Raw genomic sequence first — 45,269 nt, 5'->3', positions numbered from 1 at the left:
CCGTCCCGGACACGCAGTCCGAAAGAGCACGAATCATGTCGATGTGACGGCCACCGGCGAAGGCCGATGACTCCCCCTGTCTAGGCAAGGCGGCGCGAGTCGATCAAGCCCGGCGGGTGTAAAAATACTGAAATAAAAATCTTGACTCGCAAGGGGGGTCGGAATCGCGTCGGAACTCCAGATTTTCTATATTTTTCAACATTTTATATGTGACGCCAATTATGACAGCAGCGAATCGCAGCAAATCCGTCACTTACCGCGCTGCAACACAACTGCCATCGCGGAGTCACGAACCGGGACGCACAAAAAAGCCCGCCGGCATCGAGCCGGCGGGCTTTTTTGTACCCTTTCGGGACGATCGATCAGGCGATCGCGTTCACGCTCTTGGTCAGGCGCGAATATTTGCGGGCAACCGTATTCTTGTGGAGCACGCCCTTGGCAACACCGCGCGCCATTTCAGGCTGCGCAGCCTTCAGCGCGGTCGCCGCAGCATCCTTGTCACCCGAAGCGACGGCCGCCTCGACCTTCTTCACCAGCGTGCGGATGCGCGAAACGCGATTCTTGTTCACGGTAGCGCGCGCCTGGTTGCGACGGATGCGCTTCTTTGCCTGCGGCGTATTGGCCATAAATTCCTCTAGTCTTTCAAACGGTCAACATGGTCGGAGCACAGCCTCATCGGAGCAGCCGAATCGCGCGAGGTGCGGCGAATCAATGTCCGGATGCGGCCGGTTCCGGACGACCGGACCCTGCTCGAAGGGTGCGCCCATAGCCACGAAGGGCTGTCCGGTCAATGCCTATTGCGGCACAAAGCCCCCTCAACGCTGGCATTTCGGGCAAAAGAAGGTCGATCGCCCGCTCTGCACGACGCGCGCGATCGTCCCGCCGCATTCGCATGGCTCGCCCTCGCGCCCATAGACGCGCCAGTCCTTCGCGAAATAGCCGAGGTCGCCCTCAGGACTCAGGAAATCGCGCAAGGTCGATCCGCCCGCGGCGATCGCGGCGGTCAACACCGCCTTGATCGCGGGCACCAGCGCCGCGAGTTTCGCGCGCGCCACATCGGCCGCGGGCTTCAGCGGCGAGATCTTCGCCATGTTGAGCGCTTCGCAGACATAGATGTTGCCGAGTCCGGCGACGATCGTCTGGTCGAGCAGCATCGCCTTGATCGGCGCGCGCCGTCCGGCCAGCGCCCGTGCCAGACAGGCAGCATCGAAATCGTCGGACAAAGGCTCGGGCCCCAGGGTCACGAACGCCGGGAACAGCGCCAGCGGATCGCCGTTCACCAGGTCGACCGACCCGAATCGCCGTGGATCGTGAAGGAACAGCCGGTGCCCCGCGCCGGTTTCGAGCAGCAGATGGTCGTGCTTCCCCGCCTCGCCGCCCTCGGTCCGCCAGCGCCCCGACATGCCGAGGTGGAAGATCATATGATCGTCGCGGTCGGTCGACACGATGCCATATTTGGCGCGGCGCGACAGGGTGGTGACCGTCGCGCCGGTGAGCCGCTGCGCGAGATCGGCGGGAAAGGGGCGGCGAAGGTCGGGGCGGAAGGTCGTGACCGCCGTCAGCCTTTGCCCTTCGAGGAAAGGCGCAAGGCCGCGGACGGTGGTTTCGACTTCGGGAAGTTCGGGCATATCGCGCATCGGGCTACGCGCCATTTGCGCGGGCGGCAAGGCCTCGCTAAAGGCCGGAGCGCACTTCCACACTCCCCGTAAAGGCGCGCATAAATGGCTACCCCCGACACCGTCAGCTTCGGTTACGAACAGGTTCCGGCGACCGAGAAGACCGCTATGGTCGGCGAGGTGTTCAGCCGCGTCGCACGCAAATACGACATCATGAACGACGCGATGTCGGGCGGGATGCACCGCCTCTGGAAGGACCGCTTCGTGCGCCGCGTGAAGCCACGCAGCGGAGAGGCGATCCTCGACATGGCAGGCGGCACCGGCGACATCGCCTTTCGCATGGAGCGCTCGGGCGCCAGCATCACCGTCGCCGACATCAATCCCGACATGCTGGGCGTCGGCATGGAGCGCGCGGTCGAGCGCGGCATCGACAGCCTCGTCTGGTCCGAGCAGAATGCCGAGAAGCTCTCCTTCCCCGATCAGTTCTTCGACGCCTATACGATCGCTTTCGGCATCCGCAACGTCACCGACATTCCGGCCGCACTCAGCGAAGCACACCGCGTGCTGCGCTATGGCGGGCGCTTCTTCTGCCTCGAATTCTCGACCAACGAATGGCCCGGTTTCGCGCAGGCCTACGACGCCTATTCGCACCATCTGGTGCCAAAGCTCGGCAAACTGATCGCGCAGGACGAGGATAGTTATCGCTATCTGATCGAGTCGATCCGCCGCTTCCCGCCGATGCCCGAATTCGCCCGGATGATCCGCGAGGCCGGATTCACCGCGGTGAAGGTCGAGCCGATCATGGGCGGACTCGTCGCGATCCACAGCGGGTGGAAAGCTTGACCCGCCCCATCACCCACATCTTTCGGCTGCTGAAATGGGGGCGAATCCTCGCGCGCCACGGCGCGCTGCGCGGGATCGAGAGTGCGCCGCAGACCCCGCCGGGCGTCAAGCGCCTGTGTCGCCTCGCGCGGTTCGGGACGATCCAGCCGAAGGTGCCCGATTATGCCGCGGCCTTTCAGGCGATCGGCCCCGCTGCAGTCAAGCTCGGCCAGACGCTCGCGACGCGCCCCGACCTTGTCGGCGAAGAGGCCGCGCGCAACCTGCTGACCTTGCAGGACGCGCTTGCGCCGGTCGGTTTCGAGCGCATCCGGCAGGAGATTGAACAGACCTTCGAGGCACCCCTCGGAAGCCTTTATGCCGAATTCGACGCCGAACCCGTTGGCTCTGCCTCGATCGCACAGGTGCACCGCGCCGTGACGACCGACGGCCGCCAGGTCGCGGTGAAGGTCCGCCGGCCCGGCATCGACAAGCAGTTCGCGCGCGACATCGAAACCTATGAATGGGCGGCCGCGCATCTCGAGGCATTTGGAGGCGAGGCGAGCCGATTGCGTCCGCGACAGGTGATCGCCAATTTCCGCCGCTGGACCTTGCGCGAGCTCGACCTGCGCCGCGAGGCGGCCTCGGCCTCCGAGCTCGCCGACGCGATGGTCGGGGTGCCGACCTATGAAGTGCCCGCGATAGACTGGGACCGCACTGCGAGCCGCGTGATGACCCTCGACTGGATCGACGGCATCAAAATTTCGCACCGCGACCAGCTCATCGCCGCGGGACACGACATGGAGACGCTGGCGGCGAACCTCGTCAACGCCTTCCTCCGCCAGGCGATTGCCGAAGGTTTCTTCCACGCCGACATGCATCAGGGCAATTTGTTCGTGAAAGGCGACGGCACGATCGCCGCGGTCGATTTCGGCATCATGGGGCGGATCAACCGCCAGGCGCGCTACTGGCTCGCCGAGATCCTCTATGGCCTCACCACCGGCAATTACCGCCGCGTCGCCGAGATACATTTCGAGGCGCAATATGTCCCCGACTATCACAGCGTCGAGGAGTTCGCGACGGCGCTGCGCGCGGTCGGCGAGCCAATGCGCGGCAAGCCGGTGAGCGAGCTAAGCGTCGGCCAGATGCTCGACGGGCTGTTCGCGATCACCCGCGATTTCGACATGCAGACCCAGCCGCACCTGCTGCTGCTGCAAAAGACGATGGTGATGGTCGAGGGCGTGGCGACGATGCTCGATCCGAAGATCAACATGTGGGACGTTTCCGGCCCCTTCGTGCGCGAATGGATTCGCGACGAACTCGGCCCCGAAGCCGCGCTCGCCGACGGCCTGCGCGAACAGGGCAAGACACTCGCGCTGATCCCCGACATCATCCGCCGCCTCGACGCGCAATTGCCGAAGCCCGGCGGCGCACCGCCCGCACCGCCGCTGCCCGACGTCGCGCTGATGTGGGAAAAGGGCGAGAGACGCGTCTGGTGGCGTTATGCGCTGACGGCGCTTGTCGGCGCGGCGGCGGGAGCGGCCGCGTTCAACTGGTTCGGTTGATTCGAAAGACCGATGCGCATATCATATGCGCAAGGAGAATGGCGATGAACCGTCCCGCCCGATTCGAAGGCCCCAAGAAGGCCACCAATGTCTCGCTGAGCGCCGACCTGGTCGAAGAGGCGAAAAGGCTGGGCCTCAACGTCAGCGAAGCCTGTCAGGCCGGTCTTGCCGCCGAGGTGAAGAAGGCACGCGAAGCCGTGTGGAAGGAAGAAAATCGCGCCGCGATCGAAAGCTGGAACGATTATACGCGCAAACATGGGCTGCCGCTTGCCAAATACCGGCTGTTCTGATGCCGCAGTTCGATGTTTACAGAAGCCGCGATGGAAACGAACTGTTGCTCGATTGCCAGAGTGATCTCCTCGGTCATTTCGACACGCGCTTCGTCGTTCCGCTGGTCCCGACGCAAACCGCGCAGAAGCTGTCGCGCCTTCATCCGCTTTTCGAAATCGACGGCCAGCGCCATATCATGGCGACGCAATTGGCATCGGCCATTGATGCAAAGGAACTGGGTTTGCGCGTCGCGTCGCTGACCGACCGGCGCTACGACATATTGAACGCGATGGATATGCTGCTGACGGGAGTATGACGATGGCGGCCAAGCGCATCCTGCTCATCATCGGCGGCGGCATCGCCGCCTACAAGAGCATCGAGCTCGTCCGGCTCCTCCGCAAGTCGGGGCATGTCGTGCGCTGCGTGCTGACGCGCGCGGGCGAACAGTTCGTGACCCCACTGACGCTCGCCGCCCTGTCTGAGAATAAAGTCTATACAAATCTTTTCGACCTGAAAGACGAGGTCGAGATGGGACATATCCAGCTCAGCCGCGAGGCCGATCTCGTCGTCGTCGCGCCCGCGACCGCCGACCTGCTCGCGAAGATGACGGCAGGCATCGCCGACGATCTGGCAACGACGCTGCTGCTCGCGACCGACAAGCCGGTGCTCGCGGCACCCGCGATGAACGTCCGTATGTGGCTGCATCCGGCAACGCGGCGCAACGTCGCGACGCTGCGCGGGGACGGCATCACCGTGATGGAACCCGACGAGGGCGAAATGGCATGCGGCGAATATGGGCCGGGACGGCTTCCCGAACCGCAAGCGATCAGGGAGGCGATCGACAAGGCGCTTTCTTCTCCCCTCCCGCTTGCGGGAGGGGCCGGGGGAGGGCCTGTTTCGTTGGCAAGCGGCAACCCCACGGACACGCCCTCCCCTAACCCCTCCCGCAAGCGGGAGGGGGACATCGACGGCCAGCCCGACTTCGCGCCCGCGAACCATCGCCCCCTGTTCGGCCGCCGCATTCTGATCACCGCCGGCCCCACGCACGAGCCGATCGACCCGGTGCGCTACATCGCCAACCGGTCGAGCGGAAAGCAGGGTTTCGCAATCGCCGCCGCCGCCGCCGAAGCAGGCGCCGAGGTGCTGCTGATCGCCGGCCCGGTGCCGCTGCCGACCCCGCCGGGCGTAATTCGAGTCGATGTCGAGACCGCACGCGAAATGGCGGCCGAGGTCGAGGCTAGCCTGCCCGTCGATGCCGCGATCATGGTCGCGGCGGTCGCCGACTGGCGCGCCGCCGACACCGCGGCGCAGAAGATCAAGAAGGACGGCAGCGGCGCGGTCCCGCCGCTCGCACTGGCCGAGAATCCCGACATCCTTGCCGGCCTTGCGAAAAGCGCGCGGCGCCCGCCGCTGCTGATCGGCTTCGCCGCCGAGACCAACGATGTGATCGCGCACGCGGAGGCAAAGCTCGCGCGCAAGGGCTGCGACTGGATCGTCGCCAATGATGTCTCCGCCGATCCCATGGGCGGCGAAACGAACCGCGTGCATATCGTCAGCAAGGCTGGCGTGGACAGTTGGGACCGGCTGCCGAAACATGCCGTCGCCCGCAAATTGATGGAAAAGATCGCCGATGAGCTCGACGCCCGCCTGCCCGCTTCCGATGATTGAAATCGCGATCCAGCGCCTGCCGAACGGCGGCGGACTGCCCCTGCCTGCCTATGCCAGCGACGGCGCAGCTGGGATGGACGTCGTCGCGGCCGAGACGCTGACCTTGCGCCCCGGCGCGCGCCACGCGGTCGCGACCGGCTTCGCGATGGCGATCCCGCCCGGCTATGAAGTGCAGGTGCGTCCGCGTTCGGGCCTTGCACTCAAGCACGGCATCACCTGCCTCAACACGCCGGGGACGATCGACAGCGACTATCGCGGCGAGGTGAAGGTGATCCTTGCCAACCTGTCCGACGATAATTTCGAGATCGCCCGCGGCGACCGCATCGCGCAGCTCGTCCCCGCCCCCGTCCAGCGCGCCACCTTCGCCGAGGTCGAGACGCTCGACGAAACCGCGCGCGGGACGGGCGGTTTCGGCTCGACCGGGGTTGCCAGCGACGAAGCCATCGAGGACGACAACATCCCCGAGAATGTCGGCTCGCTCGCGGCGATGAAGATGCGCCCGCCGGGCGAATAGCCCTTGCTCAGCGACGCCGAACTCGACCGCTACGCGCGCCAGATCATCCTGCCCGCCTTCGGCGGCGCGGGACAGGCGAAGTTGAAGGGCGCCCATGTCGCGATCATCGGCGCGGGCGGGATCGGCTGCCCGGCGATCACCTACCTGGCCGCCGCGGGAGTCGGCAAGCTGACGATCATCGACCATGACCGGATCGAGCTGTCGAATCTCCAGCGCCAGCCGCTCTTCACCGACACCGACCTCGGCGGGCTGAAGGCCGAGGTCGCAGCCGATGCCGCGCGGCGGATCAACCCGCATGTCGAAGCGGTGGCGATGGCGGAACGGCTCGATGCAGGCAATGCCGAGGCGCTACTCGCGGGTGCCGGCCTGATCCTCGACGGTTGCGACAATTTCGCGACCCGGCTCGCGGTCAACGCGGCCGCAGTCGCGCTGCATATCCCCCTGCTCTCCGCCGCGATCGGTGCCTTCGAGGGGCAGGTCGCGCTTTACGAAGGCTGGCGCGCCGACAGCCCCTGCTATGCCTGCCTCGTCGGCGACGATCCCGACCGTCCCGGCATCAATTGCGCCGAGCAGGGGGTGATGGGCGCGCTCGCGGGGATGGTCGGGACGATGGCGGCGCTCGAAGCAGTGCGCGCGCTCACCGGCTGGGGCCGGGCGCTGACGGGCCGGCTGGCGATCCTCGACATGCTCGACCGACGCTGGCGCGAGGTCACGGTCGCCAAGGAACCGGAGTGTCCGATATGCGGGGGTTGAGCCTTATCGTCGCCGCGGCCGACGGCGGCCGCTTCTATGCCGCGCTCGAAACCGCGGCCGCGGCGAGCGCGCTGGGACGCCCCACGCGCGTCTTTCTGCAAGGCGAGGCCGCGGCATTGCTCCGCGCCCCCGTTTCGTTCGACGGCGACCCCGCGCGCCGGGCCGCCGGCCAGCCCGACCTCGCGTCGCTGATCGCCGAGGCGATGGCAATGGGCGTGCGGCTGATCGTCTGCCAGTCGGGCATGGCGCTTGCCGGCATGAGGGCGAGCGAGTTGGTGCCGGATATCCGTGCGGGCGGGCTGGTGAGTTTTCTGGCCGAAGCAGGCGCGGACGATCAGTTGGTCGTCTTTTGACTCACGCCTTATATTGAGCCGTTCCCCCGCGAAGGCGGGGACACACCCATATTCTGACGGCGGCGATTTACGGATTCTTGCACACGGTGATCGCGTCGGGCGCGGGCCGCTTGCCGTAGGGAACGAAGCGCGCGAGATAGCCCCCGGCGTGCGCCTTGTCGTCATAGGAGACGAGCTTGTAGCCCACCGCCTCGAACTCGCAGACGAGCAGGCGGAAGGGCGTGCCGTGCTGTGCGATCGGGCGGTCGCCGTCGACGACGATCACCTGTCCGCCCTTGCGAAGCGCCGGACGCAGCCGCCACAGGAAGGCGTAGGGCTCGCCGATTTCGTGATACATATGGACCATGAAGACGCGGTCGAAGCTGCCCGCGGGCAGCCGCGGATCGTCGACCGCGCCGAGTTTCAGCGAGACATTGTCGAGTCGCTCGCGCGCAACGCGGTCGGCAAGCCGCTCGATCACCTCGGGCTGGATGTCCTGCGCGAGGACGCGGCCCGTGGCGCCGACCCGCGGCGCCAGGCGCACGGTATAATAGCCGTCACCCGCGCCGATGTCGGCCACCGTCATGCCGGGGCGGACGTCGGCCGAATCCATGATGTCGTCGGCCTCGTTGACGCGGTCGCGCGCTTCCTCGGTCGACCATTTGGTCGAGGTGATCGGCGCAACCGGCCGGTCGGCGGGCGGAAACTCGCGCGCGGTTTCGGGGCGGTCGCTGTCGCTGCTCCACGGATTGTCGCAGCCGCCGAGCGACAGCGCCGCCAGCGCGGCAAGCAAGGCCGCGCGGCGGATCATCAGTCGATGTCCTCCACCTCGACCTTTTCGCCCGTCACCTTCTGCGACAGCGCCGCCGCCATGAACGGATCGAGCGCGCCGTCGAGCACGTCGCCGGGCGCGGTCGAGGTCACGCCGGTGCGCAAATCCTTCACCAGCTGATAGGGTTGGAGGACATAGGATCGAATCTGGTGGCCCCAGCCGATCTCGGTCTTCGCCTGATATTCGCCCGATGCCTCGGCCTCGCGCTTCTGCAGCTCAGCTTCGTACAGGCGCGCCTTCAGCATGCCCATCGCGGTCGCGCGGTTCTTGTGCTGCGAGCGGTCGATCTGCGACGCGACGACGATGCCGGTGGGCATATGGGTGATGCGCACCGCCGAATCGGTCGTGTTGACGTGCTGCCCGCCCGCGCCCGAGGCGCGATAGGTATCGATCTTGAGGTCGCTTTCCTTGATCTCGATCTCGATATTGTCGTCGATCACCGGATAGACCCACACCGACGAGAAGCTGGTGTGACGACGCGCCGAGCTGTCGTAGGGCGAGATGCGGACGAGGCGGTGGACGCCGCTTTCGGTCTTGGCATAGCCATAGGCGTTCTCGCCCTTGACCAGCATCGTCGCCGACTTGATCCCCGCCTGGTCGCCCGCCTGATATTCGATCAGCTCGACCTTCATGCCACGCTTTTCGGCCCAGCGGCTGTACATGCGCTGGAGCATCTCGGCCCAGTCCTGGCTTTCGGTGCCGCCGGCACCGGCATGAACCTCGATATAGCAGTCGTAGCTGTCGGCCTCGCCCGCGAGCAGCGCCTTGATCTTGTCATCCTCGGCGCGGGCGGCGAGCGCCGCGAGGCTGGCGACGGCATCGTCGACCAGCGCCTCGTCGCCTTCCATCTCGGCCAATTCGATCAGTTCGACGGTATCATCGCGCTCTTTCTCGATCGCGCGCGTCGCGGTAATCGCCTCGTCGAGACGGCGGCGTTCGCGCATGACCTCCTGCGCCGCCTTGGGGCTATCCCACAGCGTCGGATCCTCGACCTTCGCGTTCAATTCATCGAGGCGGCGCACCGCGCGATCCCAGTCGAGGAATCGGCGCAGCAGCGCCAGCGCGGCGTTGATGGTATCGACATGATCCTGCGCTTCGGCGCGCATGGTATTGCTCCTGAAATTCGGTCGAGCACCGGCCATAAAGGCTGGCGCGCCATAGACAAGCGTCAGATGATCCCGCCGCGATCGTCGAGGAAGTCGGCATCGGTGCGCCGGCCATTGCCCTGCTGGACGGGTGTATCTTGGCGTTTCGGCGTCTTGACCGGCTTGATTTCCTCTTCGCGGATCGTCCGTCGCGGCTCGCTTTCGGGCTTGAAGGCCTCCCAGATGATCGCCGCTTTCGGATCGGTGCCCGGCCAGCTTCCATAGACGCGGCGGCCCGACTGGCGGTCGATGCGCACCATCCGGATACCCTTCGGCGCCGTGAACGGCACCGGGGGCGCGTCCGCCAAGGCGCCGAGGAAGAAATCCTTGAAGATCGGCGCCGCAAAGCTGCCGCCCTGCGCATAGCCGCCCATGCTCCGCGGCTTGTCGAAGCCGATATAGACGCCGGCGACGACGTCGGGCGAACCACCCACGAACCAGACGTCATTCGGTCCGGTGGTCGTCCCGGTCTTGCCGAACAGCGGCACGCCGAGATCGCGCAGCCGCACTGCGGTGCCGCGCTGGACGACGCCTTCAAGCATATGGACGACCTGATAGGCGGTCAGCGGATCCATGAGTTGCTTGCCCGACGGCGCGAAGCGCGGCATCGGACGCCCGTCCCAATCCTTGGCATTACAGCCATCGCACGGACGCCAGTTCTTCGGAAAGATCACCTTGCCGCGCCGGTCCTGCGCATAGTCGATTAGCCGCGGTTTCAATTCGCGGCCGTGGTTCGCGAGCATCGAAAAGGCGTTGGTCATCCGCTCGACCGTCGTCGTCCCGGCGCCGAGCGCGGTCGACAGATAGGGTTCGTGCTTGCCGATGCCCATCGTCTTGATCGTCTCGACGATCGGTTCCATCCCGATCTGGCTCGCGGTGCGCACCGTCATCAGGTTGCGCGACTGTTCGAGACCCCAGCGCATCGTATGCTCGCCGGACCCGCCGCCGCCGCCGAAGTTGCGGAAGCATTTGTTGCCGAGGTTCGCGCCCTGATAGACGCAGAAGGGCCCATCGACGATCATCGTCGCCGGGGTCATGCCGTTGTCGAGCGCGGTTGCGTAGACGAAGGGCTTGATCGTCGAGCCAGGCTGACGCTCGGCCTGCGTCGCACGGTTGAAGGGCGACAGGCGGACGTCGAAGCCGCCCTGCATCGCATAGATGCGCCCCGAATGCGGGCTTTCGACGACCATGCCGCCCGACACTTCGGGGATATTGCGGAGCTGATAAACGCCCGGTGCGGTCGCCTTGACCGCGATCAGGTCGCCGGGGCGCATCGCCGAAAAGGCACTGCCGCCGGTCTTGCGATAACCGAGCGCGGCTGCGCCTGCCGGAAGCGTGCCGGTATCGCCGTTCGCAAAGCCGATCCGCGCGCCGCCGGCCGATTTCGACAGCACCGCCGCAACCCGCCAATTGTCATAGTCGATGCCGATGAAACTCGACGCGAGACGGCTCTGCCACTGATCGTCGACCTCGATCCGCGCGATCGGTCCCGACCAGCCCTTGCCGGCGTCATATCGCTGGAGCCCCTTGCGCAAGGCGCTCGTCGCCGCATCCTGCATCTTGCCGTCATAGGCGGTGCGAACCCACAGGCCGCCGCCATAGACCGACAGCGGGCCGTCGTCGGGAGTCTCGCCGAACTGGTCGATGAGCTGGCGGCGCACCTCTTCCATATAATAGCCGCCGACCTGCGCGACCGCCTTATTGCCCGTTTCGGAGAGGCCGAGCGGCATCGCCTGCGCGGCGTCGCGCTGCGCCGCGGTGATCCAGCCGTTGCGGAACATTTCCGAGAGGACGAAATTGCGGCGCGCCATCGCCTTCTCCGCGTTGCGCGCGCGCCCATAGGTTTCGGGCGCCTTGGGCAGGATGGCGAGGAAGGCCATTTCGTGAAGCGCAAGCTGGTCGACGTCCTTGTCGAAATAGGCGCGCGCCGCCGCCTGGACGCCGAAACTGCGGCGGCCGAGCGGAATCTCGTTCAGATAAAGTTCGAGGATCTGCTCCTTGGTCAGCGCCGCCTCGATGCGCTTGGCGAGGATCGCCTCGCGAATCTTGCGGGTGTAGCTGACCTCGTTGGTCAGGAGCAGGTTCTTCGCGACCTGCTGGGTGATCGTCGAGGCGCCGATCGGGCGGCCGCTGTTCGTCAGATTGGTGATGATCGCGCTGACGATGCCGGGATAGTCGATCCCGCCATGCTCGAAGAAAGTACGATCTTCCGCCGCCAGATAGGCGCGGACGAGGAGCGGCGGATATTCGCTATATTCGAGCTGGACGCGCCGTTCGCGGGCATAGCTGTGGACCGGCTTGCCCTCGGCATCGCGGACCATCGTCGGCAACGGCGGCTCATAATCGCGAAGCTGGTCGACCGACGGCAGGTTGCGTGCGAAAACGATCCAGCCAAGGATCAGCGCCAGCAGCCCCGCGCCGGCCAGATAGCCGAGCCAGCGGAACCAGCGGCGCAGCCACATCTCGCGAAACCAGGATATGGCCGCATTGCCGTCGCGGCGCAGGCGGTAGCGGAAATGGGACATGGTCTCGGACGGCATAGGGCCAAGCCTCTAAAGGCTGCGCGCGCGAAAGGGAAGCGGGGTTGCGGCGGGCTGCGCTTTGGCTCGGCGGCACCGGCCCCTTCCGACGTCAGTAGAAGATCAACGCGCCCGCCCGCGCGCGCTCACCGGCCAGATCGCGACCAGCGTATCGCCCGACACGACATGATAATGGTCGTAGAGATTCACCGTCGGGTCGCAGTGCGGAACCGTCAGTGTCACCGGATCGCCCGGCGCGAGCCGGTCTCCGATACCGGAAGCGATCAGCGCCGAATGCTCGTCACCCATGAAGGCGAAGCGCGCATCCTCGGGCGCGCCGCGCCGGACGACCGCGACCCCGCCGTCGGTCGACAGCGACTTGAACCCGGCGTCGATCGTGACAAGTCCCGAATGATTGGTGCTGACGACGCGCGCATCGACGCCGAGCGCGACCTCGAACGGGGCATCGCCGGCGCCTGTCAAATCGCAATCGAGATATTGCTTGTCCATAAAGACATAGGATCCCGCCTGAAGCTCGGTGAAAACGCCAAGGTCGAGGTCGATCCGGTGCGTGCCGGTGCCCGATCCGGTAACGATTTCGGGCGCGAAGCCTGCATCGGCAAGCGCCGCGATCACGCTTTTCAGATAATCGGTGCGCTCGGTGATCGCGGCGCGGCGTTCGGCATAATCCTCGATATGCTGCTGCGATCCGCAATAATATTGGACGCCGCGATAGCGAAGGCGCGGCAGCGCCGCGATCTCGCGCGCGAGATCGACCGCCGCCTCAGCCGACGCGACCCCGGTACGCCGGATGCCCGGATCGATGTCGATCACGATGTCGAGCGTCGCGCCTGCGGTTTCCAGCGCCACGTCGATGCGTTCGGCGACGGCGGGATGGTCGACGACCGCCATCAGCCCCTCGGCACGCGCCGCGAGCGCGGCGAGCCGTTCGATCGCGCGCGGCGCGGCGACCGGCGAGGTAATGAGAATACCCGCGATACCGCCTTCGGCCAGCACCTCGGCCTCGCCGATCTTCGCGCAGCAAACGCCGAGCGCCCCGGCATCGATCTGGCGCTTCGCGATATCGACGCTCTTGTGCGTCTTGGCATGCGGGCGCAGGCCGACGCCGTGACCGGCCGCGTGTGCCGCCATCGCCGCGATATTGCGGTCGAGCGCCGCAACGTCGAGTACCAGCACCGGCGTGTTGAGGTCGGCGCGCGAGCCCTGTCGGCCGATCAGATGCGCATGAAGGCTAAGGTCGTCGCTCATGCCGTCAGCGTCCCGTCGCCGCGATCCGGCGCGCGAAATGAATCTGCACCGCATCGCGCACCCCGCGCGCAATCTTCTGCTGCCCCGCCTTCGACGAGAGGAATTCGGCGTCCGCCTTGTTCGATACGAAGCCGGTCTCGAACAGGATCGACGGCGTGTCGGGCGCCTTCAGGACCACGAACGACGCGAAACGATGCGCGGTCGTGCGGAAATCGACCTCGTCCGACGCCTCGCGCTGGAGCAGGCGCGCGAAATCCGACGCTATGTTCATCGTCTCGCGCTGGGTGAGGTCGAGCAGGATCGACGACACCGCGCTGCCATGCGCGCCGAGATCGACGCCGTTGATGATGTTCGCCTTGTTCTCACGCGCCGCGAGCCGCGCCGCCTCGCGGTCCGATGCGACCTCGGACAGCGTATAGACCGAGGCGCCGTGCGCCTGTTCGTTCGCGGCGGCATCGGCGTGGATCGAAAGGAAGAGATCGGCCTTCAGCCGCCGTGCGATGCCGTAGCGCTCCTCGAGCACCAGAAAGCGGTCGTCGGCGCGGGTCAGCGCAACGCGCACGCGGCCCTGCGCGACCAGTGCATCGCGGATCGCCTTGGCGAGCGCGAGCGTGATGTCTTTCTCGCGCTGGCCGCCGTGCGGCGAGATCGCGCCGGGATCGTGCCCGCCATGCCCCGCGTCGATCACCACGAGCGGCAGGCGCGGGTCGGCAGGTCCCTCGATCGCGGGAAGCGGCAGCGCGGGCTTCGGCTTGCCGATCGGAACGGTGACGCTGTAGCGCTTTTTCGGGCGCTCGGCGCGATACCGGGCGATATCGGGCCGCGAGACGCGCTCCAGCCCGGTGCTGTGCCGGAAGGCATCAGCCGATTGCGCCATCGGCGACGACAGGCTCGCGAAAGCGAACCCCAGCGCGGCCGCCTGACCGCCGCGTCGCGACCATGAAATGATCCAGCGTCTGTTCGAAACCATGAAGCCCTCGGCCGTGAAACACGGTGAATCCCTTATTAGGCCTATCCTGTCAAACAGCGGTTAACCGTTCGCGAAAGGCGCGTGATGGTTGCAATAGGGTGACATATTCCCATCTTTGTGCGGTGGCGAGGTTGCCGTGGGCGCATGCCGATGCTAGCACCCCCCACACTGACGGTGTCCTTCCCGGCGCCGTCCGGCCTTTTGAGGGGAAGGCCCGGCCCGCGCGAATCGCGGATCGAGGCCGCCCCGGTGCCGGGCACGTGGGGAAGAACGCACGTCCGTCAGTCCACCCGGATGATCGGGCGGCCGGTGCGACCTTCCCCTTGGAATGTCGATCGGCCTCTCCGCTCACCCAAGTAACCAGGTTGATGCCGCATGAGGCTTGCCATGCCCTCTTCAGATCGCGACGCAGGTGCTTTCGTCCCTGCGCTTGTCGCGGCCGGAGACCGCATGCGCGTCCAGGACCGGACGCAGGCCGCGCACGGCAATAACGTCATCTTTTCTTTGAACCCCATCTTTTCTTTGAACCTTAGCGACCGCCGCCGTCCGTCCCGGATGGTCGCGGCCTTTTTGTTTGGCGCGCTGCGGCGCGCCTGGAGTAATAATAATGACCACGCGCATGTTGATCGACGCGCGGCACCGGGAAGAAACCCGGGTCGCCGTCACCAAGGGAAACCGCATCGAGGAGTTTGATTTCGAGTCCGCCGAGCACAAGCAGCTCAAGGGCAATATCTATCTGGCCAAGGTAACCCGCGTCGAACCGTCGCTGCAGGCGGCGTTCGTCGAATATGGCGGCAACCGCCACGGCTTCCTGGCCTTCAGCGAAATCCACCCCGACTATTACCAGATTCCGAAGGAAGACCGCGACGCGCTGCTGCGCGAAGAGGCCGAACATGCCGCCGAGGCCGCGCTGCGCGCCGAGGAGGACCTCGACGAGCTCGAAGGCGATGTCGCTGACGTCGAATATCATGACGACGACAATGGCGACGCCCCCGCCCCCGAAACCATCGGCGAAGACGCCGATGGCGACGAGGAAGAGGGCGCCGAAAATGGTGACGCCGAAGAAAGCGAAGAGGGCGCCGAAGAGGGCAAGGATGATCGCGGCGACCGCAAGCGTCGCGGGCGCGACAGTCGCAAGGGGGGCGGCCGGGGTCGCGGACGCAGCCGCCGCGGCGACGATGAGGACGGCGAAAGCCGCATGTCGCTGCGCCGCCGCTACAAGATTCAGGACGTCATCCGTCGCCGCCAGGTGATGCTGGTGCAGGTCGTCAAGGAGGAGCGCGGCAACAAGGGCGCGGCGCTGACCACCTATCTGTCGCTTGCCGGCCGCTATTGCGTGCTGATGCCCAACACGATGCACGGCGGCGGAATCAGCCGCAAGATTTCGAACGGCGCCGATCGCCGCAAGCTGAAGGCGATGATCGACGAGATGGGCCTGCCGCCGACGATGGGCTGCATCGTCCGCACCGCGGGGATGAGCCGCACCAAGGTCGAGATCAAGCGCGACTTCGACTATCTCGCGCGCCTGTGGGACGAGATTCGCGACAAGACGCTGGGGTCGAGCGCGCCGGCGCTGATTCATTCGGACAGCGACCTCGTCAAGCGCGCGATCCGCGACATCTATCACAAGGATATCGAGGAAGTGCTCGTCGAGGGCGACGAGGGCTACAAGGCCGCGAAGCAGTTCATGAAGCTGCTGATGCCGAGCCACGCGCGGCGCGTGAAGCAATATGCCGACCCCGTGTCGCTCTATCAGCGCTACGGCGTCGAGGATCAGCTCGCGGGGATGCTCAATCCCGTCGTGCAACTGAAATCGGGCGGCTATCTGGTGATCAACCCGACCGAGGCTTTGGTGTCGATCGACATCAACTCGGGCCGCTCGACGCGCGAACATAATATCGAGCAGACCGCGCTCAGCACCAACCTTGAGGCTGCGCACGAAATCGCGCGCCAGCTTCGCCTGCGCGACATGGCGGGGCTGATCGTGATCGACTTCATCGACATGGATCACGGCTCGAACGTCCGCAAGGTCGAGCGCGCGATGAAGGACGCGCTCAAGAACGACCGCGCGCGCATCCAGGTCGGCCGCATCTCCGGCTTCGGCCTGATGGAGATGAGCCGCCAGCGGCTGCGCACCGGCGTCCTCGAAGCCTCGACGCGCCCCTGCCCGCATTGCGAGGGCACCGGCCTCGTCCGCACCGCTTCGTCGGCGGGCCTCAGCGCGCTGCGCCTGATCGAAGAGGAAGCCGCGCGCGGCAAGGGCAGCAAGATCATCCTGCGCGCGAGCCAGGAAGCGACCTTCTACCTCCTCAACGAAAAGCGCCGCGAACTGCGCGAGATCGAAGAGCTCTACGGCGTCAGCGTCGAAATCCTCCCCGACGGCGAGACCGAAGGCGCGCGGATGGCGGTCGAGGTCGGCGGTCCGCCGCCGGTCCAGCGCCGCAGCTTCGCCCCGATCGTCGAGATCGAGGACGAGGAAGACGACTTCGTCGAAGAGGACGAGGATGAAGCCGCCGAGGAAAAGGCCGAGGCCCGTCCGGCTCGCCACGAACGCCAGGACGGCGGAGACGAGGGCGACGGCGAAGGCCGTAAACGCCGCCGCCGCCGCCGTCGCGGCCGGCGCGGTCGCCGCGACGAGGAAGGCAATGAAATTCCCGACGCCGAGGCTGGCGACGACGCCGATGCCGAGGAGGCACCTGCCGAAGAGGCTGCGCCGGTAGAGGCCGAAACCGCCGAAACCGAGGAAGCCGAAGCGAAACCGCGTCGCCGGCGTGGCGGACGCGGCCGCAAGAAGGCCGAAGAGGGGACGGAGACCGAAGCCGAAACGGTCGCGACCGAAGAGGCCGCGCCGGCGGAAGCCGAAGCCGTTGCCGAACCTGTCGCCGAGGAAGCGCCGGCGGCCGAGGAAAAGCCGAAGCGCAAGCGCGCGCCGCGCAAGACCAAGGCCGCGCTTGCTGCCGAAGCCGAGGCCGCGGAAGCAGCCGAAACGGTCGAGGCGCCCGCCGCCGAACCCGAGCCCGATGTCGAAAAGCCCGCGCCGAAGAAGCGCGCGAGCCGCGCCCGGAAGAAAGCCGAGCCGGCGCCCGAAGCCGCGCTGGAACCTGCCGCGGCTGGCGACGCCGAACCGGTTCCGGCTGAAGCCCCCGCCGAACCGGTGGCGGCCGAAGCGGATGCCGATCAGGACGCCCCCGACGGCGAACCCCGTCGCGGCTGGTGGCAGCGCACCTTCGGGAACTGAACCGATTTTCCGCGAGGGGAAGGGATGCTTCCCCTCGCGGAGACGAAATATGTCCATCATTCCCGCAAAATCGGGAATGACGAGGGAAATAGGCTGCACGGCTGCGCAACTGATCGCATAACCGCAATCTCATAGCTTGCACCTGCGCACCTTGCGCCCCAATAAGCCTCCATGACTTCAGTCGAGGTTCAGACGCGCGGCGAGAGAGAGAGGCGGCGATGACCGCCCTTTCCCCGCACAGCGCTTTCCACGCGCAAGGATGGCGCGCGCTTTTTCGCCTTCTGCTGACGATCGTCGCGATGATCGTGATTTCGGCACGCCCCGCGGCGGCGCAATCGATCCTGCGCGATGCCGAGACCGAGGCGCTGTTCCAGGACATGATGGACCCGCTGCTCGTTGCGGCGGGGCTGCGTCCCGGACAGGTGCAGGTCCATCTGCTCGGCGACCGCAGCATCAACGCCTTCGTCGCGGGCAGCCAGGACATCTACGTCTTCAGCGGATTGATCGAAACCGCCGACAGCGCCGAGGAAGTGCAGGGCGTGCTCGCACACGAACTTGGCCATATCATGGGCGGTCACGCGATTCGCGCGAGCGAAGGCGCCAAGACGGCGACCGGAATCTCGCTGCTCAGCCTGCTGCTCGGCGCCGCGGCGATCGCCGCGGGCGGTGGCGACGCCGGCATGGGTATCATGATGGCGGGCCAGCAGGCGGCGCTCGGCAAATATCTGGCCTTCAGCCGCACCCAGGAAGCGACCGCCGACGCCGCGGGCGCGCAATATCTGTCGAAGGCCGGAATCAGCGGCCGCGGCAGCCTCGCCTTTTTCAAGAAGCTGCAGAATCTCGAGTTCCGCTATGGCGTCAAGCAGGACGACGAGCAGGCCTATGGCCGCACTCACCCGATGTCGGGCGACCGCATCCAGACGCTGCGCGAGGCCTATGTCGTCGATCCCGCGTGGAACAAGCCCGCCGACCCGAAGATCGAGGCGCGCTTCCAGCGCATCAAGGCGAAGCTGTCGGGCTATATCGCCGATCCCGACCGGACCCTGCGCAAATATCCAGAGACCGACACCAGTATCCCGGCGCGCTACGCCCGCGCCTATGCATGGCACAAGAGCGCCTATCCCGACAAGGCGCTCGGCGAGGTCGAAGGACTGCTCAAGACCGATCCGCACGACCCCTATTTCCTCGAACTCGAGGGACAGGTGCTGCTCGAATCGGGGCGGCCCAAGGATGCGATCCCGCCGCTGCGCGAGGCGGTCGCCAATTCGCGCTCGCAGCCGCTGATCGCTGCGACGCTCGGCCACGCGCTGATCGCGACCGAGGATCCCGCCAATTTCGCCGAGGCGGAGAAGGTGCTGAAAACCGCGGTCGCGCTCGACAATCAAAATCCTTTCGCTTGGTATCAGCTTGGCATCGTCTATGCGAACAAGGGCGATCAGGCGCGCGCCGCGCTCGCTTCGGCCGAACGCTATAATCTGGAAGGTGGACAGTCGGGGCTCGCGCTGCGTAATGCCGAAACGGCGATGCAGGGCTTGCCCGAAGGGTCGCCCGACTGGATTCGCGCACAGGATATTGCACTGGTGTCGCGCGCCGAGGTGGAACGCGAACGCAAAAAGCGCTAGATTCAAACGAGATACGATAGGGACGCATCGTCGCGAGCGATGCACAAGGGCGACAAGTGACCGAAAAGAAAGACGATTATTACCAGCCGTGGCTGCGCGACCCGGCCCCGACGCCCGAAGCGTCGGCCCCCGCGCGCGATGAAGGCTTGGCCAAGCCCAAGGACGAGCCGCCCATCGGAATCGACCTCGCGCGCTACAAGGCCACCGAAAAGCCGCAAGCGCCGCTGGTGAAACCCGAAGCGATCAAGGCAGGTGCCGCAAGGCTCTGGGACCGCGTCCGGGACGGCGCCGAAGCCTTCGCCGACTGGACGATCGGGGTCGGCGAACGCGCCGACATTCCCGCGCGCGTCGAGGCGATGGAAATCCCGCGCCGCTCGCGCGAACTGGCCGCAAGGACGGGCGCACTGACGGCGCGCACCGCAAGCGCCATCGGGCGGGGATCGGCGAGAGCGGGCCGCGCCGCGGCAAAAGCGAGCGGCGAAACCTGGGACAAGATAGCGCTCGGCGACAAGGTCGCCAGACTGTCGAGCGAAGCCGGGCGCGGCATCGGCGAGGTTGCGGGCAAGACCAGGGCCGGGATCAGCCATGTCGCCAAGGCGGGCAGCGAGAGCCTGCGCGAACAGATCGGCGAAGCCGCGACCAAATTGCGCCCCACGCCGCGCGAAGAGGCCGGACCGCCGCCCTCGGGCCTCGAACAGCTACTCGCGCGCGAAGAGGCCGAAGCAGGCGTCGCCGAAGCGGCCGCGCCCGACCTGCCGCTCTTCACCGGCGGGGCGGTTGCCGCCGCCGCGACGTCGCCCGCGAAACCCGCCAGAGCAAAGGCCGCCGCCGCGACGCCGCCGCCCTCGATCTCCGGCCCCGAACCCGACGACCGTATGCCGCATCGCCCCGTGCCGCGCGCCGCGGCGCCCGGAAACGCCATCTCCGCGCCGCTCTGGGCGATGGCGCTTGGCGCTCTGCTTTTGCTCGGCGCCGTCTTCTGGCTCGGCGGTCGCTTCGGCGGCGGAATGAGCAAGAGCGAAGTGGAAACCATCGTCGCCGACTATATCCGCGCGCACCCCGAGATGATCCCCGAAGCCTTTGAGGCGCAGCGGAACAAGGAAATGGCGAAGGCGGTCGATGCGGTGCGTCCCGCACTCGAAAAGCCCTATGCCGGCGCATGGGCGGGCAATGCCGACGGCGACGTCACGCTGGTCGTTTTCACCGACTATGCCTGCGGTTTCTGCCGCGCGAGCGTGCCCGACGTCGACCGGCTGATCCGCGAGGACAAGCGCCTGAAAGTCGTCTTCCGCGAATTGCCGATCATCTCGCCGCAGAGCCGCGACGCCGCAATCATGGCGCTCGCCGCCGCGCGGCAGGGCAAATATGACGCCTTCCACCACGCGATGTTCGCCGCCTCCTCGCTCGACCCGTCGGCGATCGCCGCGGCGGCGCAGAAGGCGGGGGTCGTCACCGACGGCAGCGCCGACGCGACCGCGAACGAGGCGCTGTTCCAGCGCGAGATCGATTCGAACCTTGCGCTCGCGACCCAGCTTCAACTCAACGCCACCCCGACGTGGATCGTCGGCGACCAGCTCTTCCAGGGCCAGGTCGGCTATGACGCGCTTCGGCAGGCGATCGCCAAGGCGCGGAAGAAAGATTGAGGATGAAGGCGGACCGGGCGCAGGCATCGATCGCGCGCGGGGTCCGCAATCCCGAACTGATGGCAGCGGCACTCGCGCTGGTCGAAGGGCGGCTCCACGATGCCGAGCCCGTGCTCAAGGCGCATCTGAAGCGCGATCCGTTCGATGTCGCCGCGATCCGCATGCTCGCCGAGCTCGCCGGGCGGATCGAGCGCTATCGCGATGCCGAAGCGCTGCTGCGCCGCGCGCTCGAACTCGCGCCCGATTTCCTCGCCGCGCGGTCGAACCTCGCCACCGTCCTGCATCGCCAGGGCCGCTCGGCCGAAGCGATCGCCGAACTCGACGCGCTGCAACAGGCCGACCCCGGCAATCTCGGCAACGCCAATCTGAAAGCCGCCGCGCTCGGCCGCGTCGGCGAGTTTGACGAGGCGCTCGAACTTTATCAGCAGGTTTTGCAAAACGCTGGCAAACAGCCGAAAATCTGGATGTCCTATGGCCATATGCTGAAGACGGTCGGGCGCCAGGCCGATGCCGTCGCCGCCTATCGCCAGGCGCTGGCGCTCAACCCGGCGCTGGGCGAGGTTTGGTGGAGCCTCGCCAATCTGAAGACGCTGCGCTTCGACGATGCCGATGTCGCGGCGATGGAGGCGGCGCTGGACCGCGGCGACATCACTCCCGAAGACCGCTTCCACCTGCATTTCGCGCTGGGCCGGGCCGAGGAACAGCGACAGCGGGCGGAGGCCGCCTTTGCCCATTACGACCGGGGCAACGCGCTGCGACGGACGCTGCTCGACTATGACGCCGATCAAACGCGCGCCGCGGTCGATCATGCCCGGACGCTCTACACGACCGAATTTTTCAGGGCGCGCAGCGGCCATGGCGCCCCCGCCCCCGATCCGATCTTCATCGTCGGTATGCCGCGCGCGGGGTCGACGCTGATCGAGCAGATATTGTCGAGCCACTCGCTGGTCGAGGGCACGATGGAACTGCCCGACATCCCCAAATTATACGCAAAGGCGCGCGGTATGGGCGGCGTCGCCGGCCTGACCGCGGACCAGGCCCGCGAACTCGGCGAGCAATATCTGCGCGACACCCAGGTCCAACGCAAAAGCGACAAGCCCTTCTATATCGACAAGCTGCCGAACAACTGGCTGTACACCGGCTTCATCCGGCTGATCCTGCCGAACGCCAGGATCGTCGACGCGCGCCGCCATCCGATGGATTGCTGTTTCTCCAACTTCAAACAGCATTTCGCGCGCGGGCAGGCGTTCAGCTACAGCCTGTCCGACATGGGGCGCTATTATGCCGATTATGTCGGCCTGATGGACCATTTCGATCATGTGCTGCCCGGCCACGTCCACCGCGTGTTTCACGAACGGGTGATCGCCGATCTGGAAGGCGAGGTGCGGGCGTTGCTGACCTATCTCGGGTTGCCGTTCGAGCCGTCCTGCCTCGATTTCCACAAGAGCGACCGCGCGGTGCGCACCGCGAGTTCTGAGCAGGTGCGGCGGCCTATCAACCGCGACGGTGTGGACCAGTGGCGCGCGATGGAACCGTGGCTGGGGCCGCTGGTCGAGGCGCTGGGGCCGGTTCTGGCGGATTATCCGGCGTCCGCCTGAGCCTGTTGCAATTTTGTCATAGTGACCGCGAATCCGCCGCCGCGCGGAGCCGATTTCACATGTCCGATTGACGATCCCCCCCATGTTGCGACACCCTCTTTCCCGCGCCGCACAAACGGCGACAAACGGGCAAAGAGGGGGGCTTTTCTATGCGGGTCCATGTTTCACGCCGCGCGCTGCTGCTGGCTTCACTATCCTCGACGATCCTGACATCGGGAACGGCTTGGGCCCAGGAGGCCTCGAAGACCGATTATGGCGACGAGATCGTCGTCACCGCGCAGAAGCGCGAGGAAAATCTTCAGGACGTTCCGATCAGCATCCAGGCGTTGGGGACCAAGAAGCTCGACCAGCTCAACGTCGCGAATTTCCAGGATTTTTCCAAGCTCCTGCCGAGCGTCTCGTTCCAGTCGAGCCAGCCGGGCGTCACCACCGTCTATATGCGTGGCGTCGCGAGCGGCGGCGACGGCAATCATTCGGGCTCGCTGCCCAGCGTCGGCGTCTATCTCGACGAACAGCCGGTGACGACGATCGGCGGCACCCTCGACGTCCATATCTATGACATCGCCCGCATCGAATCGCTCGCGGGGCCGCAAGGCACGCTCTACGGTGCCTCGTCGCAGGCGGGCACGATTCGCATCATCACCAACAAGCCCGATCCCTCGGCCTTCGAGGGCCGCGTCGACGGCGAGATCAACAGCATCAAGCATGGCGGCATGGGCGGCCGGCTCGAAGGCATGCTCAATGCGCCGATCAGCCCGATGGCGGCGGTGCGCTTCGTCGGCTGGTATCAGAAGGACGCCGGTTATATCGACAATGTGCCGGGGACGCGCAGCTTCCTCGGCGCGCCGATCCTCGATGAAGGCGGGAATCTGGTCGGCAACCAGCCGGGCATCACCGTCAACAACAACGCGTTCGTCGAAAAGAATTTCAACGACGCCGAAGTCTATGGCGGCCGCGCCGCGCTGAAGGTCGATCTCGACGACAATTGGACGGTCACCCCGACCCTGCTCTATCAGAAGCAGACGAGCCACGGCACTTTCTATCAGGACCCCAAGGTCGGCGACCTCCAGGTCCAGCGCTTCTACCCCGACAAGCGCACCGACAAGTTCATCCAGGCGGCGCTGACGATCGAAGGCAAGATCGGCAATTTCGACATCACCTATGCCGGCGCCTATCTCGACCGCAAGGCCTATCAGATCAACGATTATACCGATTATGCCGAAGCCTATGACCAGCTTTACGCGAACTACACCTACGAAGGCGATTTCGTGTGCAGCGGCCTTCGGGGATGCTTCTATCTTCAGGACAATGCCGGCAATACCATCGACCCGCGGCAATATATCATCGGCACCGACCATTTCCGCAAGATGAGCCAGGAACTGCGCATCGCGTCACCGCAGGACGAGCGCTTCCGCGTCGTCGCCGGACTCTTCTACCAGCGCCAGAGCAACCATATCCACCAGGACTACATCATTCCGGGCCTCGCCGACGCGCTGTCGGTCAACGGCCATCCCGGAACGCTGTGGCTGACCGAACAGAAACGCGTCGACAAGGATTATGCGGTCTTCGGCGAAGCGAGCTTCGACATCACGTCGACCGTCACGCTGACCGGCGGCGGGCGCTATTATAAATATGACAACAGCCTGATCGGCTTCTTCGGCTTCGGCCGCAATCCCGACGGCCCGCCCTATAATGGCGCGGCCAGTTCGCGGACGGGCGTCGCCGGCTGCTACACGACGACCGGGGAGATATTGCGCGACAATCCGGACGGGACGCTGCTGCCGGCGACGGTGGAGGGCAGCCCCTGCACCAACCTCGCCGATTATGTGAACGGCAAGCTGGTGCCCAAGCGCACCAAGGACACCGGCTTCACGCACCGCCTGAACCTGACGTGGAAACCGAGCGAGGATATCCTCGCCTATGCGACCTGGTCGCGCGGTTTCCGGCCCGGCGGGATCAATCGGCGCGGGACGATCGCGCCCTATGCCGCCGACTTCCTGACCAATTACGAATTGGGGCTCAAGACCACGCTGGCGGGCGGAATGGTCCGGCTCAACGCCGCCGTCTATCTGCAGGACTGGAAGCGCTTCCAATTCTCCTTCCTCGGCGAGAACAGCTTTACCGAGATCCACAACGGTCCGAACGCCCGGATCAAGGGGATCGAGGCCGACGTCAACATCCGGCCGATTCAGGGGCTGACGATCGCCGCCGCGGCCTCCTATACCGACGCCAGGACCCGCAACAATCTGTGCGAGATCGACGACCCGACCTATCAATGCACCGACCCGGGCAATTCGATCGCCGCGGAGAAGGGCACGCGGCTGCCGGTGACGCCGAAGTTCAACGGCAACGCGACGCTGCGCTATCAATTCCCGGTCGGGCCGGGCGAAATGCACTTCCAGTCGGTGATCGCGCATCGCAGTTCGGCCACGCCGGATATCCGCGTCCCGACGGCGAACGCGCTCGGGCGAATCCGGGGATCGACCACGGTCGATTTCGCGCTCGGCTTCGACTGGAGCAATTACAGCTTCGAACTGTTCCTCCAGAACGCGTTCGACGAGCGCGCCGAACTGTCGCGCTTCTCCAACTGCGGCCAGTGCGACGGCCGGGTGCAGATATTGGTGAACCAGCCCCAGACGATCGGGGCGCGGCTGGGCGCCAAGTTCTGATCAGGTGACCGCCACCGTCGCCAGCACCGAGGGGCCGGGCCAGAAGCTCGGCCTGTCGATGTGCATCGCGCTCGGCATGGGCAATATGATCGGGTCGGGGGTGTTCCTGCTCCCGCGCGATCTCGCGCCGCTCGGCTGGAACGCGATCGTCGGCTGGCTGGTGTCGATCGCGGGCACGCTGTGCCTAGCGGTCGTATTCGCGAGGCTCGCGAGACGGCTTCCCGAGGGGTGTGCCGCCTTCACCTATGGCGCCGCCGCCTTCGGCCCCGGCACCGGCTTCATCGTTGCATGGAGCTATTGGATAAGCTGCTGGACAGTCGTCGCGACGCTCGCGGTCGCGGCGATCAGCAACATGTCGATCCTGCTGCCCTGGCTCGGCGAAAAGGGCGCGGCGCCGGCGTGGATCGCGATCGGCTGCATCTGGTTCTTCACGCTCGTCAATCTCGGGGGTGTCCGCCGCGCGGGCGGCGCGCAGATGCTCACCCTCGCCCTCAAGCTGATCCCCGTCGTGGGTGCGGTCTTCGTCGGCGCCTGGGCGCTTGGCAGCGGTGCGGCCCCACCGCCGACGATGGCGGGAACCGAGCCGCTCAGCCTGTCGGGGGTCAGCGGCGCGGCGACGCTGACGCTTTTCGCGCTGCTCGGTTTCGAGAGCGCGTGCGTCGTCAGCGACCGCGTCAAGGATCCCGAACGCACGATCCCGCGCGCGACGGTGATCGCGGCTGCGGCGGTCGGGCTCCTCTACCTCCTGTCGTGCACGACGGTGACGCTGCTGGTGCCGGTCGCGGCGCTCCACGAATCGAACGCCGCCTATGCGACCTTCTTCGCGCGGCTCGTCGGCCCCGGCGCCGGACAGGTGGTCGCGCTGTTCGCCGCGATCGCCGCGCTCGGCGCGCTCAACGGCTTCGTACTGCTGCAGGGCGATATCCCGCGCGACCTTGCGCACCGCCGTCTGCTTCCCGCCGCCTTCGCGCGCGACAATCGCTTCGCCTCACCCTGGATCACCCAGATCGTATCGAGCGGGCTGGCGAGCGCGATCGTCTATGCCAATTATTCGCGCGGGCTCGCCGACCTGTTCGCCTTCATGGTCAAGGTGACGACCTCGACCGCGATCATCCTCTATATCGTCGGCTCGCTCGCCGCGCTGCTGCTCGAGCGGCGGGGCGCGATCCGGGTTTCGGCGGGTTTCGCCGCCGCGACGATCGCGGGCTTCGTCTATAGCTGCTGGGCCTTCTATGGCGCCGGGCTGGAGGCGAGCCTGTGGAGCGCCGCGATGACCGCGGCGGGATTTCCGATCTATCTCGCGATGCGGCGCTCAGCGCCAGCGGGGCGCGAAGAAGCCCCGGTCGCGTAGAATGACCTCAGCCGCATTATGCCCCGGCGCGCCGGTGACGCCGCCGCCCGGATGCGTGCCCGCACCGCACATATAAAGACCCTTCACCGGCCCGCGATAGCCGCCGTTGCCAAGCACCGGCCGCGCCGCCCAAAGCTGATCGAGGCTCATATTGCCGTGCATGATGTCGCCGCCGATCAGGCCGAACTTGCGTTCGAGCCCCTTGGGGCTGAGGCGCGTCTGGCCGACGATGCTGGCGCGGAAGCCCGGCGCGTGCTTCTCGACCGTGTCGATGATGCAATCGGCGGCGGCTTCCTCTTCATCGTCCCAGTCCCGTCCATCGGGCAATTCGGGCGCGAACTGCTGGCAGAAGAGGCTGGCGACATGGGCACCCGGCGGCGCGAGGCTGTCGTCGACGGTCGAGGGGATCAGCATCTCGACGATCGGCGCCTTCGACCAGCCATGCTGCTTCGCGTCGAGGAACGCGCGGTCCATATAGTCGAGCGTCGGCGCGAGGATGATCCCCGACTGGTGATGCTCGCCGGGTTCGGGCAGGCAGGTGAATCTGGGAAGTTCGCTGAGCGCGACATTCATCCGGAAGGTGCCGCTGCCCGCCTTGAAACCCTTGATGCGGCGCTGAAAATCCTGCGGCAGGTCGGCCGCATCCATCATGCGTTCGTAGAGCAATTTCGGTCCGACATTGGCGATCACCCGCGCCGCGGCAATCTCCTCGCCGCCCACCAACTTGACGCCGACTGCCCTGTTTCCATCGACGAGCACTTTCGCGACCGGGCTTTCGAGACTGATCTCGACTCCCATGTCGCGGCACACCTTCGCCATGATCTCGGTGATCCTGCCCATGCCGCCGACGCTATGGCCCCACGCGCCCTTCTTGCCGTTCACCTCGCCGAAAACGTGGTGGAGGAGGACATAGGCGCTGCCAGGCGTGTCGGGGCTGGCGTAGTTGCCGACCACCGCGTCGAAGCCGAACGCGGCCTTGACCGCCTCGCTTTCGAACCAGCTATCGAGCATCGTGCGCGCCGATTTGGTGAACAGGTCGAGCACGTCGCGCTGCTGTTCGAGGCTGAGCGTCGCGAAGCGCCGTCCCTGCCGCGCGCCATCGAGAAGCGTGCGCAGGCCTTCGCCGATATTCGGCGGCACGCGCAGCGCGAGGTCGCGGAGCAGTTCGGCGACATTTTCGAGTGCGTCGTAATAATGCGGCAGTACCTCGGCATCGCGCGCGCTGAACTTGCGGAATTCGGCCTGCGTGCGCTCGAGCCCGCCGCCGAGCTTCAGATAGGTTCCATCCTCCTGCGGCAGGAAATTGCTGATTGGCCGCTCGATGACGCGATAGCCGTGATCGGCGAGCTTCATGTCGGCGATCACCTTTGGCTGGAGCAGGCTGACCGTGTAGCTCGCAACCGAATTGCGGAAGCCCGGCGCGAATTCCTCGGTCACCGCGGCGCCGCCGACGACGTCGCGCGCCTCGACGATACGCACCTTCAGTCCCGCCCTCGCGAGATAAAAGGCGCAGACGAGACCGTTGTGGCCGGCGCCGATGATCAGCGCGTCATAGGCTTTGGTCATGAAAAGTCTTTCGCAAGCGGGGATTGGACATGCTGGCGGCCGAAGCCGAGGCCGAGGATGCGGCCCGGAATGCGGCGGAGCAGCGGGATGGCGTCGAGGAGGCGGACGGCGAAGGGCACGCGGGTGACCTCTCCGCGCAGCATCGGTTCGATGACGCGCTGGTGCGCGAAGCGCTGCAGCGCCTGCATCCGGGTCGTCGGTTTCCAGCGGCGCGCCTGCACCCGGGCGAGCAACGGATCGGGATCGGCCCCGGCGGAAAGCGGCGCCGCGAGGATATTCGCGGCGGCGACCGCATCCTGCACCGCGAGGTTGATGCCGATGCCGCCGACCGGCGACATCGCGTGCGCCGCGTCGCCGATCGCGAGCAGGCCCGGGCGCGACCAGCGCGTCAGCCGGTCGAGCGCGACCGAGAGCAGCTTGACGTCGTCGAAGCTGCGGATCGCCTCGATACCCGCGGCGAGGCCGGGAACGATGGCGACGATCTCATCGCGGAAGGCCGCAATGCCGCGCGCTTCGATCGGCGGAAAGCTGCCCTTCTCGATGATTCGCGCGCATTGCCAATAATCGCCGCGCGGGATGGCGACGACCATCCCGCCCTTGTCGATCGTGCCGAGCGCGACCTCCGCCATGTCCATGCCCGCAGGAACGGGGACGCGGAACCAGAGCACGTCCATCGGCGCGCCGAGATCGTCGAGCGGCAGCTCGGCGGCTTCGCGCAGTACCGACCGGCGCCCGTCGGCGGCAATGACGAGCCGCGCGGAAAGCACGTCGCCATTCGCGAGCGTCACCCCGCTGACGCGACCACCGGCGTCATGGGTCAGTCCGATGGCCTCGGTCGACATGCGGAGGTCGAAGGTCGGATAGCGCCGCCCTTCCCCCGCGATGAAATCGAGCAGATCCCATTGCGGCATCATCGCGACGAACGGCGCGGCGACCGGCAGATGCTTCATCGTCGCGACCGTGTAGCGCCCGCCGAGCAGGTTCAGCGTCATGGTGTCGATCGCGGCGTGCGATTCCTTCAGCAGCGCGTCGAGCAGGCCGATCTCGTGGAACAGTTCGAGCGTCGAGGGATGCACCGTGTCGCCGCGGAAATCGCGGAGGAAATCCTTGTGCTTTTCGAGTATGGTGACGCGCACGCCGGCGCGCGCGAAGAGCAGCCCCGCGACCATGCCCGCGGGGCCGCCGCCGACGATGACGACGGGCGCGGCGGTGCTCACCGGCGGCTCCACCCTGCGGCCGGCGCCTGCTCCAGCCGCGCCTCGGGGATGATCGCGCGCATCCGCGAACAGAAATGCCTGAGGCAGACCTCCTTGTCGCTGAGCGGCCCCATGGTGAAGCTTTTCGACTGCATCCCCTGCTGCACGCGCGTGATCAGCGCCGTATCCTCGGCATTGACCTGGCGATTGATGCGCCAGTTGAGGTAGCGCGCGGCCTTCATTTCGCGCCGCGCATCGGGAAGGACATAGGAGATTTCGCGGATCAGACAGCTTGTCGGCCCGGTCGGCAGCCACTGCATGAAATCGACCTGATCGGGATAGATGTCGAAGGCGATGTTCGGCCACAGCTTGAAATAGAGCCAATGGCGCTGGTTCGCTTCCGGCAGATGCGGCACCGGCGGCAGCAGGCGCTGATACATGAGTTCGGACCAGTTCGCCGAGGGCCGGTCGATCAGGTCGCCCCACATGCGGTCGACCCCGGCCTCGGCCTCGACGCCATAGCTTTTTCCGAACAGCCGCGTCAGGCCGGGGTGGGCGACGGGGATGTGCAGGCCGTCCGAATAATTGTCGCCGACATTCTTCCAGTTGACCGCGCGCGGGCGCAGCGTGACGCGGCCGAGGGCACCGAGTTCCTCGAAGCGATAGGGGGCGATCATCGCCTCATAGGGCGCCATCATCGCCGCGACCGACGGGCCGCCGTCGTCATCGAGCCGCACGAACCAGAAGCCGCGCCATTGCTCGAGCCCGACCGGGGCGAGTCCTGCCTTGCCCTTGTCGAGCGTCGGGTAGCTCGCCGAATCGGGAACGCCGGTCAGCCGGCCGTCAAGTTCGTAGGTCCAGGCGTGATAGGGGCAAACGAGCTTCTTCGCGCAGCCCGCGGCGCCATCGACCAACCGCGACCCGCGGTGGCGGCAGACGTTGGTGAAGGCGCGGACGATGCGGTCGGCGCCGCGCACCAGAATCACGCTCTCGTCGCACATATCGATGCTGTGCCAATCGCCTGCATTCGGGATGTCGCTGTCATGGCAGACGATCTGCCAGCTCGGACGGAAGATCCGCTCCATTTCAGCGGCGTGGAAATCCGGATCGCTATAGGTCCATGCTGGCAGCGACCAGCCATCGAGCGGGTCGATATTCGAATCGCGAAGCCGTGCAGTTGCCATATATCGTTCCTTGTTGTACAAATGTATAACAATATGCAACCCGCTCGCCAAGCCTTTACGCGCGAAAGCGCCGGCGCCCGCCGTGCCGACCTGATCGACGCAACGGCGGCGGTGCTCGCCGAACAGGGGCTCGCGGGGACAAATGTCCGCGCGATCTGCGCCAAAGCGGGCGTATCGCCGGGGCTGCTGCGCCATTATTTCGACGGCATCGACGATCTGATCGCCGCCACATACGCCGCGACGAGCGACCGGATGGACGCGATTTTCGCGGAGGCGGTCGCGGACGCGGGCAACGATCCCCGTGACCGCCTGACCGCCTATCTGACCGCGAGCTTCCGTCCGCCAGTGACCGATCCCGAGCTGCTCGGCGCCTGGACCGCCTTCTGGGCGCTCGCACGGAGCGACGCGCGGATGGCGGCGATTCACGCGGAAAGTTACGCGGGCTATCGCGAACGACTGGCCAATCTGCTGACCGCGTGCGGCGCCGCCGACGCCGGGCGGCTCGCAATCCTGCTGACCGCGATGGTCGACGGGCTGTGGCTCGAACTGTCGCTCGACTCGACAAGCTTCGGCGCCGAGGCGGCGGTCGAGATGGTCGAGCGCGCGGTGGGGGCGTTGCTACCCTAGGACGGATCGACATTCAGTTCTGGCGGCCTGCAAATGGCGGCTTTCGTGCTTCCGGTGCTCACGTGCCATGAGCACGCTGCGCTCCAGGTCACGAAAATCCGCCATTTTCGACTCGCCATCTCCTGAATGTCGACCCGTCCTAGCCCGTGCCCCTGCGAAGGCAGGGGCCCATCACCCGCGATCGCGTTCTGAACGACCGGCTGGGAAGAAACCGAAGGCCGGTGATGGGCCCCTGCCTTCGCAGGGGCACGACACTTATTTCGACAGGTCGCGCAGCAGGCTGTCCCAATGCGCGAGGGCGCCGGGGATCGCGGCGACCGGCGCGCGTTCGTTGAGGCCGTGCGCGAAGCTGTCGCTCGCCTTGCTGAACAGCCCCGCGACGCCATAGCTCGGCACGCCGACTGCGCGGAAATGCAGGCTGTCGGTCGCGCCCGCGCTCATCGACGGGATGATCGGCAGGCCGGGGAAGCGCGCATGAACCGCCCTGGTGACGGCCGCCACCACGTCGGGGCGCAGCGGCGAGGCGTCGCTCGCGGTGGCGTCGGGGTCGGTGTTCACCTTGACCGCGGGATCGCCGATCACCTTTTCGAGCTCGGCGCGCACCGTCTCGATGCTGACGCCCGGGAAGATGCGGCAGTTGATGTTCGCGGTCGCGCGCTGCGGCAGCGCATTTTCGGCGTGGCCGCCCTTGACCAGCGTGGGAACGCAGGTCGTGCCGATCTGCCCGACATATTCGGGATCGGCGCGGATCGTCGCGATCGCCTTGGCGTCGGTCGGATCGGCAGCAAAGGCTTTCAGCGCAGCGCCGATGTCGCCGCCGACCTGATCGGCGACGATCGGCATTCCGACCTTGGTCAGCTCATTCTGCTGCGGCGTGAAGCGATAGGCGCCGACCTTGGCGAGCGCTTCGGACAGTTCGACGATCGCATTGACCGCGCCGGGACGCGAGCTGTGGCCGCCGGGGTTGGTCACTTCGAGCACATAGTCGGCGTATGTTTTTTCACCCGCCTGCAGCCCGTAATATTTCGCCTTGCCGTCCTCGCCGATCAGCCCGCCGCCGCCATCGCCGTTCAAGGCAAATTCGGCGTCCTTATATTTGGCCGCAAGCGCGCGCGTCGTCGTCATCGCCGTTTCCTCGTCGCCCGAAAGCAGCAGGATGATCGAGCGCTTCGGCTTGAACCCCTCCTTCTTGAGCTCGGCCATCGTCGCGACCATCATCGCAACGTCGAACTTGTTGTCCTCCGACCCGCGGCCGAAGATATAGCCATTCTCCTCGACCGGCACGAAGGGATCGCGGGTCCAGTCCTTGGGATCGGCCTCGACGACGTCCATATGGCCGAGCAGCAGGATCGGTTTGGCCTTGGTCGTGCCCTGCAGCGTCGCGGCGAAGGTCGCGGTCTCGCCGATCGGGGTGATTTCGATGTCCGCGTCGCTGTATCCCGCGGCCTTGAGCACGCTTGCATAGTAAGCAGCCAGTTCGGGCACCTTGCCGCGCCCCTCGACCGTCGGGATCGCGACGCTGTCCATGAGGATCTTCTTCGCCGTCGCGGTATCGGCGGGCTTGGCGTGAACGGGCGCCGCGGCCAGCATGGCGGCGGAAGCAAGAAAAGCAGCAGCTAAACGCATATCGTCGACCCCTTTTACACTCTGTTTCGATCCGTTCGGGTTGAGCCTGTCGAAGCCCCGTCCTTTGACCTTCACCATGCTGACGGAAGAAAGGCCCTTCGACAAGCGCGGGGCGAACGGAAATTCATATTTCCGCATCCCTTACCTTCGTCATTCCCGCCAAAGCGGGAACCCAGTGTGGGGTCAGCCGACGCACGCCCTGGGTTCCCGCTTTCGCGGGAATGACGAAGAGGGGAATGGCCGCTTTCCACGCCAAAGACGCGGCCGTTTCGGAGCTCGGACTACGCCGCCTTCTTCGCTTTCGGCGCCGGGGTCTTCGGCTTGTAGCGGCAGAGGTCGATCACCGGGCAGCGCCAGCATTCGGGAGTGCGCGCCTTGCAGATGTAGCGGCCGTGGAGGATCAGCCAATGGTGCGCGCCGACGCGGAAGGGCGCCGGGGTTTCCTTTTCGAGCTTCTTCTCGACCGCGAGCACGGTCTTGCCGGGAGCCAGGCCCGTGCGATTGCCGACCCGGAAGATATGGGTGTCGACCGCGAAAGTCTCCGCCCCGAAGGCGCAGTTCATCACGACATTGGCGGTCTTGCGCCCGACCCCCGGCAATTCGACGAGCGTGTCGCGGTCGGCGGGCACGTAGCCGCCATGGTCGCGCACGAGGATTTCGCTCAATGCGATGACATTCTTCGCCTTGGCGTTGAACAGTCCGATCGTCTTGATGTACTGCTTGAGCCCGTCCTCGCCGAGGTCGACCATCTGCTGCGGCGTCTTCACCTCCTGAAACAGCTTGCGCGTCGCCTTGTTCACTCCGACATCGGTCGCCTGCGCCGACAGCACGACCGCAACGAGAAGCTGATAGGTGTTGCCGAATTGAAGCTCGGTCTCCGGGCTCGGGTTGAGCTCGGCGAGGCAGCGATAGAATTCGAAGATGTCGGCTTTCTTCATTTCGGCGCGGGTGCGTTCGCCGGCGGATGCGCCGCCTTCCAGTCCATCGCCGCGCGCACGCGGCGTTCGACCGACGGATGGTCGTAGAAGATGACCTCCTCGACCGCGCCGGGGCGCGGGCTGCGATATTCGGCGGTCTTGACGAGCGCGGTCGCAAGCGCGTCGGGCCGGTTCTCGGTCTTCAGCGAATAATGGTCGGCCTCGCTCTCGTCGACGCGGATCAGCGTATTGGTGAGCGGCAGGGTGACGAGACCGAAGAGCGAGAGGAAGAAGATCAGGACCGGAAAGCCGCGCGGATCGCCGATGGCCGCATCGCTGCCGAACCATCGCGCGAGGCGGGGAAAGAGCCGGTCGGCGGCGAAGAAGAGCAGGATCGCGAGCCCCGCGAAAACGAACACCATCCGCCAGATATGACCAAGCACATAATGGCCGATCTCGTGCCCCGTCACCGCGCGCACCTCGTCGAGCGAGGCCTTGCCGAGCGCAACGTCCGAAATGGCGATACGCGCCGAATGGCCGATTCCCGAGACGTTGGCGGTGAAATTGTTCGACTGGCGCGATCCGTCGAACATGTAGATGCGATCGGCGGGAATGTCGGCTTTTGCCGCCATTTCGACGAGCGCATCGCGCACCGGCCCGGCGGGAACAGGCTTGTAATCGTTGAACAGGGGCTCGATCAGGATCGGCGAGACGAGAAGGAAGGCCGCGATCGCCGCGGCGGCGAGTCCGCCCGACCAGATCCACCAGCGCCGCCCGGTGCGGCGGATCAGCGCATAGACGCCGAGGAAGAAAAGCCCGCCCAGGAGCGCGGTGAGCAGCGTCGAGATCGCCGACTGGCCGAGCCAGTCGCCGAGCGGCTGGCTGGTGCGGCCATAGGCAGTTTCGCGCCCCCAGCCGGTGTAGATGTCCCACGGCAGGGTGAGGATCGTCGAGAGCAGGAAGAAAGCAGCGCAGAGCAGCCACGTCCGCAGCGCCCAGCCGCGCTTCGCGAGCCGCGCGTCGATCCGGTCGAGGATGCGCAAGCGGACGAAGAGAAAGGTGACGACCGCCGAGACGACGAGACCCCAGAGCAGCAGCCATTCGTTGCCGGTCGTATAGGCTTCCGCCTTGGCGAGCGCCGCCGGGCCGAGGCCGTCGATATAGGCTTTGGTTGCGGTCGCCGGATCGAACGCCATCTGTCTTTCCCCCATGTTCGCCGGGTTCAGAGCCCGAGCACCTGCGGCATCGTGTAGCGCCCCGGCTTCTGGCGGACCAGCCACAGCGCCGCCTTCACCGCGCCGCGCGCGAAGATCATGCGGTTTTCGGCGCGATGGCCGAGAGTGATCATCTCCTCCGGCCCCGCGAAGATCACGTCATGGTCGCCCGCGACGGTGCCGCCGCGCAGGCTCGCGAAGCCGATCTTGCCGTGGCCGCGCGCGCCGGTGACGCCGTCGCGGCCGCGTTCGGAGCATTTCGCAAGGTCGATCCCGCGCCCCTCGGCGGCCGCCTGCCCGAGCAGCAGCGCGGTGCCGCTCGGTGCGTCGACCTTGTTCCGGTGGTGCATCTCGACGATCTCGATATCCCAGTCGGCATCGAGCCGCGATGCCGCCTCGCGCACCAGATGTGCGAGCAACGTGACGCCGAGCGACGTGTTGCCGGTCTGGAGCACCGCGATGTCCTGCGCGGCATCGTCGATCAGATAATGGTGGCGCTCCTCGAGCCCGGTGGTGCCGATCACGATCGGGGTTTTCGCCGCGACGCAGGCGTCGAGCGTCGCCTCGAGCGCGACGGGTGAGGAGAAATCGACGAGAACGTCGGCGTCCGAGGCAAGCCGGACGATATTGCCGCCCTTGTCGATGCCGCAACTGCGCTGCCCGGCTTCCGAAATTGCGGCGGCGAGTGCGACGCCCATCCGCCCTTCGCTGCCGATAATGCCGATGCTGGTCATGACTCGCTGTCCCCTATCCATTCTCCCCTTAGCCCCTCGGGTCGCGCGAAGTCGAGATGCGCTGGTCATCATCCGTGGTTATAAGTGAGGTCGAGATCCCGGCCTTCGCCGGGTGACGAAAAAGGGATGAAGCTGTCGATGCGGCCCGATAGAGAGGGCCCATGAAGACCATCCAGAATATCGTGATCCTGACCGGCGCGGGCGTGTCGGCCGAGAGCGGCATCGACACCTTCCGCGACGCCGGGGGCCTGTGGGAACAGCATCGCGTCGAGGATGTCGCGACGCCCGAAGCCTTCGCGCGCGATCCCGACCTGGTGCTGCGCTTCTATGACGAGCGGCGCGCGGCGATCCAGACCAGGGAACCCAATGCGGCGCATCGCGCGCTGGCGCGGCTCGATGCCGAATGGCCGGGCGAGCTGCTGATCGTCACCCAGAATGTCGACGACCTGCACGAGCGCGCGGGGGCGAAGCGGCTGATCCACATGCACGGCGAGCATCTGAACGCCTGGTGCACGATCTGCGACGCACGGATGCCGTGGGCCGGAGCATTGCTCGATCGGCCCGCCTGTCCGGCGTGCCAGGCCGCGGGAAGTCTGCGCCCCGACATCGTCTGGTTCGGCGAGATGCCGTACCGGATGGACGAGATTTATCACGCGCTGAACCGCGCCGACCTGTTCGTGTCGATCGGCACCTCGGGTGCGGTCTATCCCGCCGCGGGTTTCGTCCGCGAAGCGCGCGCGTCGGGGGCGCGGACGCTCGAGCTCAACATGGAGCCGAGCGAGGGGAGCCACTGGTTCGACGAAGCGCGGCAGGGACCGGCGACGGTGCTGGTGCCGGCGTGGGTGGTGGCGATGCTGGGCGGATGAGGCCGGCGGGTCGGTTCGCTCCGCTTTGTCTCACACAAAGACACAAAGAGGATGTCTCTTTCAAATCCGTTCGTGCTGAGCTTGTCGAAGCACCGTTCTTCTTGCAGCGTCAAAGAAAAGAACGGCCCTTCGACAAGCTCAGGGCGAACGGTTTATGATGAAGCGACCCTCTTTGTGTCTTTGTGTGAGATTTCCTCAACGCCGCGCGGCGAAGAAATCCCGGAGCAAGCCCGAAGCCTCGCCCGCGCCGATGCCCTCGTAGATTTCCGGTCGGTGATGCACCGTCGGCTGCGCGAAGAGGCGCGGGCCGTGGGCGATCGCGCCGCCCTTGGGATCGTCGGCGCCATAATAGAGGCGCGCGATTCGCGCATGGGCGATGGCGCCCGCGCACATCGCGCAGGGTTCGAGCGTCACATAGAGGTCGCAGCCGTCGAGCCGTTCCTTGCCGAGCTTCGCGGCGGCGGCGCGAATCGCGACGATTTCGGCGTGCGCGGTCGGGTCGTGCGATTCGCGCGGGCGGTTGTGGCCTTCGGCGACGACCTGCCCGTCCTTGACGATCACCGCGCCGACCGGCACTTCGCCCCATTCCGCGGCGATGCGCGCGAGGTCGAGCGCGCGGCGCATCGGTTCGGGGAGCGGAAACGAGGGCATAAAAGCGCCCTATTCGCTTGACGAATCTCCGGCAAGCCGATAAGCGCGCGCCTTTCCCGGCCCATCCGGTCCTTTCGGTGCCTTCTGGCCCACCCCGGACGCCGCCCATTGATTCGAGGAAGAAGATCATGTCGCGCATTTGCGAACTGACCGGCAAGGGCCGCCAGGTTGGCCACAATGTCAGCCACGCCAACAACAAGACCAAGCGCACCTTCCTGCCCAATCTGCAGAATGTGACCTTGCTGTCGGACGCCCTCGGCAAGGGCGTGAAGCTGCGCGTGTCGACCCACGGCCTGCGCACGGTCGAGCATAATGGCGGCCTCGACAACTGGCTGCTCAAGGCCGGCGACGACCAGCTTTCGGCGAACGCCCGCAAGGTCAAGAAGGATGTCGCGAAGAAGCTGGCCGAAAAGGCCGCTTAACGCTTCCTCGCATCGCCGATGCAATCAGGCCGCCGGATTACCGCGCGGCCTTTTTGCTGTCCGGCAAGCCGACGAGCTCGAACGCGACGAGCAGGCTGCGCTGCCAGCCATTGAAATTATTGTCCGAGACGAGCCACAGGAAGGTGCGCCCGTCGCGGCGCTCGATCGCCGCGCCTTCGTAATTGTCGGCGAGCGCCGCGGGCACGCGGCCGATCGTCCGCGAGGTCAGCCGCGCGCCCGGCCGGATCGCGGCGGGATCGACGACGCCGAGGATCGTCGTGAAGACGGGATCGAGCCCGAGCCGACGGTGGACGAGCAGGATGCGCCCGTCGGGCAGCGGCGCGGCGTCGCTGACCAGCCCCTTCCCCTGCGAATCATAGAAGAAGCGAACCGCCTTCGTCCCCGGCTCGGCGGGATCGCCGGTGAAGAGCAGCGCCTCGCGGCCGCGCGGATCGTCGTCGGCGTCTTCGGAAAAGATGACGGTGCGCCCGTCCGCGAGGCGGACCATCGCTTCGGGACCGCGATTGACCGGCCAGCGCGGCCGCGGCAGGCGCGCGCGCGATTCGATGCGCTCCAGCGCCGGATCGAGCCGCCAGACCTGATTGAGCCCCTCGAGCGCCACCCAGCTTTTGCCGCTCGCGGGATCGAATGCCATCGATTCGACGTCGCGTTGCGACTTGCGCTGCGTCGGGCCGGAGCCGGGCGGAAACATGCCGATGCGCGCATCCGATACCGCGCCGTCGGCGGCGAGCGTCAGCCGTGCCCAATAGCCATTGTCGGCCGCAAGCTGGAACCGATCGGGACCGAGGATCGCGAGCGCCGAAAATCCACCGAATGCGTCGTTCGGGCTGACGAGGCGCCAACCGCGCACGAAGCGGAGCATACCCGCCTCCCCCGCCGGATAACGGAGCGGGCGCGCGGTGATCTGCTGCGAGGTGAGATCGACCGGCGGACGATAGTGCCGCGTGCCGGGCACGGGGCCGAGCGCAACGAAGATCAGGACGGCGGGCAGGAGACGGCGCATCGGCGCGGCGATAGGACGCGCGGCCGGGCCCGGCAAGATGCCTCCCCCCAAGATGAACGGCAGCCGACAGCGATGTTCAGGCTTCACTCAAAGCGAATCGGGCAGAAGGGCATCATCGATCCAAAGACCCCAAGGGCCTGACGACGAAAGAAGGAGAACGACGATGAAAAAGATGGTGACCCTCTCGATCGCCGCCCTGATGTCCACCGCGACGCTGGGCCTTGCTACGCCCGCCGCGGCGCAGAACGGCTATTACAGCCGCGACGGCTATTCGAGCTATGACGCGCGCTACAATCGCGACAACCGCCGCTATGATAGCCGCAACTATCGCAGTTACGACCGCCGCGATTACCGTGGCAACGATCGCCGCAACTATCGTAATTATCGCCAGTGCGACAACGGCACCGGTGGCACGATCATCGGCGCGATCGCCGGCGGCCTGGCGGGTCACGAGATCGCCGGCCGCGGCGACCGGACCGTCGGCACGATCATCGGCGGCGCCGTCGGCGCCATCGCCGGCCGCGCCATCGACAAGGGCAACGACGGCTGCCGCCGTTAAAGGGCCCGCCCCCTTAAAGGGGAATGACGGCTGCCACCATCAAGGCAGACCCGACCCCCAATAAAAGACTCTCCCCCCTTCGCCCCGTCCGGCCCGCGCCGGACGGGGCTTTGCTGTCGGTGGGCGGGGTTGCCATCGCGCCCGCCGGGGCCTAGGTTCGCGCGCAAGTGCACGTCCGCAAATTGGCGGATGCGTGAGTCAGAGACAGGTCAACATAGCCATGCGGCAAATGGCAGCGCCTTCAGGGCGATCGCCGCGGCCGGGTTCGAAAATGGGCCCACCGGCGAGCCGAAGACAGAAAGGGGAAACTCCGCCCCGCCCCGTGCCGGTCGTCCGGCCCCGCAGCTATGCCGCGATCGACCTTGGCACCAACAATTGCCGGTTGCTGATCGCGCGCCCGCACGAGGGCGAACTCGTCGTCATCGACGCTTTTTCGCGGATCGTACGGCTGGGCGAAGGATTGCACGCGACCGGACGGATCAGCGAGGCCGCAATGGACCGCACCGTTGCCGCGCTCGCCATCTGCGCCGACAAGCTGCGCCGACGCCACGTCACCCTGTCGCGCGCGGTCGCGACCGAGGCGTGCCGCCGCGCGGTGAACGGCACCGAGCTCGCGGCGCGCGTCCGGCGCGAGACGGGCATCGTCCTCGACATCATCTCGGCTGCCGAAGAGGCGCGACTCGCCGCGCTCGGCTGCCACAATCTGATGGAACCCGGCGAAGGCCCGGCGCTGATCTTCGACATCGGCGGCGGCTCGACCGAGTTGATGCATGTCGACGTGTCGGACCATGACGTAAAGATCCACGATTGGATCAGCGTGCCGTGGGGGGTCGTGTCGCTGACCGAACATGCCGCGCCGGGCGAGGACAGCCTGGCCGCGCGGCAGGCAAGTTATGCCCGGATGCGCGAAGTGACCCGCAGCGCCTTCGCCGCCTTCGCGGACCGCGCCGAACGCTTCGCGAACCTGCCGCTGCGCCTGCTCGGCACCAGCGGCACGGTGACGACGCTCGCCAGCGTCTTTCTCGAGCTGCCGCGCTACGACCGGCGCGCGGTCGACGGGATCACCGTTCCCGCGACCGCGATGCGCGACATCAGCCGCCGCCTCGCCGAGGCGAGCCTCGACGCGCGCGCCGAGATTGCCTGCATCGGACGCGAGCGCGCCGACCTGGTGGTTGCGGGCTGCGCGATTCTGGAGAGCATCATCGACCTGTGGCCCGCCGCGCGCGTCGGCGTTGCCGACCGCGGCATCCGCGAGGGCATCTTGCGCACATTGGCGATGCAGGGCCGCGACATTCCGGTTACCCGGCGCGAGCATCGCAAATGAGCGGTGGCAAGGGCGGCAAGAGCGGCGGCGGACGCGGCGGCCTGCATGTGCGGGTCAAGACCGCGCGCAAGCGCACCGCCTCGTCGACCCGCTGGCTCCAGCGCCAGCTCAACGACCCCTATGTCCGCCGCGCGCAGGCCGAGGGCTATCGCTCGCGTGCCGCCTTCAAGCTGATCGAGCTCGACGAGAAATTCGGCCTGCTCAGGAAAGCGCGCGCGGTGGTCGACCTGGGGATCACTCCGGGCGGCTGGTCGCAGGTCGTGCGCAAGGCCAATCCGCGCGCGCGCGTTGCCGGAATCGACCTGCTCGCCTGCGAACCGATCGAAGGCGTCGCGATCCTCGAAATGGATTTCATGGACGACGCCGCCCCCGACGCGCTGATCGAGGCGCTGGGCAGCGCCCCCGATCTCGTCATTTCGGACATGGCGGCGAACACCGTCGGCCATCCGCAGACCGATCATCTGCGCACCATCGGGCTTGCCGAGACCGCGGCCGATTTCGCGGTACAGACCCTGCAGCCCGGCGGCGCTTTCGTCGCGAAAGTGTTCGCGGGCGGCGCCGACCGCGAACTGCTGACCGTCCTCAAGCAGAATTTCGCTACCGTGAAACACGCCAAGCCGCCCGCAAGCCGCAAGGGATCGCCCGAACTTTATGTGATCGCGCAGGGTTTCAAGGGGCGGCGCGAGGAAGACGGCGACGCGGACTGACGGCCGGACGGCGGCCGTCGCCGCTCCTCCCCGGCACGGGGAGGGGGACCACCGAAGGTGGTGGAGGGGCAGGTGCGACATGGTGCGCCTTTTCTGGATCGATGCGTAAACCGAGGGTGCCCCTCCACCATGCTTCGCATGGTCCCCCTCCCCGTGCCGGGGAGGAACGACACAGCCCCCTTCATCCCTTCCAATTCGGCCCGTCGCCGCTATCATCGAAGGTCCATCGATTATCGGGGGAAATCACATGCGTAGCGGGATTGCATCGCTGACCGTCCTGTCATTGCTGCTCGCCTCATGCGGCGGCGGAGGGTCGAGCGGCGGCGGTGGCGGCGGGCCGGTCACCGTCACCCCCACGCCGACCCCGACACCCACCGCAAGCTGCGGCCTCAGCGCGCGCCAGAGCTTCGCCAAGGCGGTGATCGACGAATGGTATCTCTTCCCCGGCGATGTCGCGACGAACGTCAATCCCGCGAACTTCGCCGACGTCCAGACCTATATCGACGCGCTCGTCGCGCCGTCCCGGGCGCTGAACAAGGATCGCTATTTCACCTATGTCACCTCGATCGCCGAGGAGGAGGCTTTCTTCACCAACGGATCGAGTGCGGGCTTCGGCGTCCGGCTCGCCTATGATCCGACCACCCAGCGCGTGATCATCGCCGAGGCCTATGAAAATGCCCCGGCGCTGGCGGCGGGAATCGATCGCGGCACGCAAATCGTGGGGATCGGAACGAATGCGTCGAACATTCGCGCCATCTCGACCATCGTCGCCAGCGAAGGCACGCAGGGGATCACCGACGCGCTGGGGTCGAGCGACCCCGGCGTGACCCGCGTCCTGCGGATCGTCGAACCCGGCGGCGGCACCCGCGACGTGTCGGTGACCAAGGCCGATTACGATCTCGACCCGATTTCCGACCGCTACGGCGCGAAAATCATCAGCGAGGGCGGGCACGCTTATGGCTATGTGAACCTGCGCAGCTTCATCAGTTCGGCCGACCCCCAGCTTCGCGCCGCCTTCCTGAATTTCCGCAACCAGGGGGTGACCGACGTCGTCATCGATCTGCGCTACAATGGCGGCGGGCTCGTCGCCACCGCCGAGCTGTTCGGCGACCTGCTCGGCCGCAACCGGGCCGCCAGCGACCTGTTCTCGCAGACCAATTTCCGCTCATCGAAATCGGAGAACAACACGCGCCACACCTTCACCACGCAGCCCGAATCGATCGCGCCGACGCGCATCGCCTTCATCGGCACCGGATCGACCGCCTCGGCGAGCGAACTGGTGATCAACGGGATGCTGCCCTACCTCGGCACCAATATGACGCTGGTCGGCAGCAACACCTATGGCAAGCCCGTCGGACAGATTGCGCTCGACAAGAGCGAATGCGACGAGCGGATGCGCGTGATCGCCTTTGCGACCGGCAATGCGGCGAGCAGCGGCGACTATTTCGACGGGCTGGCGCCGAAGATCGGCAACAGCTGCGCGGCGGACGACGACCTGTCCCTGCCGCTCGGCGACCCGCGCGAAGCCTCGGTGCGCGCGGCGATCGATTTCCTGGCGGGGGGAAGCTGCACGACGCCCATCGCCCAGGCCCCGTCCGGCGCCTCCGCGCAAAGCCGCAGCGTCCGGATGGCCGCCGAGCCCGAGATGCTGACGCCCGCAAAGCCCCGCGCGGCGCAGCGCGAACTGCCGGGGCTGTTTTGACGAAACGTCGGTTTTGGGGTGGGGGAGCGGCCCCTTCCTAACTTTCGTCATTCCCGCGAAAGCCGGAACCCAGAGCGTGCGTCGGCTGACCCCACTCTGGGTTCCGGCTTTCGCGGGAATGACGAAGGTAAGAGATACTGCGCGCGATTTTCAGCCTCTCGTCAATCCCGGACTTGATCCGGGATCCATTCTCTCAGCGCCGGTTGAATGGATCCCGGATCAAGTCCGGGATGACGACGTAAGGTAGGTCGGCTTCCGGTCGATTGCGGACGCTGCCCCCAGAACCCAGCCGAACCGCTACCCCTAGACTTTCCGGCCCGATCGATTATATACCGCTCGTTATGGAAAGTGACATCGCTACCCCGGTCAAGGGGCGCCCGCGCGAATTCTGTGTCGACAAGGCACTGGCCGAAGCCCTCCACGTCTTCTGGGCGAAGGGCTATGACGGCGCGTCGATGGCCGACCTGACCGAGGCGATGGGGATCACCAAGCCCAGCCTCTATGCCGCTTTCGGCAACAAGGAAGCGCTGTTTCACAAGGCGCTCGACCTCTACGAGACCGAAAAGCTGGAATATACGCGCGCCGCGCTCGACCAGCCGACCGCGCGCAAGGTCGCCGAATATTATCTCCACGGCGCGCTGATGACGCACGCCGGCACCACCGACCCCAAAGGATGCATGGGTATTTTGAGTTCGCTCGCCTGCAGCCCCGAAGCCGAGTCGATCAAGGCCGACGTGCTGGGGCGCCGTGCCTCGTCGCAGCGCGCGCTGGTCGAGCGTTTCGAGCGCGCGAAGGCCGAGGGCGACCTGCCCGCGCATGTCGACGCGCAGGGGCTGACCAGCCTTCTCTACGCCCTGCTGCAGGGGATTTCGGTTCAGGCCGGCGCGGGCGCGACGATGGACGAGCTCGAGCGGCTGGTCGACACCAGCCTGGCGCTCTGGCCCAGCGCCTGAAGACGGTCTTTTGCCTCGCATCCCGGGCCTGATCGGGGATCGACAGGGGGCGGCCGAAACAGGGCCACCGAATTTTTCGATACCGGTCGGTATAAAACTCCTTGACAAGATGAACGGCATGTTTATATACCGTGTGGTACAGATGGTTGGAATGACCGCCGCGCCACAAGAAGCGCGGATGCACTCCGCTCCTGCTGTGCCGGCCTGATCCCGGGCCAACCCAGACAGACATGTTTCGCAGGATCGCGCCCCGCCATCGATGAAGGCGGGATCGCCTTCCTGCATCCAGACTCTCCCCTCGCCGGGCGCAAGCGTTCCGGGGCGTGAGCCCCCTTGCGCCCGGCAAATATCCACGGAGGACCGACCATGGCCTATCTTGCCCTGACCGACGGAGTCGCCGCCGCCATCGCGCCGGCTTCCGCCTTCTCCCCCACATTTTCCCCCGCAGCGCCGAAAGCCGATAGTCCCGCAGGCTTTTCGGCGCTGGAATGGTCGGTCGTGATGCTTGCCCGTCACGACCGGCCATCGAGCCTGCGCGAGCCCGGCCGGGTCGCGAAATGGCTCGGGCGGATTTTTGGCGACGCGGTGAACCGCCGTCTCGCCGATCCGCGGCTCGAAGCGCTGCGCCGGATGGCGGTGCTGACCTGGCACCACAGCTATTCGGTGCCGAAGGCCGAACTCAAGGCCTTCTTCGCCGCGGGTTTCAGCACCGATCATTATGAACTGCTGGGCAAGCGCGTCGCCGAAGTCCACGTCGCCCGCCTCTTCCGAAAGTGAACCCATGAACATGCTCTCCCCGATCCGGCCCCCCTTGGAGTCCGAGGAGACGGCGAACGCCGCCCTCGCCCCGACCCAGCCCCCGCGCCGCTGGCGCCGGACCCTGCAGATCGGCCTGCCGGTCGCGCTTGTCATCGCCGGCGGCTGGGGCCTGACTCACCGCGAGGCGCCGGCCAACGCCGCGCCGCCGATCCCGGTCGTCACCGTCGCGGCCCCGCTGGTCCGCGACATCGACGAATGGGACGATTATGTCGGCCGCTTCGAGGCAAGCCAGGCCGTCGAAGTGCGCCCGCGCGTCTCGGGCCAGCTCGTCGGCGTCCATTTCACCGACGGTCAGATCGTCCGCAAGGGCCAGCTTCTCTTCTCGATCGACCCGCGCCCCTTCGCCGCCGCGCTCGCCGAAGCGCGCGCCGAAGCGGCCAGCGCGCGCAGCGATCTGGCGCTCGCGCAGACCAACCTTGCGCGCGCCAACCGGCTCGTCGCCGACGACGCGGTGTCGCAGAGCGACCTCGACCAGCTCGGCGCCAAGCTGCGCGCGGCGTCGGCCGCGCTCGCGGCCGCCGATGCGCGCGTGCGCTCGCGCGCGCTCGACATGGAGTTTACGCAGGTGCGCGCACCGATCAGCGGACGCATCTCCGATCGCCGCGTCGACGCGGGCAATCTCGTCGCCGCAGGCGAAGGCAGCGCCGGTAGCCTGCTGACGACGATCAACGCGCTCGATCCCATTTATTTCAGCTTCAACGGCTCCGAAGGCCTGTTCCTGAAAGCCAAGCGCGCTCAGGAAGACGGGGCGAAGGGAACCGAGGTGCAGATCAAGCTGCAGGACG

The 45,269-nt window shown here is 66.4% G+C and carries 39 protein-coding genes and 2 pseudogenes (1 of these 41 only partly in view); 24 read left to right on the top strand and 17 right to left on the bottom strand.

All coding sequences use genetic code 11. From position 1 onward, the window contains the following. Positions 1-362 precede the first annotated feature (362 nt). Both rpsT and mutM read right to left on the bottom strand, forming a co-directional pair. Positions 363-626 (bottom strand): 30S ribosomal protein S20, encoded by a 264-nt coding sequence (gene rpsT, locus NP825_RS20825; RefSeq protein WP_257547308.1) that lies wholly within the window; start codon positions 624-626, stop codon positions 363-365. Between the two features lie 189 nt (positions 627-815). Further along, positions 816-1,628 (bottom strand): bifunctional DNA-formamidopyrimidine glycosylase/DNA-(apurinic or apyrimidinic site) lyase, encoded by an 813-nt coding sequence (gene mutM / locus NP825_RS20820; RefSeq protein ID WP_257551583.1) that lies wholly within the window; start codon positions 1,626-1,628, stop codon positions 816-818. Between the two features lie 93 nt (positions 1,629-1,721). Between mutM and NP825_RS20815 the strand changes: the two genes are divergently transcribed. From NP825_RS20815 to NP825_RS20780, 8 genes and pseudogenes are all read left to right on the top strand, one after another. After that, positions 1,722-2,459, top strand: a complete 738-nt coding sequence (locus NP825_RS20815) for a class I SAM-dependent methyltransferase (protein ID WP_257547306.1) — start codon at positions 1,722-1,724, stop codon at positions 2,457-2,459. After that, positions 2,456-4,000: a 2-polyprenylphenol 6-hydroxylase gene (gene ubiB / locus NP825_RS20810; RefSeq protein WP_257547303.1), complete on the top strand. Its 1,545-nt coding sequence runs from the start codon at positions 2,456-2,458 to the stop codon at positions 3,998-4,000. The genes NP825_RS20815 and ubiB overlap by 4 nt, the downstream gene beginning before the upstream one ends. A 44-nt stretch (positions 4,001-4,044) precedes the next feature. Beyond that, on the top strand, positions 4,045-4,290 hold the full coding sequence (locus tag NP825_RS20805) for a type II toxin-antitoxin system CcdA family antitoxin (protein ID WP_257547301.1): 246 nt from the start codon (positions 4,045-4,047) through the stop codon (positions 4,288-4,290). Beyond that, positions 4,290-4,586, top strand: a complete 297-nt coding sequence (locus NP825_RS20800; RefSeq protein ID WP_257547299.1) for a CcdB family protein — start codon at positions 4,290-4,292, stop codon at positions 4,584-4,586. The genes NP825_RS20805 and NP825_RS20800 overlap by 1 nt, the downstream gene beginning before the upstream one ends. Before the next feature lie 2 nt (positions 4,587-4,588). Further along, complete coding sequence (locus tag NP825_RS20795) at positions 4,589-5,938, top strand: phosphopantothenate--cysteine ligase family flavoprotein (RefSeq protein ID WP_257547297.1); 1,350 nt, start codon at positions 4,589-4,591, stop codon at positions 5,936-5,938. After that, positions 5,931-6,362: pseudogene (gene dut, locus NP825_RS20790) on the top strand (dUTP diphosphatase); the annotation flags it as partial. The gene NP825_RS20795 and the pseudogene dut, both read left to right, overlap by 8 nt. A 93-nt stretch (positions 6,363-6,455) precedes the next feature. Then, entirely contained in the window at positions 6,456-7,205 is a 750-nt protein-coding gene (locus NP825_RS20785; protein ID WP_257547295.1) for a HesA/MoeB/ThiF family protein, read from the top strand. Next, the gene (locus tag NP825_RS20780) at positions 7,193-7,558 is read left to right on the top strand and encodes a DsrE family protein (RefSeq protein WP_257551581.1); all 366 of its coding nucleotides are present in this window, start codon (positions 7,193-7,195) and stop codon (positions 7,556-7,558) included. The genes NP825_RS20785 and NP825_RS20780 overlap by 13 nt, the downstream gene beginning before the upstream one ends. A 67-nt stretch (positions 7,559-7,625) precedes the next feature. Here the strand turns inward: NP825_RS20780 and NP825_RS20775 are convergent, their stop codons facing one another. The 6 genes and pseudogenes from NP825_RS20775 to NP825_RS20750 form a co-directional block, all read right to left on the bottom strand. Continuing rightward, on the bottom strand, positions 7,626-8,348 hold the full coding sequence (locus NP825_RS20775; protein WP_257547293.1) for a class I SAM-dependent methyltransferase: 723 nt from the start codon (positions 8,346-8,348) through the stop codon (positions 7,626-7,628). Then, complete coding sequence (gene prfB / locus NP825_RS20770; protein WP_257547291.1) at positions 8,348-9,475, bottom strand: peptide chain release factor 2; 1,128 nt, start codon at positions 9,473-9,475, stop codon at positions 8,348-8,350. The genes NP825_RS20775 and prfB overlap by 1 nt, the downstream gene beginning before the upstream one ends. A gap of 62 nt (positions 9,476-9,537) precedes the next feature. After that, positions 9,538-12,054 carry a penicillin-binding protein 1A gene (locus NP825_RS20765; protein WP_257547289.1) on the bottom strand — a complete coding sequence of 839 codons (2,517 nt, stop codon included), beginning with the start codon at positions 12,052-12,054 and terminating at the stop codon, positions 9,538-9,540. Positions 12,055-12,156: 102 nt separating this feature from the next. Further along, positions 12,157-13,302, bottom strand: a complete 1,146-nt coding sequence (locus tag NP825_RS20760; protein WP_257547287.1) for a DSD1 family PLP-dependent enzyme — start codon at positions 13,300-13,302, stop codon at positions 12,157-12,159. 4 nt (positions 13,303-13,306) lie between these two features. Beyond that, positions 13,307-14,194 (bottom strand): annotated as a pseudogene (locus NP825_RS20755) (N-acetylmuramoyl-L-alanine amidase); the annotation flags it as partial. 474 nt (positions 14,195-14,668) lie between these two features. Next, positions 14,669-14,893: a hypothetical protein gene (locus tag NP825_RS20750; protein ID WP_257547285.1), complete on the bottom strand. Its 225-nt coding sequence runs from the start codon at positions 14,891-14,893 to the stop codon at positions 14,669-14,671. Between NP825_RS20750 and NP825_RS20745 the strand changes: the two genes are divergently transcribed. The 6 genes from NP825_RS20745 to NP825_RS20720 all read left to right on the top strand — a co-directional run bounded on the left by NP825_RS20745 (position 14,880) and on the right by NP825_RS20720 (position 26,393). Beyond that, entirely contained in the window at positions 14,880-17,510 is a 2,631-nt protein-coding gene (locus NP825_RS20745) for a ribonuclease E/G (protein ID WP_257547283.1), read from the top strand. The two genes, NP825_RS20750 and NP825_RS20745, sit on opposite strands and share 14 nt — an antisense overlap. 218 nt (positions 17,511-17,728) lie before the next feature. Beyond that, on the top strand, positions 17,729-19,132 hold the full coding sequence (locus NP825_RS20740) for a M48 family metalloprotease (protein ID WP_257547281.1): 1,404 nt from the start codon (positions 17,729-17,731) through the stop codon (positions 19,130-19,132). A gap of 56 nt (positions 19,133-19,188) precedes the next feature. Next, positions 19,189-20,775 (top strand): thioredoxin domain-containing protein, encoded by a 1,587-nt coding sequence (locus NP825_RS20735; RefSeq protein WP_257547279.1) that lies wholly within the window; start codon positions 19,189-19,191, stop codon positions 20,773-20,775. A 2-nt stretch (positions 20,776-20,777) separates the two neighbouring features. Further along, positions 20,778-22,373, top strand: coding sequence for a tetratricopeptide repeat-containing sulfotransferase family protein (locus NP825_RS20730; RefSeq protein WP_257547276.1), 1,596 nt, complete (start codon positions 20,778-20,780; stop codon positions 22,371-22,373). A 149-nt stretch (positions 22,374-22,522) separates the two neighbouring features. Beyond that, positions 22,523-25,042: a TonB-dependent receptor gene (locus tag NP825_RS20725; protein WP_257547274.1), complete on the top strand. Its 2,520-nt coding sequence runs from the start codon at positions 22,523-22,525 to the stop codon at positions 25,040-25,042. 4 nt (positions 25,043-25,046) lie between these two features. Continuing rightward, positions 25,047-26,393: an APC family permease gene (locus NP825_RS20720; protein WP_257547272.1), complete on the top strand. Its 1,347-nt coding sequence runs from the start codon at positions 25,047-25,049 to the stop codon at positions 26,391-26,393. On the opposite strand, the gene NP825_RS20715 is transcribed toward NP825_RS20720, so the two are convergent. From NP825_RS20715 to NP825_RS20705, 3 genes are read right to left on the bottom strand one after another with little or no spacing between them, the layout of a single operon-like run. Then, positions 26,355-27,959 (bottom strand): NAD(P)/FAD-dependent oxidoreductase, encoded by a 1,605-nt coding sequence (locus tag NP825_RS20715; RefSeq protein ID WP_257547270.1) that lies wholly within the window; start codon positions 27,957-27,959, stop codon positions 26,355-26,357. The two genes, NP825_RS20720 and NP825_RS20715, sit on opposite strands and share 39 nt — an antisense overlap. After that, on the bottom strand, positions 27,956-29,176 hold the full coding sequence (locus NP825_RS20710; RefSeq protein ID WP_257547267.1) for an FAD-dependent oxidoreductase: 1,221 nt from the start codon (positions 29,174-29,176) through the stop codon (positions 27,956-27,958). The genes NP825_RS20715 and NP825_RS20710 overlap by 4 nt, the downstream gene beginning before the upstream one ends. Beyond that, positions 29,173-30,339, bottom strand: coding sequence for an aromatic ring-hydroxylating dioxygenase subunit alpha (locus NP825_RS20705; protein ID WP_257547265.1), 1,167 nt, complete (start codon positions 30,337-30,339; stop codon positions 29,173-29,175). Before NP825_RS20705 ends, NP825_RS20710 begins: the two co-directional genes overlap by 4 nt. A gap of 33 nt (positions 30,340-30,372) precedes the next feature. On the opposite strand from NP825_RS20705, the gene NP825_RS20700 reads away from it, so the two are divergent. Continuing rightward, positions 30,373-30,966 (top strand): TetR/AcrR family transcriptional regulator, encoded by a 594-nt coding sequence (locus NP825_RS20700; RefSeq protein ID WP_257547263.1) that lies wholly within the window; start codon positions 30,373-30,375, stop codon positions 30,964-30,966. Positions 30,967-31,221: 255 nt separating this feature from the next. On the opposite strand, the gene NP825_RS20695 is transcribed toward NP825_RS20700, so the two are convergent. From NP825_RS20695 to dapB, 4 genes are all read right to left on the bottom strand, one after another. Beyond that, positions 31,222-32,592, bottom strand: a complete 1,371-nt coding sequence (locus NP825_RS20695; protein WP_257547261.1) for a M20/M25/M40 family metallo-hydrolase — start codon at positions 32,590-32,592, stop codon at positions 31,222-31,224. 281 nt (positions 32,593-32,873) lie between these two features. Next, entirely contained in the window at positions 32,874-33,530 is a 657-nt protein-coding gene (nth, locus tag NP825_RS20690) for an endonuclease III (RefSeq protein ID WP_257547259.1), read from the bottom strand. Continuing rightward, positions 33,527-34,705: a M48 family metallopeptidase gene (locus tag NP825_RS20685; protein ID WP_257547257.1), complete on the bottom strand. Its 1,179-nt coding sequence runs from the start codon at positions 34,703-34,705 to the stop codon at positions 33,527-33,529. Before NP825_RS20685 ends, nth begins: the two co-directional genes overlap by 4 nt. A gap of 26 nt (positions 34,706-34,731) precedes the next feature. After that, on the bottom strand, positions 34,732-35,457 hold the full coding sequence (gene dapB, locus NP825_RS20680; protein ID WP_257547255.1) for a 4-hydroxy-tetrahydrodipicolinate reductase: 726 nt from the start codon (positions 35,455-35,457) through the stop codon (positions 34,732-34,734). 161 nt (positions 35,458-35,618) lie between these two features. On the opposite strand from dapB, the gene NP825_RS20675 reads away from it, so the two are divergent. Further along, positions 35,619-36,323: an NAD-dependent deacylase gene (locus NP825_RS20675; RefSeq protein WP_257547253.1), complete on the top strand. Its 705-nt coding sequence runs from the start codon at positions 35,619-35,621 to the stop codon at positions 36,321-36,323. Between the two features lie 195 nt (positions 36,324-36,518). Here NP825_RS20675 and tadA read toward each other — a convergent pair whose 3' ends face one another. Next, the gene (tadA, locus tag NP825_RS20670) at positions 36,519-36,974 is read right to left on the bottom strand and encodes a tRNA adenosine(34) deaminase TadA (RefSeq protein ID WP_257547251.1); all 456 of its coding nucleotides are present in this window, start codon (positions 36,972-36,974) and stop codon (positions 36,519-36,521) included. A 128-nt stretch (positions 36,975-37,102) separates the two neighbouring features. On the opposite strand from tadA, the gene rpmB reads away from it, so the two are divergent. After that, on the top strand, positions 37,103-37,396 hold the full coding sequence (rpmB, locus tag NP825_RS20665) for a 50S ribosomal protein L28 (protein ID WP_257547249.1): 294 nt from the start codon (positions 37,103-37,105) through the stop codon (positions 37,394-37,396). Between the two features lie 37 nt (positions 37,397-37,433). Here the strand turns inward: rpmB and NP825_RS20660 are convergent, their stop codons facing one another. Next, a complete protein-coding gene (locus tag NP825_RS20660; RefSeq protein ID WP_257547247.1) occupies positions 37,434-38,420 on the bottom strand; it encodes an esterase-like activity of phytase family protein in 987 nt (328 codons plus the stop codon). A gap of 163 nt (positions 38,421-38,583) precedes the next feature. On the opposite strand from NP825_RS20660, the gene NP825_RS20655 reads away from it, so the two are divergent. From NP825_RS20655 to NP825_RS20625, 7 genes are all read left to right on the top strand, one after another. After that, complete coding sequence (locus NP825_RS20655) at positions 38,584-38,979, top strand: glycine zipper 2TM domain-containing protein (RefSeq protein ID WP_257547245.1); 396 nt, start codon at positions 38,584-38,586, stop codon at positions 38,977-38,979. A gap of 220 nt (positions 38,980-39,199) precedes the next feature. Continuing rightward, positions 39,200-40,303 (top strand): Ppx/GppA phosphatase family protein, encoded by a 1,104-nt coding sequence (locus NP825_RS20650; protein WP_257551579.1) that lies wholly within the window; start codon positions 39,200-39,202, stop codon positions 40,301-40,303. After that, a complete protein-coding gene (locus tag NP825_RS20645; protein WP_257547243.1) occupies positions 40,300-41,010 on the top strand; it encodes an RlmE family RNA methyltransferase in 711 nt (236 codons plus the stop codon). The genes NP825_RS20650 and NP825_RS20645 overlap by 4 nt, the downstream gene beginning before the upstream one ends. 247 nt (positions 41,011-41,257) lie before the next feature. Next, the gene (locus tag NP825_RS20640; RefSeq protein WP_257547241.1) at positions 41,258-42,712 is read left to right on the top strand and encodes a S41 family peptidase; all 1,455 of its coding nucleotides are present in this window, start codon (positions 41,258-41,260) and stop codon (positions 42,710-42,712) included. Between the two features lie 341 nt (positions 42,713-43,053). Then, positions 43,054-43,665 carry a TetR/AcrR family transcriptional regulator gene (locus tag NP825_RS20635; protein WP_257547239.1) on the top strand — a complete coding sequence of 204 codons (612 nt, stop codon included), beginning with the start codon at positions 43,054-43,056 and terminating at the stop codon, positions 43,663-43,665. A 366-nt stretch (positions 43,666-44,031) separates the two neighbouring features. After that, on the top strand, positions 44,032-44,442 hold the full coding sequence (locus NP825_RS20630) for a hypothetical protein (RefSeq protein ID WP_257547237.1): 411 nt from the start codon (positions 44,032-44,034) through the stop codon (positions 44,440-44,442). A 4-nt stretch (positions 44,443-44,446) separates the two neighbouring features. Further along, positions 44,447-45,269, top strand: the 5' portion of a protein-coding gene (locus NP825_RS20625; protein ID WP_257547235.1) for an efflux RND transporter periplasmic adaptor subunit. It continues 455 nt past the right edge of the window; the window shows 823 of its 1,278 coding nt (coding positions 1-823); its start codon is at positions 44,447-44,449; its stop codon lies off the right edge, out of view.

The organism is Sphingopyxis sp. DBS4, assembly GCF_024628865.1.
Lineage (GTDB): Bacteria > Pseudomonadota > Alphaproteobacteria > Sphingomonadales > Sphingomonadaceae > Sphingopyxis.
Note: the sequence above shows the minus strand (reverse complement) of the source record. Positions and strands in the feature narration are given on the sequence as shown.

What these genes read in the sequence shown, in the direction of transcription:
- rpsT (WP_257547308.1), bottom strand. Translation starts at nt 626, where the DNA reads ATGGCCAATACGCCGCAGGCAAAGAAGCGCATCCGTCGCAACCAGGCG.
- mutM (WP_257551583.1), bottom strand. Translation starts at nt 1,628, where the DNA reads ATGCCCGAACTTCCCGAAGTCGAAACCACCGTCCGCGGCCTTGCGCCT.
- NP825_RS20815 (WP_257547306.1), top strand. Translation starts at nt 1,722, where the DNA reads ATGGCTACCCCCGACACCGTCAGCTTCGGTTACGAACAGGTTCCGGCG.
- NP825_RS20805 (WP_257547301.1), top strand. Translation starts at nt 4,045, where the DNA reads ATGAACCGTCCCGCCCGATTCGAAGGCCCCAAGAAGGCCACCAATGTC.
- NP825_RS20800 (WP_257547299.1), top strand. Translation starts at nt 4,290, where the DNA reads ATGCCGCAGTTCGATGTTTACAGAAGCCGCGATGGAAACGAACTGTTG.
- NP825_RS20795 (WP_257547297.1), top strand. Translation starts at nt 4,589, where the DNA reads ATGGCGGCCAAGCGCATCCTGCTCATCATCGGCGGCGGCATCGCCGCC.
- NP825_RS20780 (WP_257551581.1), top strand. Translation starts at nt 7,193, where the DNA reads ATGCGGGGGTTGAGCCTTATCGTCGCCGCGGCCGACGGCGGCCGCTTC.
- NP825_RS20775 (WP_257547293.1), bottom strand. Translation starts at nt 8,348, where the DNA reads ATGATCCGCCGCGCGGCCTTGCTTGCCGCGCTGGCGGCGCTGTCGCTC.
- prfB (WP_257547291.1), bottom strand. Translation starts at nt 9,475, where the DNA reads ATGCGCGCCGAAGCGCAGGATCATGTCGATACCATCAACGCCGCGCTG.
- NP825_RS20765 (WP_257547289.1), bottom strand. Translation starts at nt 12,054, where the DNA reads ATGCCGTCCGAGACCATGTCCCATTTCCGCTACCGCCTGCGCCGCGAC.
- NP825_RS20760 (WP_257547287.1), bottom strand. Translation starts at nt 13,302, where the DNA reads ATGAGCGACGACCTTAGCCTTCATGCGCATCTGATCGGCCGACAGGGC.
- NP825_RS20745 (WP_257547283.1), top strand. Translation starts at nt 14,880, where the DNA reads ATGACCACGCGCATGTTGATCGACGCGCGGCACCGGGAAGAAACCCGG.
- NP825_RS20750 (WP_257547285.1), bottom strand. Translation starts at nt 14,893, where the DNA reads ATGCGCGTGGTCATTATTATTACTCCAGGCGCGCCGCAGCGCGCCAAA.
- NP825_RS20740 (WP_257547281.1), top strand. Translation starts at nt 17,729, where the DNA reads ATGACCGCCCTTTCCCCGCACAGCGCTTTCCACGCGCAAGGATGGCGC.
- NP825_RS20730 (WP_257547276.1), top strand. Translation starts at nt 20,778, where the DNA reads ATGAAGGCGGACCGGGCGCAGGCATCGATCGCGCGCGGGGTCCGCAAT.
- NP825_RS20725 (WP_257547274.1), top strand. Translation starts at nt 22,523, where the DNA reads ATGCGGGTCCATGTTTCACGCCGCGCGCTGCTGCTGGCTTCACTATCC.
- NP825_RS20715 (WP_257547270.1), bottom strand. Translation starts at nt 27,959, where the DNA reads ATGACCAAAGCCTATGACGCGCTGATCATCGGCGCCGGCCACAACGGT.
- NP825_RS20705 (WP_257547265.1), bottom strand. Translation starts at nt 30,339, where the DNA reads ATGGCAACTGCACGGCTTCGCGATTCGAATATCGACCCGCTCGATGGC.
- NP825_RS20700 (WP_257547263.1), top strand. Translation starts at nt 30,373, where the DNA reads ATGCAACCCGCTCGCCAAGCCTTTACGCGCGAAAGCGCCGGCGCCCGC.
- NP825_RS20695 (WP_257547261.1), bottom strand. Translation starts at nt 32,592, where the DNA reads ATGCGTTTAGCTGCTGCTTTTCTTGCTTCCGCCGCCATGCTGGCCGCG.
- nth (WP_257547259.1), bottom strand. Translation starts at nt 33,530, where the DNA reads ATGAAGAAAGCCGACATCTTCGAATTCTATCGCTGCCTCGCCGAGCTC.
- NP825_RS20685 (WP_257547257.1), bottom strand. Translation starts at nt 34,705, where the DNA reads ATGGCGTTCGATCCGGCGACCGCAACCAAAGCCTATATCGACGGCCTC.
- dapB (WP_257547255.1), bottom strand. Translation starts at nt 35,457, where the DNA reads ATGACCAGCATCGGCATTATCGGCAGCGAAGGGCGGATGGGCGTCGCA.
- NP825_RS20675 (WP_257547253.1), top strand. Translation starts at nt 35,619, where the DNA reads ATGAAGACCATCCAGAATATCGTGATCCTGACCGGCGCGGGCGTGTCG.
- tadA (WP_257547251.1), bottom strand. Translation starts at nt 36,974, where the DNA reads ATGCCCTCGTTTCCGCTCCCCGAACCGATGCGCCGCGCGCTCGACCTC.
- rpmB (WP_257547249.1), top strand. Translation starts at nt 37,103, where the DNA reads ATGTCGCGCATTTGCGAACTGACCGGCAAGGGCCGCCAGGTTGGCCAC.
- NP825_RS20660 (WP_257547247.1), bottom strand. Translation starts at nt 38,420, where the DNA reads ATGCGCCGTCTCCTGCCCGCCGTCCTGATCTTCGTTGCGCTCGGCCCC.
- NP825_RS20655 (WP_257547245.1), top strand. Translation starts at nt 38,584, where the DNA reads ATGAAAAAGATGGTGACCCTCTCGATCGCCGCCCTGATGTCCACCGCG.
- NP825_RS20650 (WP_257551579.1), top strand. Translation starts at nt 39,200, where the DNA reads ATGCGGCAAATGGCAGCGCCTTCAGGGCGATCGCCGCGGCCGGGTTCG.
- NP825_RS20645 (WP_257547243.1), top strand. Translation starts at nt 40,300, where the DNA reads ATGAGCGGTGGCAAGGGCGGCAAGAGCGGCGGCGGACGCGGCGGCCTG.
- NP825_RS20640 (WP_257547241.1), top strand. Translation starts at nt 41,258, where the DNA reads ATGCGTAGCGGGATTGCATCGCTGACCGTCCTGTCATTGCTGCTCGCC.
- NP825_RS20635 (WP_257547239.1), top strand. Translation starts at nt 43,054, where the DNA reads ATGGAAAGTGACATCGCTACCCCGGTCAAGGGGCGCCCGCGCGAATTC.
- NP825_RS20630 (WP_257547237.1), top strand. Translation starts at nt 44,032, where the DNA reads ATGGCCTATCTTGCCCTGACCGACGGAGTCGCCGCCGCCATCGCGCCG.